Raw genomic sequence first — 57671 nt, 5'->3', positions numbered from 1 at the left:
ATCAGCGCGGATTCCAAGCCAATTCCCGCGTGATCTCCATTACCGACGAGATCCTCCAGGAGCTGGTGAATTTGACGCGATAAGTCCCGGGCGCCGGGGCGGTTATCCCGCCCCGGCGCCTCCGTCAAAGCAATGACGCTCCTCCCCCCTTGTTTGACACCTCTTTTGATTTTCATCGCATCTTCTCTTCGCTAAACCAATTTTAATCATCAAAAGGTGGCGATTCCGGCCTCCGGGTCGCGCTTCCAGGCATTTTATCGCTGGCATGGACATTGCTATGCATACCGAATGAACTTAATCCCATGAGGGAGTGGATCCGTGGCGGAGGAAGAAAAAAAAGGGGAGGCCGACAAAGCCGATAAAAAGGATGCGAAACCTCCAGCAAAATCGAAGAAAATGTTGTTCATCATCGTCGGCGCGGTGATTCTCCTCGCGGCGGGAGGAGGCGTTTTTTTCATGATGAAGAAACCCTCCGAGGAGACGGTTGCGGCTGTCGCCGCCGAAGAAGCGACCCCTCCTAAAACGGAGAGTAGCGGCGGGAAGGAGGCGGCCGGCGGCAAGAAGACGGAGGAGAAGGGGGGGGTCATTTTCGATTTGGATCCCTTCGTCGTCAATCTGGCCGATACCCCGGAGATCCGGTACCTTAAGCTGACGATCAAGTTGGAGCTGGCGAAGGAGGAATATACCGAGGAGGTGACAAATCGGATGCCTCAAATCCGCGATTCGCTGCTGATTCTTTTCAGCAGCAAAGAGTATGCGAGTATCCGAACCGTTGAGGGAAAAATGGAGCTCCGCGATGAGATTCTCCAAAGGTTAAATACGATCTTAAAAAAGGGAGCGGTGAAGGCGGCGTATTTTACCGATTTTGTGGCGCAATAGGAGTTGCGATGAACCGGTCGATTGCAGGGCCGACATCGTGAATCGATGATGGCGGAGAAAATATTATCTCAAGAAGAGGTGGATGCCCTTCTCAAAGGCGTTTCCGACGGAAAGGTCAGCACGCAACCTGCGCCGGCGCCGTCTCAAGGGGTCCGGCCGTATGATTTCACCAGCCGCGATCCCATTCCTCACGGAGGAATTTCGGGTTTCGAGTTTGCTCATGAGCGGTTCGCGCGATTTTTCAAGGCCACCCTCTCCTCGGTCGTGCGTAAAGAGATCAAGATTCAGCCGATGCCGATCCAGGTCCTTCCTTTTAAGGAGCTCATGAAAGACGCTCCCGCGCCGATCAGCCTGAACCTGATTAAAATGGATCCGCTCAAAGGACAGGCCTTGATCGTGGTGAAGCCGGAGCTTCTCTATACGCTTCTTGAGCTCCTCTTCGGCGGAAACGGCCAAGGTCCGGGCAAAATCGCCGTCACGGAGTTTACGCCGATCGAGCAACGGGTGATCCGCCGGTTCGTTGTGATGGTTCTTGAAGAATTTCAGAAAGCATGGACGCCGCTTTATCCTTTCAAACCTTCTTTGGTCCGGTCCGAGACCAATCCGCAGTTTGCCAACGTCATGAGCCCCGGCGAGCAGGTCGTCAAGATTTCGTTCAAGCTTGAGATTGAGGATCAGAAACGGGAGATTATCCTTGCGATTCCATTTACCTCTCTTGAACCGGTCTTTGAAAAATTGGTCGGCGGTTTCACCGGAACCGCCCGAGAGGTTGATCCCGAATGGGCCGCGCGTTTAAGGGCGGAGATGGCCGACTGCCGGGTTTCGGTCACAGCCGAGTTGGGGGGGGCGGTTCTGACGGTAGAGGAGATCACCCAGCTGGCGGTGGGGGATATCATTATTCTCGAAAAGGGGGTGGATGAAGATCTGGAGATGAAGGTGGAGGGAAGACCGAAATTTCGAGGCCATCCCGGTCTCCACCGGGGGAAGCCCGCGTTTCAGATCACCTCGCTGATTTACGATCGGAGGGAAGCGCAACATGGCAGATGAGGATCCCAAGGCCGGACCGGGGGGCGGGGCGCAGAAGCCGGCCGCCGCACCGGCGGCGGGGGCGGCCAAGAAGCCTGCGGGCGCGGAAGCGAAACCCCCTTCGTTTGCGCCGCTGGAGCAGAAAAAAACCGGCGCGCCGGTGGGCAATCTCGATTTTATCCTCGATATTCCCCTGGAAATTCGCGTCGAGCTGGGGAACGCAAAAATTCTCATCCGGGATCTCCTCCAACTCGGCCAAGGATCGGTGGTCGAACTGGAAAAGCTGTCGGGCGAGCCGCTGGAGGTATTTATCGGCGATAAGTTGGTGGCCCGAGGCGAGGTCGTCGTCGTGAACGAAAAATTCGGGATTCGCCTCACCGATATCGTCAGCGCGGCGGAACGGATCAAACAACTCAGCAAAGGATGACCCCGTGGACCCCTTTTGGAACCTCATCAAAGTCGGCGCATCGCTTCTTTTTGTTCTCGGAATCATGGCCCTGACGGCCTATGCCGCCAAACGGTTCCTCGGCTCCAAATTGGGACGCTGGCGTTCGCAGCCCCTCATCCAGGTCTTGGCGACGACCTATCTCGGCCCGAAGAAAGAGATTGCGGTGATCGAGGTCGGAAAAGAATATCTGGTCGTCGGCATCACGCCGACACAGATCTCCCTTCTCACCCGGCTGGAGGAGCCGCCCCTTCCGTCGGCGCCGATCGAAACAAGCGCGGGGCCGCGAACATGACGCATCGGCTTCTCCTCCGCGCCGGGATTGTATGCGCCCTCTTTTTGATCTGTGTTATGGCGCCGGTTTCAGCGGCGGAGACCCCCAACGGAGCTCCCTCCTTGACGATCAACCTGGGAGACGGCACACCCCAGCAGATGTCGGTGGTCGTTCAGATTCTCCTCCTCCTGACGGTCCTCTCTCTGGCCCCGGCCCTGATCATGATGGTCACCTCGTTTACGCGGATCGTGGTCGTCCTCTCCTTTTTGCGGCATGCATTGGGAACGCAACAAAGCCCTCCCAACCAGGTCCTCATCAGCTTGGCCCTTTTTTTAACGCTCTTTGTGATGTCGCCGGTCTGGCAAAAAGTCAATGCGGAGGCGCTTCAACCCTACCTGGAGCAAAAGGCGTCGCAATCGGAGGCGCTCGAGCGGGCGGCCGACTCGGCGCGGGGTTTTATGCTCAAGCAGGTTCGTGAGAAAGACCTCGCCCTTTTCGTCGAGATGGCGAAGTTGCCGGCGCCGAATACCCCCTCCGAGCTCCCGATTCATGTGGTGATTCCGGCCTTCATGATCAGCGAGCTCCGGACCGCTTTTCAGATCGGTTTCCTGATCTTCTTGCCCTTTCTCATCATCGATATCGTCGTGGCGAGCATTTTGATGTCGATGGGGATGATGATGCTTCCCCCCGTTATGGTCTCCCTTCCGTTCAAGCTGATTCTTTTTGTTTTGGCCGACGGGTGGTTTCTCGTCGTGGGGTCTCTGGTCAAGAGCTTTGCGTGAGGTGGATGTAGGGGCGCAATTCATTGCGCCCTTGTATGCTGCGGCAAATCAGGGGTGGTAAATCAGGGCGTGATGAATCACGCCCCTACAAAAGGATTTTCCAATGACGATGGAGTTTGTGGTTGAGATGGGTCAGCGGACCATCGAAACGGCGCTGCTATTGTCGGCCCCGGCGCTTCTTTTCAGCTTGGCGGCGGGATTGCTCGTGAGCCTCTTTCAGGCGGTCACCCAAATCAACGAAGCGACCTTGACGTTTCTGCCGAAGATCCTGGCGGTGGCGCTCGCTCTGTTGATCTTCTTTCCCTGGATGCTCTCGCTGCTCATCGAGTTTACGAGCCGTCTGCTGATCAATCTTCCGAATTACGTCCATTAGGAGAGCGTGATGGAGTGGGTGCAGCCTCTTTTCCGGTACGAGACCGCTTTTGTGCTGATTCTCTTTCGGGTGGCGAGCTTTCTCGCCGTGCTCCCGATCATGAGCGGGCGCAGTATCCCCGGATTGATCAAGGTGTCGTTGGCGCTGGCGGTCTCGCTCATCCTCGTGCCGATCATCCCGATTCAGCCGGCCCCGCCGACGGTCTCCGCCTGGGTCGTCGGTCTGGCGGGAGAGATGATGATCGGGTGGGTCATCGGGCTCGGGTCCCGTCTCATTTTTGCCGCGGTGGAACTCGGCGGAGAGCTCGCGGGCCTTCAGATGGGGTTCGGCATCGCCAATGTCATTGATCCGAGCTCCAGCCAACCGGTTCCATTGATCGAACAGTTTTATACCCTTTTGGCGGTCCTCGTTTTCTTCGGGATCCATGCGGACCATCTGGTCCTTCGGGCGCTGGTTCAAAGCTTCACCATTCTTCCTCCGATGACCTTCAATCCCGGGGGAGCGCCGATCGGGCAACTCGTTCAAGCGGCCGGCCAGCTTTTTGTCATGGGAATGCGGATTGCGATTCCGGTCACCATCGCCCTTTTGCTGGCGAACGTCGCGCTGGGAATCATCTCGCGCGTCGTTCCACAGATGAATGTGTGGCTGATGAGTTACCCGATCACGATCAGCCTCGGTCTTCTGATCATGGGAGCGACCCTCTCTCTCTACGTCGCGCTGCTGCAGAACCAGATGGCCGGCCTGGAAGGAACGATCGGGGGGCTTTTGTTGGAAATGAAAAATCCGTAAGGAGTGAAGACGTCTACTCCTCACTTCTCACGCATTTGAGTTGATAAATGGCATCGGACGATCAGGAAAAAAGCGAAAAAGCGAGTCCAAAACGGCGGGAGGAGGCCCGGAAGAAAGGGCAGGTCCCCAAAAGCCGGGAGATCCATTCCGCCGCGTTGATCCTCGGCGGCGTCCTCGGTTTTTCCATCACCGCTCCGATGGTGATGTCGCAGATGCGGAATATGATGATTCAAACCTGGAGCGCCCTCTCCGCCACGCCGATGACGGAGAGCTCTTTTTATCATTTGGCGATGACCCATCTTTCAGGAACGTTGTGGGTTCTCATCCCGGTGATGGGAATGCTCGGCGCAATCGTGGTCGCCGCCTCCTTCGGGCAGCATGGGTGGGTTTGGTCGACGGAAGCGTTGGCCCCCGACTGGTCTCGGCTCAATCCCTTGAAAGGGGCGACAAAGTTCTTTTCCCTCCAGGCGGCCGCGGAGTTGATCAAAACGCTGATCAAGTTTATTGCCGTCGGCGCGCTTTCGTATGTCGTCATTCGCCAGGCGCTTCCGGCGATCTCCACCGCGATGCAGGCGGAGATCTCTCAAATGCCGGCGATTGCCGGCCGAATGGTTTTTAAATTGGCGATGACGACCGGTCTTCTGATCGCTTTCCTTGGGGCGGGCGATTATCTCTTTCAGTGGTGGAACCTGGAGCGGAGCCTCCGGATGACGCGACAGGAGATGAAGGAGGAGATGCGGCAGAGCGAAGGGGATCCGATGATCCGGGCGCGTGTGCGGAGCGCTCAGAAAGAGATGGCCCGCAAACGGATGATGGCCGACGTGCCGAAGGCCGACGTGATCCTGACCAACCCGACGACCCTGGCGGTGGCCCTCGTGTATCAACACGGAAAAATGAAGGCACCGAAGGTGGTGGCGAAAGGGGCCGGCTTTATCGCGGAGCGGATACGGGAGATCGCCCGTCAACACGGGGTTCCGGTGATCGAGAACAAACCGCTCGCCCGCGCCCTCTTCAAGGCGGTCAAAATCGGCGATTCGATCCCGTCGAAGCTCTACCGCGCCGTCGCGGAAATTTTGGCGTATGTCTATCGCATGAAGCAAAAAAACTGGAGGGTGTAGGGTGTAGGGGGGATAGGCTGTAGGGGAAGGCCAAAAAGATTTTTGTTTCCATCTTTTCCCCCTACCCTCTGCCCTCTACTTTCTTCCGTTACTTAGGATTTTCACATGGCAGAAACCGTCACACAAGAAGCGCCGGCCGGATCGTGGCTGAAGAACGGGGACATCGTTCTGAGCCTCGGGGTGGTGGGGATTTTAATGCTGATGATCCTCCCCCTGCCGAGGGTGCTCGTCGATCTTCTTCTCGCCTTCAATCTGAGTGTGGCGCTGATCGTTCTCTTCGTTTCGATGTATACCCTCCGGCCGATGGAGTTTTCCGCTTTCCCCTCGGTCCTCCTTCTTGTGACCCTCTTCCGTCTCGCGCTCAACATCGCGACGACGCGGCTGATCCTCCTCCACGGAAGCGAAGGGATCGACGCGGCGGGGCAGGTGATCAAGACCTTCGGAAACTTCGTCGTCGGCGGCAACTATACCGTCGGGCTCGTCGTCTTCGCCATCCTCGTCGTCATCAACTTTGTCGTCATCACGAAGGGCGCCGGCCGGATCGCCGAGGTCGCCGCGCGCTTCATGTTGGATGCGATGCCGGGGAAGCAGATGAGCATCGACGCCGATCTGAACGCCGGATTGATCGATGAAAAAGAGGCGCGCCGGCGGCGGAAAGCGGTCTCACAGGAGGCCGACTTTTACGGCGCCATGGACGGGGCGAGCAAATTCGTCCGCGGCGACGCGATCGCCGCCATCTTGATCATCTTCGTCAACATCATCGGCGGATTGATCATCGGGGTTCTGCAACAAGGGATGAGCTTCATGGCGGCGGCGCAAAATTACACCTTGCTGACGATCGGCGAGGGATTGATCACGCAGATTCCGGCGCTGATCATCTCGACCTCGGCCGGTATCGTGGTCAGCCGCGCCGCGGCGGAATCGAATCTGGGAGCGGAGGTGACGCGACAGATCCTGGTCCATCCCCGTGCGATCATGGGGGCGGCGTCGATCATCTTCCTCTTCGGTTTGATGCCGGGGCTGCCGCACCTCGCTTTTCTGACCCTCGCGGCGGGGATCGGTTATTTGGGCTATACCGCGCAAAAAGTGAAGGATGAAGCGGCCGCGGCCGAGGCCAAACCGGCGGCGAAGGAGACCGCCGCCCCGATGATCCCCGAAAAACAGGAGTGGATCGTTCCGCTCGACTTGATGGAGTTGAACGTCGGCTACGGGCTGATCTCGTTTGTCGACGAGGCGCAGGGGGGGGAACTGCTGAAGCGGATCACGGCGATTCGAAAACAGCTTGCCTTGGAGCTCGGCTTTGTCGTTCCGCCGATTCATATTCGGGATAATCTTCAGATCAAACCGAATGAATATCTGATTCTGATCAAAGGGGTGGAGGTCGCCCGCGGCGATCTGCTGCCGGGCCATTATCTGGCGATGAACCCGAGCGGGGTCGACCGCGGAATCGGAGGGATCGAAACCAAAGAGCCTTGCTTCGGCCTGCCGGCGCTCTGGATCACGGAAAAGGAGAAGGAGCGCGCACAGACGGCCGGTTATACGGTGGTCGATGCGCCGTCGATCGTCGCGACCCATCTGACCGAGATCCTCCGAGGCCATGCGCATGAACTCCTCGGACGCCAAGAGGTCCAGCAGCTGATCGAGCGCTTCGGGAGAGAAGCGCCGAAGGTGGTCGAGGAGTTGATCCCGACCCTCCTTCCCCTCGGCGGGGTCGTCAAAGTTCTCAGCAATCTCCTCCGGGAGCGGGTGCCGATCCGGGATCTGCGGACCATCTTGGAGACGCTGGCCGATACGGCCCCCACGACCAAAGACCCAGACCTGTTGACCGAATCGGTCCGTCAGGCGCTGGGCCGGACGATCACCCGGCAGCACCAGACCTCCGATCGAACGCTGCCGGTCATCGGGATCGATCCGCTGCTCGACCAACGGATTGCGTCGAGTATCCAGCAAACCGCTCAGGGATCGGTCCTGACGCTCGATCCTCTCTTGGCGCAGAAGGTCCTCCTCCGGATCCGGCAGGCGGTCGAGCAGGTCTCGATGAAGGGAACGCCCCCCGTTGTCCTCTGCTCCCCGATGATCCGGCCGCACCTGCGCAAGCTGGTCGAGCGGTTTATTCCGAATTTGGTGATCCTTTCCTCCAGTGAAGTGGTCTCTCCGATCCGAATTCAATCGATCGAAACCGTGAAGGTGACCGATGCAGATTAAAAAGTATGAGGTGTTCGAAATTGCGGAGGCGCTCCAAGCGATCAAGAAGGAGATGGGACCGGACGCCGTTATTTTGTCGACGCGCGAAATTCGGAAGGGGGACTTCGGGCTCCTCGGCCGTCCGATGATCGAGGTGACCGCCGCCGTCGATCCGCCGAGCCCGATGCAGCAACAGCGGGAGCGGAGGGAGACGGAAGAGCGGTCCGATCCGGTCAGGGGAGAGAGGTCCCGCAGGGACGTTTCCACGGGCGAATCGAAGGGATTCGGTGATCTCTTGGAAGAAGCCGGCCGGACAGGGGGGGCCGATCCGGCCATCGGATCGGTCTTGGAAGAGCTTCGCGCGGTCAAAGAGTCGATTGAGGCCCTTCGGAAATCGAACCTAGGGATGAGAGAAGAACTATCGGCGATGAAAAGCCGATCCCATTTTCCCATTCCGCACACCGCACTCGGCCATCCGCAATCGAACGATCTTCATCCGACCCTGACGGCCATTTACCGGCGGTTGGTCTTAAACGGGGTCGATCAAACAATCGCGTCCGACCTGCTCCAAGTCATGAAGCGGAAACTCGGGCCGGAGGATCTTTGGAAAGAAGATTTTGTCGAGAACTATCTCAAGGAGATGATCAAGGGGATGGCTCAGGCGGCGGTGGCGATGGAGCGGCCGAAGCAAGGAGGGAAGGTGGTCGCATTGATCGGGCCGACCGGCGTCGGAAAGACCACCACCGTCGCAAAGTTGGCGGCCCATCATTTTCGAAAGAAAGGGAAGGTGACCTTAGCGACACTCGATACGTATCGCATCGGCGCGGTGGAGCAGCTGAAGATCTATGCAAAAATCATCGGGGCGCCGGTCGTGGTTTCGGAAGACCGGCTCAAAGAGGCGGTGGCCCGCCGTCAGGAGGGAGAACTGATCCTCATCGACACCGCCGGGCGAAGCCATCTGAACGCTTCGCAGCTGGAATCGCTGGCGGTCCTCTCCCGGATCGAGGCGCCGGTCGAGACCCATCTAGTCCTCTCCTCCAACACCCGGGAGCGCGATCTGGAAGAGATCATCGATCGTTTCTCCGCCGTTCCGATCAGCTATTTTCTCTTTACCAAAACGGATGAAACCCGAAACTACGGATCCCTTTTAACCGCGATGAGAAGAAAAGGAAAGCCGCTTTCGTATTTAACCATGGGACAACGGGTTCCGGAGGATATCGAGGTTGCAACCCCCAAACGGATCGCCGATCTGGTATTGAATTGATTGTAGGGGGAGACCTGCGTGGCCGCCCCAGGGCGGTCACATCGGAGCGCCCCCTACGGAAAAGGACAACAAAATGGATCAAGCAAGGACGTTAAGGAAATGGGCGGAGGGTTCTTCCGGGGCGCCCCGGCAGCCGAGGGTCATCGCCGTCACGAGCGGGAAGGGGGGGGTCGGAAAGACGAACGTCGTCGCGAACCTCGCCGTGGCTTTCTCCCAACTGGGGCAACGGGTTCTGATCTTGGATGCCGATCTGGCCTTGGGAAATGTCGATGTCCTGTTCGGCATTGTCCCGCCCTACACGTTGGAGCATGTTCTTCTGGGAGAGAAGTCGATCTCGGAGATCATGGTTCAGGGTCCGGCGGGGATCCGGATCCTTCCGACCAGCTCGGGAACGGAGGAAATGACCCAATTGACCGCGGAGCAGAAGCTGATCCTCCTCTCCGAGCTCGACCGGCTCGAAGAAGAAGTCGACATCTTTCTGATTGATACCGCGGCGGGCATTTCATCCAACGTGATTTACTTCAACACCGTCGCGCAGGAGATTGTGGTGGTGGCGACCCCAGAGCCGACGTCGATCACCGACGCCTACGCGGTGATGAAGGTGTTGTCCCGGCAGCATCATGAAAAACGATTCAATCTCCTGGTGAACATGGTTCGGGGAGCGCAAGAGGGAAAAGAGATCTTCAAAAAACTCAGCAGAGTCGCCGATCAGTTTCTGGGGGTTGCCGTCGACTATGTCGGCGCCATTCCTTACGATGATTATCTGCGGATGGCGGTCTGCGAGCAGAAGACGGTCGTGGAACGTTATCCGAGCGCCCGGTCAAGTCTTCGATTCGCCGAACTGGCCCGGGAGATCCTTCAGCGTCCGGTCAGCCCGATTCCGAAGGGGAACGTTCAATTTCTCTGGAAGTCGTTTTTGTTCCAGAACACGGAGCGCCCGCGGGCCCCATCCGGCGGGGGGATGAAGGACTAGGACAGAGGGATGCCAAATGGCCCCGGATAAAGAGTCGGCCACCCGACGCAAGCCCGTCCCCCCCATCGACGCGGCGTCCGCCGAAAAGCTGATTTCGGAATTTGCGCCGATCATTCGATACCTGGCGCAACGGCTGGCGTTTCGCCTCCCTCCTTCGTTGGATGTGGAGGATTTAATTCACGCGGGGGTGATCGGGCTGATGGACGCTATCGGCAAGTATGATCCGTCGCGGGAGGCCCGGTTTCGAACCTATGCGGAATTTCGAATCCGCGGCGCCATGTTGGACGAAATTCGATCGCTCGATTGGATGCCGCGGTCGGTCCGGGAAAAGGTCACGCTGTTTCAGCGGACCCTCGAGAAGCTGTCGAAGGACCTGGGACGCGTCCCCTCCGAAGAAGAGATTGCGGCGGCTCTCGAGATGGACGCCGCTCAGTTCGACGCCTTTCTTTTTCAGGCGAAGGGGATCAGCCTGCTCCATCTGGAAAATGTCGGGTTGGAAGAGGGAGATGAGCGCCGGTTTATCGAGTCGCTGGCAGACCTCAACGCGGAAAATCCGCTTCTCTCCTTGCTTGCGCAAGGGCTTCGAGATCGGCTGGTCCAGGCGATCGATCACCTTCCACAGAAAGAGCGGCAGGTGATTTCGCTTTACTACTTCGACGAGTTGACGATGAAAGAGATCGGACAGGTTTTAAAGGTGACCGAATCGAGGGTCTGTCAGCTCCACGCACAGGCGATCGGCCGGTTGAAAGGGGCGTTGGCTGAAAGAAAGGAATAAGGGTGAAACAGGCGTTTTTGGCATTTGGAAGGTAAAACGTGGGAACGGATGTGACGAAGCCGCTGCAAGTATTGGTGATTGAAGATTCGGCGGAAGACGCCGAGTTGTTGATCGACGCGTTGCGCCGGGGCAACTATGATCCGACCTATGAACGTGTAGAGACACCGGAGGCGATGACGGCGGCGTTGGATCGGCAGAGCTGGGACATTGCCTTCAGCGATTACTCCATGCCTCACTTCAACGGGGTGGCCGCCTTGAATTTGCTGAGGAAGAGGGGGCTGGATATCCCGTTCATTTTCGTCTCCGGAACGATCGGCGAGGACACCGCGGTGGAGTCGATGCGGAACGGGGCGAACGACTATGTCATGAAAGGGAATCTCAAGCGGTTGATTCCCGCCGTCGATCGGGAACTGCGTGAAGCGGCCGAACGGCGGGAACGGAGGTGGGCCGAGGCGGCGCTGCGGCAAAATGAGGACTACTTCCAGTCGCTGATCGAGCATTCGTCGGACATTATCACGGTGATCGATGTGATGGGGGGGATTCTTTACGACAGCCCCTCCGTGGAGCGGGTGCTGGGGTATCGGCAGGGAGCGTTGGTCGGACAGAACATTTTTCAGTGCGTTCATCCGGACGACATCCCCCCTCTGATGGAGGCCGTCAGAAAGGGTTCCCAGGAGCTTGAGAAGGCTTTTTTGGTTGAGTTCCGGTTTCGGCACCGGGACGGGTCGTGGCGCTTGCTCGAATCGATGGGAAGGGGCCACCGAGACCATTCCGGTGCCGTGATCGGCATTATCAATTCCCGTGATATTACCAGGCGCAAACGGGCGGAAGAAGAGTTACATGCCGCCCAAGCCCATCTGCTTCAGTCCGAGAAGATGGCGTCGCTCGGTCAACTGGCGGCGGGGGTGGCGCACGAGATCAACAATCCGGTCGGATTCGTCAGCAGCAATCTGAGGACGCTCGAGGAGTATATGGCCGAATTGATCCAATTGATTTCAGGTTATGGGTCGCTCCTCGCCGTGGTGGAACTGGGAGAGGGTGACGCTGTTGAAGTCGAGCGGAAGCGGGTTCGATCACTCGAGAAAGAGGTGAATGTCGGATTTCTCCTCGAAGACCTCTGCCGGCTGGTGGCGCAGTCCCTCGACGGGATGGAACGGATTCGTCAAATCGTCAAGGATCTGAAAGAGTTCTCGCACGTCGACCAGGGAGAGCGGATGCGGATGAACCTCAACCAGGGGATCGAGAGCACCCTGAACATCGTCTGGAACGAGCTGAAGTACAAAGCCGAGGTGATCAAAGAGCTGGGGGAGATTCCGGAGATTCTCTGCTATCCGCAGCAGATCAATCAGGTTTTCATGAACCTGTTGGTGAACGCTACGCATGCGATCAGCGAGCGGGGAAAGATCTGGATCCGCAGCCGTGTCGAAGGGGATTGGATCGTCGTAGAGATCGAGGATACCGGCTGCGGGATTTCGGAAGAACATGTCAAGAAGATCTTCGATCCTTTCTTCACCACCAAGCCGGTGGGAAAGGGGACCGGGCTGGGTCTGTCGGTGTCCTATCGGATCGTTCAGAAGCACAACGGAAAGATCGAGGTCGAGAGCACCGTCGGCAAGGGAACCAAATTCCGTCTTCTCCTGCCGATGACAGCGGCTTGAGACGGAAGAGGAAATAAAGAGAATCCTCGGAGCGGAACGGAATGGATCAACGGCGTATCGAAAAAGCGATTGCGGCGATCGTAAGAGAAATCGGAGTCGATGGCGCGGAAGCGGATCGACGAAGGGATTACTTAAAGCTGGGAGATCGCGATTTGGCGTTGCTGAAGGAGTTTCACGAACAGCAAGGGGGAAAGCAGGTCCTGGCGGATGCCTTCTACGACCACCTCCTCTCTTTCGATGAGACACGCGCGCTCCTTCCTGATGCCGATACATTTATGCGCCTCAAGCAGGCATTGGCCTCGTACTTCGACCGACTCACCGCAGGCGATTACGGCGACGCTTACGTTCAAGATCGTCTTCGAATCGGGCTGACCCACCAACGCATCGGCTTGGCCCCGAAGTGGTACTTCGGCACCTACGCGCAGTATCTTTCGGAGCTTCTGCCGAAGGCCTGGCAAGCTTCCGGAGAAAATGCCCCGAAATTCATCGAGATGTATCGCGCCCTGTTGAAGGTCGTTTTCTTCGATATGGGATTGGCGATCGACGCCTACCGGCACGCCGACCAGCAAGCGATCCGCGCCGCCAAGGATCACCTCCAAAACGTCATCTCCAGTGTGCCGCTCGGAATGCTCCTGCTTTCCGGGGACCTACAAATCATTTCAGCGAACCTGGCGTTCCGAGAGATGATGGGAGATCCCGAGAAAGAGTTTCGTGGAAGGTCTCTTTTCGAGGTGTTGCCGACTTCCGATCTGGCGGAATGGGCGACGCAGGTGTTGGGAGGGGGTGTTCATCAATGCCAGACGATCGTCGATATTAATGATCTCAAGGGCGACCGGCGGCTTCAGATGATCACGATGCGGGGTGTCCGATACACCGAGGGAGACAGGGCGAGACTTCTTCTTGTCGTTGAAGACATTACCGAGCGGCAAAAGGCGGAACAGGCCGTTCATGAGAGCAGAGATCTGATGCTCGATTTCCTGGAAAACGCGAATGACCTGATTCAGAGCGTGACCCCGGACGGCCGTTTTCAATTTGTAAACCGGACTTGGCTTGAAGCGCTCGGCTATGAACAGGAAGATCTCCCCCATCTCACCTTATCGGATCTCTTTCATCCCGACAACCAGACCCATTGCGAAGCGCTTTTCGAGCGGATCAAGAAAGGGGAATCGCTCCGAAGTGCGCAGATGGTTTTCGTGACGAAAAGCGGCCGGCCGATTGCCGTGGAGGGAAACATCAACCCTCGGATTGAAAATGGAAAGACGGTCATCACCCGGGCGATCTTCCGAGACGTGACGGAGCGGAAACAAGCGGAAGAAGAGTTGCGAAACGCGGAGGCGTTCCTCAACTCGATCATCGAGAACATTCCGAACATGCTTTTCGTCAAGGAGGTCCGGGAGCTTCGGTTCGTGCGGTTCAACAAGGCGGGGGAAGCGCTGCTCGGCTATCCCCGAGAAGAACTGATCGGAAAAAACGATTATGACCTCTTCCCGGAAGCGCAGGCCGATTTCTTCACTTCCAAAGACCGGCAGGTGTTCGGCGAGGGGAAACTCCTGGATATTCCGGAGGAGCCGATCCAGACCCGGCACCGGGGGACGCGGATTCTGCATACCCGGAAGATACCGCTCTACGACAAGGAGGGGAGACCGCTTTATCTGCTCGGCATCTCGGAGGACATCACCGAGCGAAAACGGGCGGAGGATGCGCTTCGAGAAAGCAAAGAGCGGTTCCAGCTTGCCACCCGCGCCACCAACGACGTCATCTGGGATTGGGATCTGACCACGAATGCCCTTTGGTGGAGCGAGAATTTCGGCCCCCTCCTCGGTTTGCGCCTCGAAGAGATTCAGCCGGGGGCCGAATCTTGGACGGACCGAATTCATCCCGACGACAAGCGGCGAATCCTCTCGGACGTTCATGAAGCGATCGACCGCGGCGGCCAGTTCTGGTCGGGCGAGTACCGCTTCCGGCGCGGCGACGGAACCTATGCAACGGTCCTCGACCGGGGTTATATCGTTCGCGATGAAGCCGGCGCGCCGGTCCGAATGATCGGGGCGATGATGGACATTACCGAGCGGCGGCGCGCCGAAGAGAAGCTGCGGCAGAGCGAGGAGCGTTTCCGGCAGGTGGCCGAGAGCATCCGCGAGGTTTTCTGGATGACCTCGACCGACAAGAACGAAATGATCTACGTCAGTCCCGCCTATCAGGAGATCTGGGGAATTTCTCCCAAGAAACTTTATGAAGAGCCGCGCGCGTGGCTCGACACGATTCATCCCGAAGACCGGGCGCGAGTGATCGCGGCGTTTCCGAAACAGACGACCGGCGAATACGATTTGCAATATCGGATCATCCGTCCCGACGGATCGATCCGGTGGATACGGGACCGCGCCTTCCCGATTCGCAACGCGGCGGGAGCGGTGTATCGCGTCGCCGGAATTGCGGAAGACATCACCGAGCGCAAACAGGCCGAAGAGGCCCTCCAGCGGGCCTATGAAGATCTGAAAGAAACCCAAGCCTACCTCCTCCAGTCGGAGAAGATGGCTTCGCTCGGCCAGATGGCGGCGGGGGTGGCGCACGAGATCAACAATCCGATCGGCTTCGTCAGCAGCAATCTGAGGACGCTGGAGGAGTACATGACCGACCTTCTGCAGTTGGTCGGCGGCTACGAGTCGCTCCTCACCGCGGTGGAGGGGGGAGAATCCGATGCGATTGAAGGGGAAAAGCGCCGGGTTCGGTCCCTTTCGAAGCAGGTGAATGTCGGCTTTCTCCTCGAAGACCTCTCCCAGCTGGTGGCGCAGTCCCTCGACGGGATGGAGCGGGTCCGGCGGATCGTACAGGATCTGAAGGAGTTCTCGCATGTCGACCGGGCGGAGCGGATGAGGATGAACCTCAACCAGGGGATCGAGAGCACCCTGAACATCGTCTGGAACGAGCTGAAGTACAAAGCCGAGGTGATCAAAGAGCTGGGGGAGATTCCGGAGATTCTCTGCTATCCGCAGCAGATCAATCAGGTTTTCATGAACCTGTTGGTGAACGCTACGCATGCGATCAGCGAGCGGGGAAAGATCTGGATCCGCAGCCGTGTCGAAGGGGATTGGATCGTCGTAGAGATCGAGGATACCGGCTGCGGGATTTCGGAAGAACATGTCAAGAAGATCTTCGATCCTTTCTTCACCACCAAGCCGGTGGGAAAGGGGACCGGGCTGGGTCTGTCGGTGTCCTATCGGATCGTTCAGAAGCACAACGGAAAGATCGAGGTCGAGAGCACCGTCGGCAAGGGAACCAAATTCCGTCTTCTCCTGCCGATCGATGAATCGGCCGGAGCATCGGGATGAATCTGATGAACCAGCGGGAAAGGTCGGTATGAACCAGCCAAGCGAAGAGGGGTCTGGAGGGGGGGCAAAGCACCTTCTTCTATTTGTCGATGACGAGGAGAATATTCTCCATGCGCTTCGTCGGATCTTTCGAAAAGAGCCGTACGAAATTCTCACCGCCGTCAGCGCAAAAGAGGGATTGAGCCTCATCGCGTCCAAACCGGTATCGTTGATCGTCTCCGACCATCGAATGCCGGAGATGGAAGGAACGGAGTTTCTCGCAAAGGTCCGTGAGAGAAACCCGGATATCATGCGAATCATGCTGACTGGGTATACCGATATGAAGGCGGCGGTCGAAGCGATCAACCAGAGTCAGATCTACCGGTATATCTCTAAGCCGTGGAACGACGATGACTTGCGCCTGACGGTCCGAGAGGCGCTCCGTCACTATGATCTGGTCCAATCCAACCGGAATCTGAACGAATTGGTCAAGGAGCAGAACAAAGAGCTCTACGACATCAACCGGAGCCTTGAATCGAAGGTCCGGGAGCGGACCAAAGCGTTAGAGATGAAGAATCTGGAATTGGAAGCCGGCTTTCAGGACATGCTCGAGCTGTTTATGGGGTTGATGGAGATGAAAAACCCGGCGCTGGTCGGACATGCGCGACGGGCGGCCATTTTGTCCAAGGAAATTGCCGCGCATCTTGCCCTTCCGGAAGAGGAGCAACGGACCTGCGAGGCGGCGGCGCTGCTGATGGACAGCGGAATCCTCGGTTATCCCGATTCGCTCGCGAAAAAGAAAATAGAAGAAATGGATGCCGTCGAGCAAGCGCTCTGGCAAAAGCATCCCCTTCTGGGACAGGCGACGCTCAAGCGGATTAAGCGTTTGGAGCCGGTCGGACAGATCATCCGGTCTCATCATGAACATTACGACGGCAGTGGATTCCCGGACCGCTTGAAAGGGGAGATGATTCCCCTGCCGTCGCAAATTGTGGCGGTGTCCGACACTTTCGATCTCCTATTGAATCCTCCGGTGGCGATCGGACGCGCCTCCGTTTCGGAAGCGCTGAAAGCCTTGGAGAAAGAGCGGGGGAAACGTTTTGATCCGGTCGTGGTTCATGCTGTTGGCGAAATTATCGAAAAGGTCCAGGAGACGATTTCGTCGGATGAAGTTAAAGTATCGCTTGAAGAGTTAAAAGAGGGGATGACCCTGGCGCGGGATCTGAAAACGGTAGGTGGGATTCTATTGCTCCCCGCGCAGAGCCGGCTCCAGGCGGCGCACTTAGAGAAAATACAGAACTTTCATCGGATCGATCCGATCATCGGCCAAATCACTATTTACAGGAATGTTAAAGATTTTAACTCTTCCGGCCGATGAGAAGAGGGGGAGAGAAATGAGCCACTGTTTTGGGGGTTCCTCATGGATGAGCAGGAGAGCATCTTAAGAGAGTTTTTAGTGGAGTGCGCGGAAGGGATCGAGCGGCTCGATCAGGAGTTCGTCGCCTTGGAAAAGGAGCCGACGAACGGGGCCCTCCTCGCGAGCATCTTCCGGACGATTCATACCATCAAGGGAACCTGCGGTTTTCTGGGACTGCCCAAGCTTGAGAATGTGGCGCACGGCGCCGAGAACATCCTGGTACGGATGCGGGATAAGAAAATGATCGTTACCCCGGATGGGATCGACCTCCTGCTGGAGGCGGTTGATGCGATCAAAGAGATACTGGCCCACATCGGTTCGACCTTACAGGAGCCGGATCGGAGTTATGAGGCGATACGGCAGAAGCTGGATGCCTTCCTGGTCGGAAATCCGGGCGTCGCCGCGCCGCCCGCGGAGCTCACTCCGCCCCACGAGGGGGGAAAAGAAGCCCCTTCCTCTTCCAAGTCTCTTTCCGCGGCCGACTCGACGATCCGGGTGGACGTCGGGCTCCTCGATAAATTGATGAACCTCGTGAGTGAATTGGTCTTGGTTCGAAATCAACTTCTTCAGCGGGTGCGTGAGCGGGACAATGCGGTCGACGCCGGGATCGCTCAGCGGATGAATCTGATCACGACCCAGCTTCAGGAAAGCGTGACCCGCACCCGGATGCAGCCGATTCGAAATGTCTGGAACCAGTTTCCCCGCGTCGTTCGTGATTTGGCGCACGCCAACGGGAAAGAGGTGGAACTGGTGATGGAGGGGGCCGAGACGGAGCTCGATAAAACCCTTCTGGAGGCGATTAAGGACCCCCTGACCCATATCGTCCGAAATGCAATCGATCACGGCATCGAGACCGGGGAGATCCGGAGATCGCGCGGGAAAAATCCGAAGGGAACCCTTTTCTTAAATGCGTATCACGAGGGGGGGCAGATCAACATCGAGATACGCGACGACGGCGGCGGGATCGACGGAGAGAAGGTCAGACGGAAGGCGATCGAGAAGGGGCTGATCACGGCCGAGGCGGCGGCCGGCCTCACCGAATCCGAAACCCTGAACCTGATCTTTCTTCCGGGGCTCTCCACGGCCGACAAGGTGACGAATGTTTCCGGGCGCGGGGTCGGGATGGACGTGGTGCGCAACAACATCGAAAAGATCAGCGGCGCCATCGAGATCGAGAGCCGGCTTGAGCAGGGAACGCTGCTGAAGCTGAGAATTCCCCTCACCCTCGCGATCATCCCCGCCCTGATGGTCCGCTGCGGTCGGGAACTGTTCGCCATCCCCCAGGCGAATCTGATCGAGCTGGTCCGTATCGATGTCGAGGCCGGCGAGCGGATCGAGACGATCCACGGCGCCGAGTTCTACCGGCTTCGCGGCGAACTTCTTCCGCTCATCCGTCTCGGTCGCGTTCTTCGGTTACAAAAGAGGCCGTCTGCGGAGAATGCCGGAGAGGGCGCCGGGGCCGAGGAGACGAACGTGATCGTCTTGGGGGCGGGGGGCCAATCGTTTGGGTTGGTGGTCGATGAAGTGAGCGATCGGGAAGAAATTGTCGTCAAGCCGCTCAGCCGCCACCTGAAAGGGCTGAACGTCTTTGCAGGCGCCACGATCCTCGGCGACGGAACCGTGGCGCTGATCCTCGATGCGTCGGGAATCGCCGAAGCGGGAGGGCTCCACCAAATGTCGGCCGGCTCCGAACTCAAAGCCGAAGAAAAGGTTGAGACGGTCGAGCAGGCGACGCAAGAGACCCTTTTGCTCTTTTCTCTTTCCGGCCAAGATCGGTATGCCATTCCGTTGAAGCTCGTGACACGATTGGAAGAGTTTAAAACGTCGGCGGTCGAACATGCCGCCGGACGGGAGGTGGTTCAATATCGAGGCGATCTGTTGCCGTTGATCCGCCTCGATCGGGTGATCGGGAACGGCTCGACCGGAGCGGGGGAGACCCTTCCCGCAATTCTCTTTTCGAGAAACAAAAAGAGCGTCGGCCTGGTGGTCGGCCAGATTTTGGATACGGTTCAGGAAGAGGTCATTCTTCATCCGGCGCCGGCCGGAAAGATCGGCGTTCGCGGATCGCTGGTCATTCAAGGCCTCACCACCGATCTTCTCGACATGGAACAGATCATCGAGAGTGTGGCGCCGGGATGGTTGGAGAAGGAAGCGCATGTCTGATGGGGATCGGCCGGCGCCGGCATAGAGAAGGGAGAGCGCAATGTCCGAAGAACAATTTGATACCGGTTCGGAAGCATTCCGCCGCATCGGGCCGCGGCGAACGGTAAAAGCGGGATCGCCGGAGGGCGTCGAGCGCCGGGCCGCCAAGGCCGACCGGCGCCATGACCAAAACCGGATGTATGCCACCTTTTTTATCGAAGACCATTTCTTTGGGGTCGAAGTGGAGCGGGTCCAAGAAATTTTTGCGACCCAGGAGATCACCCCGGTCCCCCTGGCGCCGCCGGTCATTGCCGGATTGATCAACCTTCGCGGTGAGATTGTGACGGCGCTGGAATTGAGAAACCGCCTCGGTTTTCCTCCGCGTCCAGCCGGGATGGAAGCGATGAGTGTCGTCATTCGGACGGCGGAGGGGGCGGTCAATCTCCTGGTCGATCAGATCGGCGACGTGATCGAGGTAACGCCGGCCCTCTTCGAGCGTCCTCCGGAGACGGTCGACCCCCAGCTCGCTTTGGTGCTCGACGGCGTCTATAAGCTGGACGACCGGATTTTTCTAGCCTTAAATACCGAGGAGGTCATCAAAGGGGCGGGCGCATCAGCCAAGGAAATTCTGTCTAAGCAATCAACAGGAGCATAAACCGCAGCATCATGAACCGACTAGGAGGAAACATCATGGAGTGGATTCAGCCTTTAACAAAGAAAGCATCGGAACGGAAACGGCAAGGGGCGAAAGTGACTTGGGGGCTGTTCCTTTTCATCTCATTATCGATTGCAGGGATGTTTTTTGTGAAAACCGCCTCGGCGGCCCAGATCGGAGAGTCCAACCTTTCGATCTATGGGTATCTGACGCAGGCCTATGCCAACTCCAGCGGCGGTCAGATTTTAGGAATTCCTCAGGACGGGACGACCGATTATCGGACGGCGGCACTGATGTTCCGTTACAAGATGACCGCGAAGGATACGTTTGTCCTCCAACTGAATCATGAGCGGTTGGGAGAGAGTCCGCTCGCAGACGATCACACAGTGGAAATGGATTGGCTGTACTATCAACACCAGCTGAGTGACTCGGTGATCATCAAAATCGGTAAGATTCCCATCCCGAACGGAATCTACAATGAAGTGATGGATGCCGGAACCGTTCTTCCCTTCTATCGCCCTGCCTCTCAGTTCTATGGAGAGGTGGCTTTTTCCAGCGAGACCGTCGACGGCGGTGTGATTGCTCACTCGCTTCCCCTCGGTGCGTGGGAACTCCAGACCGAAATCTATGCCGGGGAGTGGGACTTTGTTTACGTGATCGATGGGGTGGTCACGCCGGTTCGTTCCAAGTCGGCGCTCGGCGCGCAACTCTGGCTGCAGACCCCGATCGAAGGCCTCCGACTCGGCCTGGGCGGCAATCACACGGTCGACCATGATGTCCCGACCGTCCCTCCCGGTCACAAGCAGAGCCAAAAAGACCTGCATGCTTCGCTGGATGCCGATTTTGAGCATTTTCTCTTCCAGGTGGAATATCGCAAAAGCGATTCAAAATATCACGACTTCCAGGACTATTATGCCCTGGCCGGGGCAAGGCTCGGGAAATTCCAGTTCAATGTGATGGCTGAGATTGCGACACTGGATCTTCCCACTGTCGTGGTGCCTGGTTTGAACTTCATGGATCTTAAACTGCACAGAGATTATGCGGTCGGCGTGAATTATAAATTCCGACCCGATCTGGTTCTGAAAGTGGAAGGGCATCAAGTGAAGACCCTCAATACGGAGGAACCGATTGTGCCTCTTTTCATGGATCCGATTAAGGTGAAGTATTACATCGTCAGCCTTTCAACCAGCTTCTAGGCTGAGATGGATGGAGAGAACCTCATCGTAATCGGCGCCCGCTTCCGTTGTTGAAAACCGAAACGGGCCGTGAGTTGAACTTTTGAAAAAGAGGCAGAAAAATGAAGAAACTGTTTTTTTTGGTCTTGCTTTTTGGATTTCCATTGATGGCGACGCTCATTGAGGCGGGGGACATATCCATCAAAATCATTGTCCACCCGTCGAATCCCGTGGCGACGCTGAAGAAGACTCAGATTTCAAATTATTTCTTGAAGAAGACCTCCTCTTGGGAAACCGGCCGTAAAGTCCTGCCGGTCGATCAGAGCGAATCGTCCCCGGCAAGAATCAGGTTTACGGAAGAGATTCACGGCAAGGAGGTCCATTCCGTGATCAGCTACTGGCAAAAGCAGATCTTTTCCGGCCGCGATGTGCCGCCTGTAGAGAAAAACTCCGACCGGGAGGTCATTACCTTTGTTCGGGAGAATCCCGATGCCATCGGATATGTTTCCGAAGGGACTGCCCTCGACGGCGTAAAAGTCGTGAGGGTGCTCGAGTAAGCGTCGAGAAAGGAGGTATTGTGTTTCGTCACCTGAAATTCACACATAAGATTGTCCTCATGCCGTCATTGGCGACGGCGGCGTTTCTCCTCATTTTGTTCTTTACCCAGCTTGGCCGCAACGCCGATGAGGATCTGATGACGCAGATTGAGAACGAATACTTCCCCGCATTGGAGTTGAGCCGCGACCTTGAGACGGTCCTTGCGAACATTCAGCGGAGTTTGCAAGACGCGGTCGCCGCCGATGATATGGAGACGGTAGAAAAAGTCGACGCCCTTCGCGATACTTTTTTGAACCGACTCCGGGGTGGAAAAGAGGGTATTCGCTCCGCCGCGGAAGCGTTTGCGGGGCTGGAGCAGGGATTCACCGGATATTACATTCTCGCCCGGGACGCGTCGATTAAGATGCTTCGTAAGGAGAAAGGAGAGAATCTCGTCGAAATACTGGAGCGGATGCAGGGATCGTATAAGGAGGTGAACGGGCAATTGGAGGCATTAACGGCGAAGTGGAAAAAGGAGATGAGGGAAGCGTTTGAGAAGGCGCGGGCAAATCAGAAACAGGCGGCCCGTTCCTTCGCCTTCATCTTTTTGGTCGTTTTCGTATGTATTTTTCTGCTCGGCGTGTTGTCGTTTGTCGTCATCCGGTCCGTGAAAAATCAGGTCTCGCAGGCGCTGAAGGTAACCGATCGAATCGCCCAGGGGGATCTGACCGGGCGGGTCAAGGTGGAGGTTCGCGACGAGATCGGCCAGATCGGAGAGGCCCTCAACCGGGCGATCGACCGGATGGGGGAGACGGTGAAAGCGATTTCGGTCAGCTCGGATGTTCTCTCGCAATCCTCCGACAATATCGTTTCGGTCAGCCAGCAGATGAGCGGGAACGCCGAGGAGACGGCGACCCAAGCCAATATGGTTTCGGCCACGGCGGAAGAGGTCAGCCGCAGCCTGCAGTCGATTTCCTCCTCCGTCGAGGAGATGAACAGCAGCATCAAAGAGATCTCTCAAAATACGCGGGAGGCGGCCGAGGTCGGAACCCGGGCGGTCAATCTTGCCGAGGAGACCTACGCCACGATTGGAAAGTTGGGGGAGAGCAGCACCCAGATCGGGGATGTGATCAAAGTGATCACCGCCATCGCCCAGCAGACGAACCTCCTCTCCCTCAACGCGGCGATCGAGGCGGCCCGCGCCGGAGAGGCGGGGAAAGGTTTCGTCGTGGTCGCGAACGAGGTCAAGGACCTTGCCAGGAAAACCGGCAAGGCGACCGAGGAGATCGGCCAGAAGATCGAATCGATTCAGACCGATACCAAAGAGGCCGTGGCGGCCATCAATCAGATCAGAGCCATCATCAGTCAAATGAACGGCATTCAAACTTCCATCGCCGGTTCGGTGGAGCAGCAGACCGTCACCACCACCGGGATCAGCCAGAGTGTGTCGGAAGCCGCGAAAGGAAGTGCCGAGATCGCGCAGAACACGGTCGGTATGGCGAACACGGCCAAAGGGACGTCGGCGGGAGCCGGCGGCACCCGAAAAGCGGCCGAAGATCTGGCGCGAATGGCGACCCAGCTCAAACAGATCATCGGACGGTTTCAATATGAGTAGGCACCGAGAGAGTAGATCCTTCTCGGGAAGAATGGAACGGCTCGGCAAGAAGGTCGATCGATGAAAGCATGGACGAGGCAAATTCCAGGCGGATCCAACAGGGGAGAGAGGGCGAGGCGATCGGTCTCATTTTGGATCCATCCTGGGGAAGGACCCGAAACTGGTCGAGAACCATTGATAAAGGCAAGAGAGCACCTATAGCCGGCAGACGAACAATGAAGATCCTGTTTACGAAGACGACAAGGACATCGGTTGTGTTGTCATTTGGAGGGTGAGGGGCGAAGGGGATGACACCAGAAGAGAAAGTTTCGGTTCAGGTCGAAAAAATTCAGCAAAGGGCCTTGCCCCATTTTTGTGAGCAATTGAATAAAAATTATCGAGAGATCGATCGCCTTTTCGGGATGCTGATGATCTTTCAGTGGTTTGTGGGGCTTGTGTTTGCCGTTTTTGTTTTTCCCAATCAGTGGCCGAAAGAAACCCTTCAGGGGCAGCATCCGTTGCTGCTGGCTCTCTTTTTAGGGGGCATTCTTACCGGGTTTCCAGTCTTTTTGGCTTTTACCAAGCCGGGCGCTCTGTTGACCCGCCATGTCATCGCGGTATCGCAGATGCTCATGGGGGCGTTGCTGATCCATCTCTCCGGGGGGAGAATCGAGACGCATTTTCATGTCTTCGGCTCTCTTGCTTTTATTGCTTTTTATCGGGACTGGTCGCTCCTTCTCTCCGGAACGGCGATCGTTGCGGCCGATCACCTGATCCGGGGGATTTTTTTTCCTCAGTCTGTTTTCGGGATGCACGATGCAAGTCAATGGCGTTGGCTGGAACACGCGGCCTGGGTGGTTTTTGAAGATGTGATCCTCGTGATGTCCTGTTTTCGCGGTCAACAGGAGATGCGGCTGGTCGCGGAAAGGCAGGCCGAGTTGGAGGAGATCATGGAGAATGTTCGGGGAGAGGTGTTGGGCCGCATGGTGGACCTGAACAAACAGTCGGAGGAGTTGGCGGCTTCGAGCCAGCAGATGGGCTCGAACTCCGAGCAGACGGAGCGGCTGGCGAGCACGGTCTCCTCGGCGAGCGAGCAGACCAGCCGCAACGTGCAGGCGGTTGCCACCGCGGCGGAAGAAATGACGGCGACGTTGAAAGAGATCTCCCAAAACGTGGTGAAAGCGACCCGGATCACCTCAGAAGCGGTGCAGGTGGCGCGGGAGACCAACCAGACGATCAGCAAGCTCGGGGAGAGCAGCGCGGAGATCGGCAAAGTCATCAAAGTGATCACATCGATTGCCGAGCAGACGAACTTATTGGCATTGAACGCGGCGATCGAAGCGGCGCGGGCGGGAGAAGCAGGGAGAGGTTTTGCGGTGGTGGCTAATGAGGTCAAAGATCTGGCGAAGAAGACGGCGAGAGCGACCGAGGAGATCGGGCAGAAGATCGGCGTGATCCAGACCGACACCAAAGAGGCGGTCTCCGCGATCGGAGAGATCACCGGGATCATCACCCAGATCAACGAGATCGCCACCACGATCGCGGGAGCGATCGAAGAGCAGACGGCGACGACCAACGAGATCAGCCGCTCGGTGATGGAGGCGGCCCGGGGGACCGGGGAGGTCACCGAGAGCATCGATGGGGTGGTGATCGCGGCCAAAGGGACCGCTGAGGGGGCAACCACCATTTTAGATGCCTCTCAAAGGCTTGCCAAAATGAGCAGCGACCTCATGTCGCTGGTCGGCAAATTCCAAATGAAGCGAGAAGAGGCTCATCCGGAAATGGATCGGATGGGGAATCGCCCTCGCTCGTCGGTGATACGCCGGGTGGAAGCAGTTTCATCATGATCAGAAAGGAAGGATGCATCCTTTCAAGTTAAAGAGTGACAAATAAAACATTGAAAAAGGTTTTGTAATGAAGTTCAAAATGACAATCCAAGAACAAATGTTGGGGCTTGGCTTTCTCGGATTGTTTCTGGCGCTTGTCATCGGAGGATTCGGTTTTTGGGGAATCACGCGGGTGACCGGGGCGATGAACCGAATGGGAGTCAGCGTGACGGCGTTACGCTACCATTTGACCGCCGACATGATGCACGATGCTTTAAAGGGAGATGTCCAAGCGGCCATGATTGCCGCAGGGGGCGCAAACGCCGTGAAGAAGCAGGAGATCTTGAAAGAACTCTCCGGTCATGCCTCCCTCTTCCGAGAACAGTTGACGAAAATCGAGGCGCTTCCGCTCCAAGGAAAGGTAAAGGAGGAACTTCAGGAGATTTATCCGGCCCTGAACGCCTACATCAATAGTGGGGAGGAAGTGGCCGGAATGGTTCTCGACGGCGAGCTCGAAGCGGTCGCCCGGTTCGAGGGATTTATCGATGCCTTCAAGAAATTGGAGGTGGAGATGGCGCATTTAAGTGGTCTGATCGAGGAAGATATGAAGGTGTCCCAAGGGGAAGCCGATCGGGCGAACCGCGTCTCCAGGGCGACGATCATCGCCATCTCCCTCGTCGGGTTTTTGGTTTTGTCGGTCATTTCTCTTACGAACGCCGCAGCCATCGCCCGGGCGCTCAAACAGGTCTCGGAAGTGGCGGCGGAGGTGGCGGCGGGGAACCTCACGGTACGAAATGAGGTGGCCCGCGGGGATGAGATCGGCCATTTGGCAGGAACATTCAACCGTATGGCCGAACATCTTCGAGAGTTGGTCTTTAAGATCCAAAGCGGCGCTCGACAGATCGCCTCGACATCGGAAGATCTCTTTTCTTCAAGCCAGCGGTTGAGTTCCAACTCCGAAGAGACCAAGCGGCTGGCGAGCACCGTCTCTTCGGCGAGCGAGCAGACCAACCGCAACGTGCAGTCGGTCGCCACCGCCGCCGAGGAGATGACCGCCACCCTCAAAGAGATTTCCGGGAATGTCACCATGGCCACCCGGATCACCTCAGAAGCGGTGCAGGTGGCGCGGGAGACCAACCAGACGATCAGCAAGCTCGGGGAGAGCAGCGCGGAGATCGGCAAAGTCATCAAAGTGATCACATCGATTGCCGAGCAGACGAACTTATTGGCATTGAACGCGGCGATCGAAGCGGCGCGGGCGGGAGAAGCAGGGAGAGGTTTTGCGGTGGTGGCTAATGAGGTCAAAGATCTGGCGAAGAAGACGGCGAGAGCGACCGAGGAGATCGGGCAGAAGATCGGCGTGATCCAGACCGACACCAAAGAGGCGGTCTCCGCGATCGGAGAGATCACCGGGATCATCACCCAGATCAACGAGATCGCCACCACGATCGCGGGAGCGATCGAAGAGCAGACGGCGACGACCAACGAGATCAGCCGCTCGGTGATGGAGGCGGCCCGGGGGACCGGGGAGGTCACCGAGAGCATCGATGGGGTGGTTTCCGCGTCCAAGGGAACAACGGAAGGAGCGGAGAATGTCTTAGTCGCCTCTCAAAAGTTGTCGGAGATGGGGGCCGATTTGATGGTCCTCGTCAGCAAGTTTCAAATCAACGATGCGCAAAGGCGAAAGAAAGAGACAAAACCGGTATCCGGATCTCAGGTGAAGGCGGGCGCGCGGCTGACTGAAACAGGTTAGGCCAAGAACAGGGTCCTAGAACGAAATGCAAAAGAGCAACATAGGAGAGAAAGAGATGCTCGATTTCTTCCGAACATGGGATCTTCGGAAAAAACTCCTCGCGTGGTTTTTGATCGTCTCGATGGCGCCGATGATCCTCATGACAGCGGCCAACCTTTTTTTCTCCACAAGGAACCTCCGCCAGGAGATGGGAGAGCGGCTGGCGGCAAACCGCAAAGGGGTCGAGATCGAACTTCGGAGAGAGGAGAAACGACTCGTAAATCAAGCCGAACGGCATGCCGCGCAGTCGTTGCTGCTCCAGGCGCTCGCCTCCGGCAGCCGGGAGGTGATCAGACCACAGATGGCGCAGCTTCTCGGATTTTCCGAATCGGACCTGCTGGGAATTTATAATGAACAAGGGATTCCATTCTGGATCGTTCAAAAAACGAAGGCCGTGCAGGCCGGTTCGATTGAGTCGGGTTCCTCTTCCGCTTCGCTCGTCGGGAAGATGGAGGAGCGAACGGGGGACTCGCTTCTGGGCGAAGTCATGGAGCAGCTTCATGCGGAGGGTCATGCGGTCGAATGGAATGTGATGGAACACGGGATCGAAGTCTCGGTTTATAAAGCGCTTCAGTTTCTAGAACGCCCGATCGGGTTCTTGAGGGAAGGGGTATTTCTGGATCAGGGCTTCGTAGAGGGGATCAAACATCGGGTCGGGTTGGAGGCCGCCCTCGTGGATGGTGAGGGGAGGAAAATCGCTTCGACGTTATCTCATTTCGACCGCGTCGCCATGAAGGAGGCCGTCGCGGCGCCGATCGAAGGGAAAGTGGGTGAAGAGGAATACCTCTATATGGTCGTTTCATTAAAGGGGAAAAAGGGGAAGACGGAAGGGGGAGTCGTTCTTCTCCAACCGCTCAATTTGTTGCTCTCCAGCCGACGAGAAATGACCTTTTTCGCCTTGCTCCTCTTCGGCGGGGTCAGTGTCATTGTCGTCCTGGTGAGCCTTCGGACGGCCCGATCGATCAGCCGGCCGCTTTATCAAATTATGGAGGTGTTAAAGCGGGCGGAACAACAAGGGGACCTGACAGAGCGGATCGAGATTAAAAGCCGCGATGAGATCGGCGAGCTTGGACGTTGGTTTAACACCTTTTCGGAAAAATTCTCGGGGATCATCTTCCGGGTCAAAGAATCGACCCGTTCCCTGGCGCTCTCTTCGGAGGAGTTGGCGGCTTCGAGCCAGCAGATGGGCTCGAACTCCGAGCAGACGGAGCGGCTGGCGAGCACGGTCTCCTCGGCGAGCGAGCAGACCAGCCGCAACGTGCAGGCGGTTGCCACCGCGGCGGAAGAAATGACGGCGACGTTGAAAGAGATCTCCCAAAACGTGGTGAAAGCGACCCGGATCACCTCAGAAGCGGTGCAGGTGGCGCGGGAGACCAACCAGACGATCAGCAAGCTCGGGGAGAGCAGCGCGGAGATCGGCAAAGTCATCAAAGTGATCACATCGATTGCCGAGCAGACGAACTTATTGGCATTGAACGCGGCGATCGAAGCGGCGCGGGCGGGAGAAGCAGGGAGAGGTTTTGCGGTGGTGGCTAATGAGGTCAAAGATCTGGCGAAGAAGACGGCGAGAGCGACCGAGGAGATCGGGCAGAAGATCGGCGTGATCCAGACCGACACCAAAGAGGCGGTCTCCGCGATCGGAGAGATCACCGGGATCATCACCCAGATCAACGAGATCGCCACCACGATCGCGGGAGCGATCGAAGAGCAGACGGCGACGACCAACGAGATCAGCCGCTCGGTGATGGAGGCGGCCCGGGGGACCGGGGAGGTCACCGAGAGCATCGATGGGGTCGTTTCCGCGGCCAAAGGGACCGCTGAGGGGGCGGCCGCCATCCTCGCCGCCTCGAAGCGGCTGGCCCAGATGGGCGCCGAATTAATGGCAATGGTCAGTCAATTCCACGTTGAGGCCGACAGAATCGGCCCAGGCGATCCGAAAGGGGCATTCCGCATTCAAGAAGAGAGGAAATCGCTATTGATGACTCAAAACGTCGAGCCGGTCTAGTCCGGAAAGGGGTGAGGTTGTTTAAGGAGGTGAATCTTGGGGTTGACGGGCGTTCGTTGTTTGCTACACTTCAGGGATGGCCTAAAGGTTTTATCCCGATCTAAAAAGATGAGACGCAACCGAATAAGGCGAGTTACTCGCTGTTCTCTCAATATGAAGGGGGCGCACCGGGTGTCGCCCTAGGAGGATTCATGAAGATGCTCGTTGTTGATGATTCCGCTGCAATGCGAAGTCTCTTACGGCAGATGATTAAAAAAATGGGGCATTCCGTGACCGAGGCGGTCAACGGCAAGGAGGCGCTGGAGCAGCTGAACGTCCATCCGGATATCGGGCTGATTCTGCTCGATTGGAATATGCCGGAGATGGATGGAATGCAGTTGCTCGACGCGCTCGGAGTGAAAAGGCTGAACAAACGTCCCCGCATTATTATCGTTTCCACGGAATGCGAAATGGGGAAAATCGTCCAGGCGATGGAGCGGGGCGCGGACGAATATATCATGAAGCCGTTTACACAAGAGATTCTCGAAGAGAAATTGTCTATTTTAGGAATTGCGCGTGATTGAGATGTTTGAGCCGATCCGGGTCATGATCATCGACGATTCCTCCGTGGTTCGGCGCGCCGTGACGGAGGCCCTGTCTCATGATCCGGATATTTCGATCGTTGGGACCGCCTCCAATGGGAAAATCGCCCTGCAGCGGATCGCTCAATGGAGTCCGGAGGTGTTGATTCTCGATCTGGAGATGCCCGAGGCGGATGGATTTGAACTCTTACGGGCGCTGCGGGTCGATTTCCCGAAGATCAGAACGATCATGTTCAGCAGCGCGACGCAACGCGGGGCGGTCCAGACGATTGAAGCCCTCTCGCTGGGAGCGAGCGACTATGTCGCAAAACCGACCACGACCCATCCGGGCGGGTATAGCGAGGCGGTCAGACAAGTCGCGGCGGAGCTGATCCCCAAGATCAAGCAGTTCCGGCCGCATCCCGCCTGGACGAAGCCGCTCCAAAAAGGGGCGAAGCAGGTCGAGGAGCTTACTGTCGAACGGGTCTTGAGGTCGACGCCTCAAACCGTCGGGATCGTCGCCATCGGCGTTTCCACGGGAGGGCCTGCGGCGCTCTCTAAATTGATCCCCGAATTGTCGAAAGACTTTCCGGTTCCGATCGTCATCGTCCAGCATATGCCGCCGGTTTTTACCCGCATGCTGGCGGAGCGGCTCCAGCAGGGGAATGGAGTGAAGGTCGTGGAGGGGGTAGATGGTATGATCCTGGAGCCGGGAACGGCCTATATCGCCCCGGGCAACTATCACATGGCGGTTCGTCAGAAAGAGGGAAGGGTTTTCCTGGCAATGAACCAGGAGCCGCCTGTCAATTATTGTCGCCCTTCGGTCGATGTCCTCTTCCGGTCGGTGGCCGAAGTCTACCGGGAGGAGACGCTCGGGATTATCATGACCGGGATGGGGCAGGACGGTTTAAACGGCATCCGGGCGATGAAGAGCAAGGGAGCGATCATTTTTGCGCAGGACCAGGCGAGCAGCGTGGTTTGGGGAATGCCGTCGTTTGTGGTGCGGGAGGGATTGGCGGATTGTGTTCTTCCCCTTGATGAGATGAGGGGAGCAATCGAGGATTGCGTGATGAAAAGGATGCGGGCCTGATGGTCTCAAAAGAGTCGGTCGATTTCATGATTGCCCTCTTGCACAAGGAGAGCGGTTTGGTCTTGGACAGCTCGAAGACCTATCTTATTGAAGCCCGGCTGGAGCCGATCGTTTGCGAAGCAGGGCTGACTTCGATCGATGCGCTTTGTCTTTACCTGAAACAGCAGCCGAAGAGCCCCCTCCTCCAGAAGGTCGTCGACGCGATGGCGACCAACGAGACCTCTTTTTTTAGGGATCGGGTCCCATTCGATATTGTCGGGAATGTGCTCCTGCCGGACCTGCTCAAAGCGAACCAAAAGCGGCGGCGGATCCGGATCTGGAGCGCGGCGTGCGCGACCGGCCAAGAGCCCTATTCCCTGGCGATGCTCCTCTGCAACATCGAGCCGATGCTGGCCGGCTGGGATGCCGGGATTTTGGCCACCGATCTTGTCGAGCGGGTGCTGGAGCGGGCGCGGAACGGCGTCTACTCCCAGTATGAAATTCAACGGGGACTCCCGGCCCAATACATGACCCGTTTTTTCGATCAAATCGAGTCGGAGTGGAAGGTCCGGCCGGAGCTGAAGCGCTGGATCCAATTCAAACGGCTTAATCTGTTGACCGATTTTTCTTCGTTCGGGCCGTTCGATATTATTTTCTGTCGGAATCTTCTCATTTATTTCGACAGCGCCTTGAAAAAGAAGGTCCTGGAGGGGATGGCCGCGTCTTTGACCCCGAACGGCGCCCTCTTTCTGGGGGGAGGAGAAACACCCCTTGGCATCACCGATCGACTGATTCGGATGGAAGTTGATCGCGGAGTCTATTATAGAAGAAACGACGTAATCCCCTCTCCCCCGCCTCCCGTACGACGCCAAGGGATAGAGAGGGGAGAGAATCTTCGGAAAGACAAATCGGGAGGGGAACGAATATCAAGCGGAGGAGCGAGAGATGCCTGATCCAAATATGAAGATCTTGGTCGTGGACGACATGTCGTCCATGAGAAGAATTATCAAAAATACCCTCAAGCAGTTGGGGTATCCGAACACCGATGAGGCGGAAGACGGCGACAAGGCTTTGGAGATGGTCCGCAATACGCCGTTTGATCTGGTGGTCAGCGATTGGAACATGCCGAACATGAGCGGCCTCGATCTTCTCAAGGCCATTCGGCAGGATCCAAAATTATCGGCGCTGCCGGTCTTGATGGTGACGACCGAAGCCGAAATGGATCATATCCTGGAGGCGATCCGATCGGGGGTGAACAGCTATATCCTCAAGCCGTTCACTCCCGAGACGATGAAAGAAAAAATCGACAAGGTCTTTAAGCACGCGTGAAAACGGAATCCATCGTTGACATGGCGGGCGGCGGCTTCGCTCGCTCAACGGATACGTAATGATCATGAAAGGAATGACCGGGATGGATTTCCATGAATCTTCGTTAGAAGACAATAATATCCGGGGCCTGATCCGGGCCGCGCGCGGGATCATCGAGGGGGACCTCAAAAAGGAGGCCGATCAAAAGCTCTCCGATGAACTCGGCAAGCTTGCGAAATACCTCCAGGCGATTTCAAGGAAATTGCAGGCGGCTGAATCGGATATCGAGACGGCCTCCAGCCAAATCCCCTACGGAACCGATCAGATCCACGGCGTGACGCGGTTTACCGAAGAAGAGGTTCATCGGGTTTTGGGAATTGTGGAAAAGGTGATCGAGAGTCATGACGCGCTCGCGAACAAGTGGGAGTCGCTTAAGACCCAGTCACAGGCGGAGATGCTGCAACGCCCCACGCTGAAGCGCCAGGCCGACGAGATCGGTTCGACCCTTCGGGACGAAAAGAAAATGCTGATGGATTTGATGACGGCGCTCTCCTTTCAGGATGTCGCCGCCCAGTGGCTGAAGAAGATCTCCTCCGATATGACGAATGTGCAGTCGCGGATTAGACGGCTGAACAGCTCGCTCAACGTGAAGGGGAAGGAGAGCGGTCCGCCGACGTCGTCGAAAGAGACCGACCGGGATGCGAATTTGATGAAAACGGGGAATCGGTTCGCGGGCGCCGATAAAATGGGCCAAACCGACGTCGATCACCTTTTGAAGGAATACGGGCTGTAAGCCCTTAACGGATCGCGATGGATATTTTGACCATAATGGGGGTGGTTGTCGGGCTGGCCGCGCTGATCGGCGGACAACACCTCGAAGGAGGACACCTCTCGTCGGTCATGCAGTTTACGGCCGCGATCATCGTGTTGGGGGGAACCCTCGGGGCGGTGATGGTCCAATATTCCCTCCCCAAATTCTTGGAAGGGATCAAGCTGGGAATCAGCACGATCAAATCGCAGCCGGACCATTCCGCGGGCTATATCAAGCAACTGGTCGATTACGCGAACATCGTGCGAAAACAGGGGATTCTTGCGCTGGAGCCGAAGGTGAAAGAGGTGAAAGATCCCTTCTTTAAAAAGGGACTTCAGCTTTTAATGGACGGGACGGAGCCGAGGCTGCTCCGCGAGATCCTGGAAGTCGACCTATCGTTCAGCGAAGAACATCATGTTATGGCGGCCAAGGTCTTTGACGCCGCCGGCGGATACTGTCCCACCTTCGGGATCATCGGAGCGGTTCTGGGGCTGATCCACGTTATGGAGAATCTGGCCGATCCGAGCAAGCTGGGGAGCGGGATCGCCACCGCCTTCGTCGCCACGGTGTACGGCGTCCTTGCCGCCAACCTGATCTTCCTGCCCCTTGCCTCGAAGTTGAAGATGCGGGGACAGATGGAAGGGATCACGCGTCAGCTGATTATCGAGGGGTTGATGTCGATCGCGGCCGGAGAGAACCCCCGGCTGATCCAGGAGAAGCTGGAAGGATTTCTGACCGAAGGGGAAAAGAAAAAAATAAAGAAGGGATAGCCGAAATGAAAAAGAAAAAACATGAAGAGCATGAAAACATGGAACGATGGTTGGTCTCCTATGCCGATTTCATCACATTGCTCTTCGCTTTTTTCGTGGTGATGTATTCGACCTCTTCCGTGCGGGAAGGAAAATTCCGGGCGGTCGCCGACTCGCTCAATTCGGCCTTTCACCCGATCATCGCGCACTCCGCCTCGAATATTCGACTCAGCTCGAAGGCCTCCGGCTCCGAAATGTTCGACATCGGCTTGCAGCTTTACAAGAAGCTGACGGCCAATATCAATACGGAGGAGAATCCGGGGGGGATGAAAGTGATTCGGGACAGCCGGGGCGTGGTCATCCGAATCAGTGAGAGTCTCGCGTTTGAAACCGGTCAATCGGAGCTTCTGCCCGAATTCAGGGAAACGCTCGATCATATCGCCGGATTGATTATCGACGCTCCGAACGCGATCCTGGTGGAAGGACACACCGACAATATTCCGATCAAAACGCCGTTTTATCCCTCGAATTGGGAGCTCTCCGCGACCCGGGCGACACAGATTGTCCGCTACTTTACAACAGAACACGGGATGACTCCCGATCGATTTTCGATCGCCGGGTATGCCGAGTTCCGGCCGATCGCCGTCAACGATACGTTAGAAGGACGCGCAAAGAATCGCCGCGTCGAGATCGTTCTTTTAAATCCGCCGGAGGAAAAAGCCGATCCGGAATTTAACCCTTTTCCCCCGCCCAGAGGTCCGGATGGATCGGGCGCCGACATGAAGAATCCGTAATCAGATTAAACCGATAACCCACACCGGTATTCGCTTTCCGTGATTTCAACGATCGAAGTGTTTTATGCGTGAAGAAGCGATTTTCTTGGGACGGAATCCAATTCTGAATAAAGATGAGGAGATCGTCGCTTACGAACTCCTTTTTCACTCGGAGAGTCACCTGTCTCAGGCAGACAACGTCTTGCAGACATCGGCGAGTGTGATCGCCGGTGCGCTGACCCAATTCGGGATTGAGACGCTCTTGGGTGGAGGAAAGGGGTTTGTCGGCGTCAATGAAGAGATCCTCCTCAGCGATGCAATTGAGCTTCTTCCGAAAGAAAAAATGGTTCTTGAGGTTTTTGGGACGCCAAAGATCGAACCGCGGGTGGTCCAGAGGATGCAGGCGCTTAAAAAGAAAGGATTCAGTTTTGCCCTTCAACATTTCCGCGACGATGGGTCGCATCTCCCGCTGCTTGAGGTCATCGACGTGGTCAAAATCAATATCGCCGAGATGACGGGAGAAAAATTATGGGCGGGGATTCAACCGTTCAAAAAGCGATCGATCCGGCTGTTGGCTGAAAAAGTCGAACGGCAAGAGGATTTTCAACGGTGCCGTCCGATGGGATTTGAACTTTTCCAGGGATATTATTTCGCCCGCCCTTCCATTTTATCTCAGAAGCGGGCCGACCCCGCCATGGTGTCGCTGATGAAGCTGAATGAAAAGGTGATGAAGGACGCGGATACAAACGAGATCGAACAGATTTTCAAGGGAAACCCCGCCCTCAGCTACAATCTGCTCCGTCTGGTCAATTCGGTGGCGATCGGAACGCGGCAAAAAATCACCGCCATCTCCCACGCCATTACCATGCTGGGGAGGCAACAGCTCAAACGTTGGGTCCAGCTCCTTCTCTTTACGCAAGGAGGCAAAGGGGGGATCCATAATCCGCTTATGCAAACGGCAACGCTGCGCGGCCGGATCATGGAGCTTCTCGTCCAATCGCGGCCCGATCTTTACCGGGGGATGGGGTATTCCGATCTGGCCTTTATGACGGGACTCCTCTCGTTGATCGACGTATTGCTTGGAACGCCGATGAAGGAAGTGGTCGAGCAACTCAATCTGTCGGACGATGTGCGGCAGGCGCTGCTGGCGCATGAAGGATCCCTCGGCCTCCTTCTTTCCCTGAGTGAGCGCCAGGAAGCGGCCGATTTCAAAGGGGTGGATCGCTTGCTCAAACAGTCCGGGCTGAGACTCAGCGACTTGATGAGCGCTCAACGGGGAGCGATCTCCTGGATGAATCAGCTCAGCGCCGGTTTTTAAAACGCCGCTTGTTTCGGCGATGTCATCTTTTTGACACAGACCTGTCAAGCTCCTTGCAAACCCATCTGCACAATTCTGAATTTCAATTCCGTCATCCCTCCAGAAAGGAAACTTCTGCCTACCCCGATCGGCAAAAAGCGCCGATTCGACTTTTTCCCGGCAAATGAATCCCTCTCAGCGCGATTTCTCGTCCTGGCACATCCCTTGCTTATGATTCCACTCAGGAATAGCGGAGCGGTCTTCTTTTTCATTCGGAGTCGAAAAACAATGGATGCAATCTATCCGGTCCTCTCGGGAGCCTTGGCTCAAGAAAAGCGTCTGGAGGTTATCACGAATAATCTGGCGAACGTCAACACCGCGGGATTCAAGAAAGATCATCCTCTCTTCGAGGGAATCGGGCTGCCGCCCGGACCGAATGCAGGGCCGAGCGGATCGATCACCCCCAGCCCGACTTTCGAGATCCTTCACCACGTTTTCACCGATTTCTCCTCCGGTCCGATCCGAATGACGGGAGAGCCGCTCGATATTGCGATTGAAGGAGAAGGTTTCTTTTCGGTGCAGACCCCGGGGGGGGTTCGTTATACCCGCGGGGGGAGCTTCACCCTTGATGCACAGGGACAGATCACCACGCACGACGGATTCCCGCTTTTGGGAACCGGCGGGCCGATCACCCTCCCACCGGGGTCGATCCAGATCGACGCCGAGGGACGCCTCTCGGTGAAGGGGACCGAAGTCGGCGCGCAGCCGACCGAGGTCGATGCCTTGGCGCTCTACCGGTTTTCCGATCCGTCTCGATTGAAGAAGGTCGGCAATACCCTTTTTGAATCGGTCGGCGGAGGGGCGGTTCCTTTTCCGGAAGGAAGGGTGAGCCAGGGGGCCCTGGAAGGAGCGAATGTCAATCCGGTGGAAGAGATGGTCGCGATGATTACGGTCATGCGCCTGTATGAGTCGGCCCAAAAAGCGATTCAAACCGCCGATGAGGTCGCCTCCAAGGCGGCCAATGAAGTCGGGCGTCTATAAGATGAGTAAATCGGGAGGAGAGTGAGCTATGATGCGTGCGTTATCCATCGCCAGTACCGGCTTGGGATCCCAGCAGCTTTCGGTCGAGGTCATTGCCAATAACTTGGCCAATGTTTCGACCGTCGGCTTCAAGAAGAGCCGGGGAGAATTCCAAGACCTGATGTATCAGACCCTGAAATCGGCAGGCACCACCACCGCAACGGGAACGCTGCCGGTCGGGATTCAACTCGGATCGGGGGTGATTCCGGTCTCGGTCCACCGGACGTTTGCACAGGGCGACTTTCAGCTGACGCAGAATCCGTTCGATCTCGCCATCGAGGGGGACGGCTTTTTCCAGGTGACCCTTCCGGACGGCTCCACCGGCTACTCGCGCGCCGGATCGTTGAGCCTCGACAGCGAAGGGAGCATCGTGACCGCCGAAGGTTATCCGCTTCTTCCGAATGTCACGATCCCGTCCGGCGCGCAAACGGTGACCATCCTTCCCACCGGGGTGATTTCCGCCGTTGTGGCGAACGGGGCGGCGCCGCAGCTGGTCGGAACGCTTGAACTGGCGCGGTTCACCAATCCGGCCGGTCTTCACAGCATGGGAAAAAACCTCTATCAGGCGACAGACGCCTCCGGAGAAGCGGTGACCGGCGCGCCGGGACAGGAAGGATTCGGAACCGTCCAACAAGGCTCCCTTGAAGGTTCGAACGTCAACATCGCCGAGGAAATGGTGAACATGATCGTCGCGCAGCGCGCCTATGAATTGAACTCCAAAGCGATCCAGACGACCGATGAAATGTTGTCGATGGTCAATAACCTCAAACGGTAAGCAAAGGGTAAGCAAAAGGTAAAGGAAGATGAGCGGTTTTTTTAGAATCCTGTTTTTGATCATGGTGATCTTCACGGGTGTCGGCGCGGTTGAGGCGGCGGATGGTTTGGAAAATGGAGCAGCCGTTCAACAGGAAACCGTTCCCGGCCCGGCAGAGAAGATCAGCACCGCCATACGCGCCTATGTGGCGGAACGTCTTACCTCAAATGAAAGCGATATACGGGTTCGCCTTCTCCGTCCACCGGACGGTTCATTTGTCATGGAGGACGGATTGGAGGTCAAGGAAGGGTCGCGCGGCGGATTGCTTGGCCGGGTGGTCTTCCTCATTTCTTCGAGACCGAACGGGAAACCGGCCGCACATCAGTGGGTCACCGCGAATGTCGAAATGATCCGATCGATCGTCGTTTCCATTCGGCCCCTCCGCCGCGCTCAAGTGATCGGACCGGACGATGTCGAGATCCGGTCGGTCGCAGTGACCCGCGCGGGGGAATCTTATCTCTTCGATCCCGACGCGCTGATCGGAAAGAGGGTGATCCGCTCCGTCGGCGCTGGCCTGCCGATCTCCGTCGAGATGGTCGAGACGGCGCCGGTGATTCGTTCGGGAGATCGGGTGACGATGATCGTTGAATCGGGCGGATTGCGGATCGCTACGATGGGCCGGGCCAAGGAAGAGGGTTTTCTCGGAAGACAGATGGCGGTGGTCAACCTCGATTCCCAGAAGACGGTCTACGGAGAGGTGATCGACGCCGCGACGGTGAAAATCACCCTTCCGAGATAAAGGGGAAATGGGAAATGACAGATAGAGAAATTTTAAGTCGGAAAATGGCCGTCCGGTTGCTTCTCGTGGTTTTCGCTTTTTTTGCCGGCTGTGCGGCGGTTCCGAGGGAAATGAAGCCGGAAGAAAGCCTTCCCCCCGCCTACCTTCAACCCACGGAACTCCATCAGCCGGAGGGCTCTCTCTGGACCGCCGATCAATCGCGGACCTTTTTCTTCCAAGATACAAAGGCAAGCCATGTCGGCGATATCGTCACGGTGCGGATTGTCGAGAATGCCAGAGGATCGAAGGATGCCCAGACCACGTCGGGCCGCTCTTCAACGATCGGCGCCAGCACGAGCGCTTTTTTGGGGATTCCGACGAATACCACTCAAAAACTCCAGGCGGATGCCACCTTTTCGGATGATTTTGACGGTTCGGGATCAACCAGCCGCAGCGGAGCCTTAACCGCCGATATCACCGCCGTGGTGACAGCCGTTTTCCCGAACGGGAATATGGTGATCGAAGGGAAGCGGGAGGTCCTCATCAACAGCGAAAAAGAATTGATCTCTCTCGCCGGGGTGATCCGTCCCGAGGATATCGGTCCGAGGAACACGATTCTGTCGACCTTTATCGCCGACGCAAAAATCGAATACACCGGCCGTGGCGTCATCAACGATAAACAACGGCCGGGGTGGCTGATCCGGATTCTCGATTGGATATGGCCCTTCTAAATGCGAAATGCGGGGTGCGGAATGCGGAGTGAAGATCGCAAGCGAATCCAAAAGGGATTGGTTCTCCTCGTCGGGATCTTTTTTTCCGTCCTCCCGATCGACGCGGAGGCGGTTCGGATCAAGGATATCGCCGCGGTGGAAGGGGTGCGGGAGAATTCGCTCATCGGGTATGGGCTGGTGATCGGATTGAACGGAACCGGCGATAAGACCGGGACGACCTTTACGGTTCAAACCCTCTCCAGTATGTTGAAGAAGATGGGGATCGCGGTCGAGCCGAGCGCGGTGAAGGTGAAGAATGTGGCGGCGGTGATGGTGACCGCCAAGCTCCCTCCGTTCGTTAAGACGGGGAGCCGGATCGATGTTGTCGTCTCCTCTTTGGGCGACGCCACGAGCTTGCAGGGGGGCACCCTTTTGTTAACTCCTTTGAAGGGGGCCGATCAACAGGTTTATGCCGTGGCCCAGGGACCGATTTCGATCGGCGGGTTCATCGGCGGGAAAGAGGGCGATTCAGTCCAAAAGAATCACCCGACCGCCGGGAGGGTGGCCGAAGGGGCCCAGGTGGAAAAGGAGGTCGGATTCCCTTTCTTGCATAAAGAGCGATTCAATCTTCTCCTGCGCCAGCAAGATTTCACCACGGCCCTCCGGATTTCCCAGGCGATTAATGCACAGTTGGGAGGAGAATCGGTTGCGAGTGCGGTTGATTCAGGAACGATCACCCTTCAGGTTCCCGACTTCTACAAAGGACGGCTGGTCGAGTTGTTGGCTGCGATCGAAAGTCTGGAAGTGACGGTCGACCTGCCGGCGCGGGTCGTCGTCAACGAGCGGACCGGGACCATTGTCATGGGGGATCAGGTGCGGATTTCCGAGGTCGCCGTTTCCCACGGCAATCTGACGATCCGGGTGAAGACCGACTTTCAGGTCTCTCAGCCCCCTCCCTTCGCTCCGGAAGGATCGGAAACAGTCGTTGTCCCGCAACGGCAAACCGAGGTTCGGGAAGAAGATGCGCAGATCCTGATGCTGAGGGGGGCGACGATCGGCGAGGTGGTTCGCGGTTTAAACGCGATCGGCGTGACGCCGCGCGACTTGATCGCCATTCTCCAGGCGATCAAGGCGGCCGGGGCCCTTCAAGCCGAATTGGAGATTCTCTAATGGAAGGGGGCGGGCTTTCGGGAATCGGCGGGACGGGAGCCAATCCGTTGAAGGCGCTGGAGCAGGCCACAAGCAACCCGGAAGAGATCAAGAAGGCGGCCGAGGCGTTTGAGGCCTATTTCATCTTCTCTCTGCTCAAAGAGATGCGAAAGACCGTGCCGGCGGGAGGGTTCCTCGGGTCGGGACCGGGGAAAGAGATCTACGAATCGTTGCTCGACGAAACCATGGCAACGAAAATGGCGCAGAGTGAGGGTATTGGGCTGGCGAAGCTCCTCGTCAAAAAATTGGCGGATCAATCCTCAAGTTTTAAGGGATTAGACCGATAAGTGAGGTAATAAGCACCCTTACGACGGCTTAAGAGGAGAAAAAAATGCAGATACCTGGAGATGACCGAACCCGCCTTCTGGAAACCGTTCTTTTCGGCGTCAAGAAGACCGATCAGAAAGGCCCTGTCCGTTCCTCCGATCAGAAGGGGGAGGCCGCTCCGACAGACCGCGTCGAGATCTCCGGCGAGGCCAAAGAGTACCAGCAGCTCAATCAGGTGATTGCATCCCTCCCGGAAGTCCGATCCGAGCGGGTGGCGGCCCTTCAGCAGGAAATTGAGGCGGGGACCTACCATCCACAAAGCGAAGAGATCGCGGAAAAGCTGGTTCGATCGACACTGCTGGATGCGGTTCTATAAGTTCGAAGGGGGTTCATCAATGCGGGACGTTGAATTCGGAATGAAGCGTGAAGAGCAACACATCGATTATTCCGCGTCCCGTCCCCTGCCATCGGCGCTTCCCCCCCCCGAAACCCTGACCGTCCCGGATGCACTATTGATATCGCTCGTTTCGACCCTGGAGGAGATGATCCTCGTTCAACAGGAAATGCTCTCTCTCCTTCAGCGCGAGAAGAAGCTGATGATCGGTGGAGAGCTCGACGATCTTCTCCACTGTCTTCAGGAAAAAGAAAACCTTCTGAGCCGTCTCCGCGGATTGGAGCAACGGCGCCAAGCGGAGATCGCCCCGATGGCCCGACAATGGGGGGGAGAAGATAGGCCATTCACGCTCAAACAGCTGGCTCAGCGGGTCCCCGAGCCTTTCCGGGGACGACTGACTGATTGCCATACCCGGCTCGAGGCGTTGACCGCCAGCATTCAGGAACTCAATCAGATCAACGGACTTTTAATTGACCGAATCCAGGAACGGATCACGGCGCTGGTCGGCCTTTTGCGGCACCTTTCGTCCACCGATCCGATCTACCAACCGAATGGAGCGCTTCAGCATTTTCCATCGGGGGGAAGGGCGATCAGCCAAGGATAGGACATGTCGAGTATCTTCGGGATTTTCAACATCGGAAGGCTGGCCCTCTTCGCCAATCAGCGGGCCCTCTCCGTCACGTCCCAGAATATCGCCAACGTGAACACCCCCGGGTATACTAGACAGCAAGCGATTTTTTCGTCAACGACGCCGATGGACAGCGCTCCCGGACAGTTGGGAACCGGTGTCCAGATTAGCGAGGTTCGACGCGTTTTTGATAAATTCATTCAGGATCAATTGACGGCGCAGAAATCGAATCTGGGTCGTTTTGGAGTCGAGCGGGGAGCGCTCGGGCGGGTGGAGGCGGTGTTTAATGATTCTGACGGTGTCGGCCTCCATCAGTCCTTGTCGGAGTTTTTTGCGGCGTTTCATGATCTTGCCAACAATCCGCAGGGACTTCCTGAACGGGTCTCCCTGATGGAGCAAGCGAGGACCCTCTCAGCGAACTTTACGCAGATGAACGATCAGCTACAGCAGATACGAAAGGATCTCAACACCGAGGTCGAGGGGGTGCTTGGAGAGGTCAATACGCTCGCGGAGCAAGTTGCCGATTTAAACGGCCAGATTGCTCAAGTGACGATTTCAGGACAAAATGCGAATGATCTGCGCGATCAGCGGGAGCGTCTTTTACAGGATCTTGCCGAAAAGATCAATTTCTCCTCGTTTGAAAACGACCTCGGAGAGGTCTCGATTCTCATCGGAGGAAAGCTCTTGGTCGAATCGACGGCGTCGTTTACGCTTCGGGGGGTGGTGAACCAAGACAACGCCGGGTTCGCCGACGTGGGGTATGACCCGGGAACCGGCACGATCACCGACATCACCTCCTTTATCGAAAACGGCCGCCTCAAAGGATTGGTTGATCTCCGGGATACGCTTCTTCCCGGATATATCAATCAGCTTGACCAAATGGCGGCCGCGATCGTCAATGAGGTGAACCAGCAGCACCGGGCCGGCTACGGTCTCGACGGTTCCACCGGAAATGATTTCTTCTCTCCTCTGGCGCCGACCGTGACGGGATTGAGCGGCAATACCGGATCGGGGACAATTGCCGCGACGGTGAATGATCCTTCCCTTCTGACATTGGACGCCTATCAGCTGACCTTCGCCGGGGCGAATTATACGATTCAGAACCTCAGGACAGGGAGCTCCGCCACCGCCGCTTATGTCGACCCGACGACGGTCGCGTTCGAGGGGATTCAAATTGCCATGAGCGGGGCGCCGGCGAATGGAGATACCTTTGAGATCAGCGTCCATCGGGGGATGTCGGGTTCCATCGCTCTTTCCGCGATCGATCCGAATGAAATTGCCGCATCCTCTACGGCAGCCGGCGTGCCGGGAGACAACAGCAATGCCCTTCTCCTCGCGCAACTACAGGAGAAAGAGGTGACGGGGCTTGGAGACGCGACGTTTCAGAGTTTCTATAGCCAATATGTCGGGGAAGTCGGATCGAGGTCGCGGTTGGCCCAGCGGTCTCTTCTTGCCGAACAAGTGATCGATCAGAACCTCATCCATCAACGGGAAGAGATTTCCGGCGTTTCTCTTGATGAAGAGACGGCCAATTTAATCAAGTTCCAGCGGGCCTTTGAAGCATCGGCGCGGTTGATCTCCGTCGCGGACGAACTGTTACAAACGATTTTGGCCATAAAGCGATAAAAAAAGAGAGAAAGTAGATGCGTGTATCGGATCAAATGCTCTTTCAATCGATGATGGTGCACTTGCAGCGGCAGACCGGATCGCTTCTTCACATTCAGGAGCAGGTTGCTTCCGGGAAGAAGATCAATCGACCTTCGGATGATCCGATCGGTCAACCGTTGGTTCTGAACTATGGGAAAACGCTTGCGACGACCGAACAGTATTTGCAGAACATCGATCGCGGCGAGACGTATCTGACCAGCACCGAATCGACGTTACAGGATGTGGGGGATCAACTGCAGCGGGCCCACGAACTGGCGCTGCAGTTGGCGAACGATTCCTATTCTTCGACCGACCGGACCAACGCGGCGAATGAGGTGCGGGAGATTTTCAATCAACTGATTGCGATGGGAAACCGTTCCGTCGAGGGCCGATACATTTTTGCGGGAAATCAGACCAGGACCCTCCCGTTCCTCGAGCAGGGGCGCTATCTTGGAACGGCGGTGACCTTGCCGGTGACCGTCACGGCGGCGGTGAATGATCAGTTGACCCTTTCATTGGACGGGATCTCCTCCACCCTCACCCTGCCGGCCGGAAGTTATGCGACAGGGACGGCGTTGGCCGGGATGGTCCAAACCGCAATCAACGCGGATCCGACCTTTCAGGCAGCCGGGGCTTCGGCCACCGTCACCTTCGATACCGACCATTTGGTGATCACCTCGAATTCGGAAGGAGGCACTTCCGCCGCCGTCCCCACGGCAGGGACCGTGCTGGCCGATTTGGGATTGGCCGCGGGAACGAACCAGCCGTCGGGAACCTATATGGGCGACTCGGGAGAAATCTCTTTTCTGATCGGCCCCAATACACCGGTGATCATGAACCTCCCCGGAGACCGGCTCTTTAAAGGGGTTGGCGTGACGGGAGGGGTCGATCTCTTTTCGGCGGTGGGGGGGCTACAGGCGGCTTTGGAGACGAATGACACCGCCGGAATCCAAGCGGCACTCACCAATATCAGCGCGGCGCAGGAGCAGGTGATCGGTGAACGCGCTTTGTTGGGCGCTCGACTCAATCGGATGGATGCGACCAAAACGGTGCTCGAGGATTTCAAGCTCTCGATCACCCGGTTCAAGTCCGATCTTGAAAATATCGATCTTACGCAGGCGATTTCGGATTTTTCGCTTCAGCAGGTCGCCTTGGAAGCCACCCGGGCCACGGCGGCCCGGTTGATTCAAAACTCGCTCCTTGATTTCCTTCGATAACGAAGAGGGTCGGGGCGTCGGAATGAACACGCATCGCGCGTCGCATTTCCGCTGGTAGGGGTATTGCAATACGCCCCTACACCATTTAAAGAAAGGCAGGTCGGATGCTGGTCCTGACACGGAAGTCGGGAGAGGGAATCATCATCGGGGATCAGATCCGGGTGGTGGTGATCGAAGTCCATGGAAATCAGGTCCGGCTCGGCATTGAAGCGCCGGCCGGCATCAAGATCTACCGGGAAGAGGTCTTGGCCAAAATCATGCTTGAGAACAAAAAAGCGGCCGGCGTCGATCCGAAGCAGCTGAAAGATATTTTGAGCAAGGGGGTTCCTCCGCCGGGGAAAGGGAAAGGATCCAAACCGTGAACACCGTGATTCAGAGCGCAAAATTGGGACCGGTGTCGATCGATCCCGAGCGGCTGCTCACTTTCCCGGAAGGGATCCCCGGTTTCCGAACGGTCAAGCAGTATACGTTGGTCAATAATGACAAGGGCCACCCTTTTTTTTGGCTCCAGGCGGTGGAAGATTCTGAGTTGGCCTTTGTGGTGATCGATCCGCTGGTCTTCCGGCCGGACTATCGACCGGCCCTCCCTCCGGAGGAGATGAAAGAGCTTGAAATCGAAAGCTCGGACTCCCTGGTGGTATTGACGATTTTAACCATTCCGCAGGAAGACCCGCTCAAACTGACCGCAAACCTGATGGCGCCGTTGGTCATCAATTCCAAAACCCGGAAGGGCAAACAGATCGTCCTTTCCGACCTGAACTACAGCCATCGGGAACCTCTTTTCCCCGCGCATGTCTTGAGCGCTTCGGAGCAGGGTGTCGCCGGCGCAAAATAACGTGAACACGCACGCGCGTCGCATGGTTCGCTTTCACTCACGATGTGAGCAGAGGCGCTTCGCGCTTCATTCCTGTGGGCACATTCCTCGCAGCTTGCTGTGGGGAGCTTCAATCAAAGGGAAGAACGATTTGTTCTCTCGATTCCGCGTCTTCCTTCCTCTGAGGAACTCGTTTTTCCCGTCATTGAAAATGCCCCCCCCTGTCAAATGATTGACACCTCCCTTTTTTAAGGTCGGGAAGCGATCCGCTTTTTGAACTATTCCCGGAAAGAGATAGCGGCAAGATTATTGCACATACCTTGAAAGGGTATTTCAGGCGAGGCGCAAACGATGATCGATCTCAACGGGAAAACAATTTTGGTCACCGGGGGAACCGGTTCTTTTGGAAAGCGTTTCGTGCGGCGGGTCCTTTCAAAGTTCCGGCCTGAAAAGCTGATCGTCTTCAGCAGAGATGAATTCAAGCAATACGAAATGCAGCGGATGATGGACGATCCCTGCCTCCGTTTCTTTATTGGAGACGTCCGGGATAAGGACCGTCTCTACCGCGCTTTCGAGGGGGTCGAATACCTGATCCACGCCGCCGCGTTAAAACAGGTTCCCTCCGCGGAATACAATCCTTTTGAAGCGATCAAAACCAATATCATCGGCGCGCAAAACATCATCGACGTCGCGATCGACATCGGGATCAAGCGGATCGTCGCTTTGAGCACGGACAAAGCTTGCAACCCGGTCAATCTCTACGGGGCGACCAAGCTCTGCTCGGACAAGCTCTTCATCGCCGGGAATTCCTATGCCGGTCGAAAGATCACCCGTTTCGGCGTGGTCCGCTACGGTAACGTCGTCGGAAGCCGGGGGAGCGTTGTTCCCCATTTCCTGCAACTAAAGAAAGGGGATTCCGTCCCGGTGACCGATGAGAGGATGACCCGCTTCTGGATTACCCTCGATCAGGGGGTCGACTTCGTCTTAAAGGCGCTCGATCAAATGAAGGGAGGGGAGATTTTTGTCCCGAAGATTCCCACGGCGACGATCGTCGATATCGCCAAAGCGATCGTTCCCAAATGCAAGATTAAAATCATCGGCGTCCGTCCGGGCGAGAAACTCCATGAACTTCTGATCTCGATCGAAGATGGAAGGCGGACCCTGGAGTATCCGGAGCATTTTGTGATCCAGCCCGACTTTCCCTGGTGGTCGGACGAAAAACGAAAGAACGGCGGGGAACCTGTGAGGGATGGATTCGTCTACTCCAGCGATCAGAATCCCTGGCGGCTGACGACGGGAGAGATCGAAAAGATGGTGAGGGAACTTCAGAACGGATGAAGACGATCCCCTATGGGAGACAGACCATAGACGAGGAAGACATCCAGGCGGTGGTCGATGTCCTTCGTTCCGACCGGCTGACCCAGGGGCCGGCCGTCGACGCCTTTGAAGAGGCGCTCGCCGCCTATTGCGGCGCCCGGTATGCCGTCGCTTGTGCTTCGGGAACGGCCGCGCTTCATCTCGCTTATCAGGCCGCCGGCCTCGGACCGGGTGATCTCGTCATGACCTCTCCGAATACGTTTGCAGCCACCGGCAATGCGGCCCTCTTCCTGGGAGCAAAGCCGGTCTTCGCCGATATCGATCCGGCGACCTTCAACCTGAGTCCCTCTGAAATTGAGAAAACGCTATCGGCCCTTCAGGCAGAACGGGGTCATCTGAAGGCGATCGTTCCGGTTCACTATGCGGGAACCCCCTGTGACATGGAGTCGATCGCCAAGATCGCGGAGCGACACCGGCTTCTCGTGATCGAAGACGCCTGCCACGCGCTGGGCGCCTCCTATGCCAATAAGAAGATCGGCGGTTTGTCGGATATGACCGTTTTCAGTTTTCATCCGGTGAAGACGATTACCACCGGAGAGGGGGGGGCCATTGTCACCAACCGTGAGGATTATTATCAACGGCTGAACCGGCTCCGGTCGCATGGAATTGAGCGAACCGATTTTTTGGAGCCCTCCCACGGCGACTGGTACCACGAAATACAAGAGCTCGGATACAACTACCGCATGACCGATCTTCAAGCGGCGTTAGGACGTTCTCAACTAAAAAAAGTCGACCGGTTCGTTGCAAGGCGAAGAGAGATCGCGGCCCTTTACCACACGGCGTTCAACGGGAATCCCTATTTCGATCTCCCCGTGGAAGCCGCAGGCTCGGTGTCCTCTTACCATCTTTATCCGATCCGATTGAAAGATTCTCTTAAAGCAGATAAAAAAGAAGTTTTCCATCTACTCCGGGAGAAGGGCCTGGGAGTCCAGGTTCACTATCTTCCTGTTTACCGGCATCCGGTTTATCGGAAGATGGGCTACCGAAAGGGCCTCTGTCCGGCGGCGGAAAACTTTTATCAAAGAGAGATCAGCCTTCCGATCTTTCCGGCGATGACTCAACAAGAGGTGACCTATGTCATCGAAACAGTCGATCGGGTCTTCCGTGACCGCGCATAACATTCTTTCCTCTCCTTCCTTCGTCGGGGAGGAGATTCATGTGAAGTGGATCCTCGGATCTGCGAACTTCGGCTTGTCCTATGGAATCGCGAATGAAAGAAAGTTGAGCCGGGAGGAGGTCTTCGGCATCCTCGCGTCGGCGCAGTCCCAAGGGGTCTGGGGGATCGACACCGCCAAAGCATACGGCGACGCGGAAAAAATCATCGGGGAATATTTTAAAGCGCGGGGGAAGACTCTCCGGGTCATTACCAAACTCCCTTCGAAGGAGTATGCCGATTCGATGGAGGTGGAGAGAGAAATCACCGATTCTCTTCGCGCGATGAACGTTCCTTCGATCGATGTTCTCCTTCTCCACTCGTATGAAACGGTTCGGCGGTTCGGGAAGGTGATCCTGCCTGTTCTTCAAAAACTTTCCAAGGAAAAGGTCATCGGACGCTACGGTCTCTCCGTTTATCACCCGGAGGAAGCATTGGAAGCGGCCCGCGATTTAACGGGAGCGCTTGCGATCGAGTTCCCGATCAATCTCTTTGACCGGCGTTTTCAGAAGGGAAATCTCCTCGAACGGCTGAAGTCGCAGGGGGTGTTTTTGCTGGCGCGGTCTGTTTTTCTACAGGGGCTCTTTTTCATGCAAGAGGAGGCGCTGGGGGTCGACTTGAGCAAGGTGAAGAAGAAGGTGAGGAAGATTCGGGAACTCTCTGAAAATGCTCAATTACGGCCGGAATGGCTCCCGCTGGCATTTGTCGCGACCGACCCTTGGATCGATGGGGTGGTGATGGGGGTTGATTCCGCGGATCATCTGAAAACAAATCTCCAGGCCCTCACCCATGAGAACCTCCTCCGATATCGCCAGATCGCCGGTCAACTGGCCGACCTGGAGGTCGACGACGAGGATATCCTTCTTCCTTACCGGTGGAAAAGATGAAAATCCAATTTCCCGATACGACGTCTCTCGCCTCTGTGGAAGGGATTGAACTAAAGCAGGGGTTGGTCACGAAAGAGGGGCCGGTCCTCTTTCCACAATATCCTTGGGAGGGTATTCACGCCTATCTCTACGGTTCGGTTTTGGAGAAAAACGGACAGCTTCATATGTGGTATCAATCCTATCTCGACGGAGATGATTTCTTCGTGAACTATGCGCGATCCCGCGACGGGAAAAAATGGGAGAAGCCCCTCATCAACAAGTGGCGGGTCGATGAGAGGCGGTTTTATCCCACCATCGAATCGGAGAAAGAAAGAGAAACAAAGGCGATTGCGTTCAGAAATGGAAGCCCGGGTTACTGGAAGACGAACATCGTTTCGACTTACCACATCCCGAGCGTGATCTACGATCCGGAGGATTCGAAGCGCCCCTATAAATTATTCGGCTTTACCAATGAAGGCTACCGCGTCGCATTTTCAGAGGACGGGATTCACTTCAAGGAGTATGAGGGAAATCCCGTCCTCCCGCTGATGCGATTTCCGAATCCGAAAACAAAGAAAAATTGGGTCAGCGATGTCTCCCCCGTTTTTAAGGACGATCTAAAAAAGAAGTTTATCGCCTTTGCCAAAACCTACGTCATCGATGAAGAGGGAAGGACGCGGCGATCGGTCGGTTATTCCGAAAGCGACGACTTTATCCGGTGGTCGCCGCCCGAAACGATCTGGACCCCCTCCGCGGCGGACGATCGGCTGGCCGTCGCGCGTGGATTCAAGTGGGCCGACTTCTACGGGCTTTGCGGTTTCAATTACGGCGCCGGTTACCTTGGACTTCTCTGGCTCTTTTACATGGATTATGAGTTTGCAAAAGGAACCCACGAGGGAAAGATGGAAGTTTTCCTCGCGACCAGTCCCGACGGGAAACAGTGGACCCGTTTCTCGGATGAGCCGTTGATTCCGCTGAGCGAATCGGGATGGGACTCGGGGATGATCACCACAGCGAATCTCCCCCTCTTCAGGAAAGAGGGAATCGATCTCTACTACGGCGGGTCGAATTTCAGCCACGGCGTCGGCAACGCCCAACTTCTGTTCGACGAACAGAGCCATCGGTTCAGCGTCGGCCTGGCCACGTTGAGGAAAGATGGGTTTGTGTATGCCGCCGGCGCGAAGGGGACAATGACGACAAAACCGTTGACCTGTCGAAAAGGAACCCTCCGGATCAATGCAGACGCCACCGGGGGAAGGGTGAGGATCGATCTGTTCAAAGGGGGACAACCGGTGGAATCTTGCCGGATGGAGGGGATCGATTCTTCGGATCACCTTCTCCGGACCGGCGTAAGGGGAGAGGTGACGTTGAAGATTTTCGTCGAAGGGGCGAAGCTTTATTCTCTGGAGGTGTGTTGACATGCCGCGTGCGGTGGTGGTTCAGGCCAGAAACGGTTCCAGTCGTTATCCGCGGAAGATGCTCCATCCTTTACTCGGACGTCCGGCGATCGAATGGGTCCTGGAGCGATGCGAGAAGATCGCGATCGATCAACGGATCTTGGCCACCTCCGAGGCAAAGGAGGACGATCCTTTGGCGGAGATTGCCCAGAGGCGCGGTTGGCAGGTGGTCCGGGGGAGCGTGGAGGATGTCCTCAGCCGGTTTGCCAAGGCGGTTCGGGCCTATCGGCTTGACGCGGTGGTCCGGATCACCGGCGATTGTCTTCTCACCGACCCTCGGCTTGTCCAGCATGCGCTGACCCAATTCGATGCGCTCAAACCCGACTACCTGATCCTGACGAGGATCATCGACGGCTTCGACGTGGAGGTGATGTCGGGGAAGGCGATCCTGAAGGCCGACTCGGAGGCGAAGCTGCCGTCCGAGCGGGAACATGTAGGGCCGTATCTTCGACGATCAAAGCGGTTCAACACCGCCTTTCTTCCTTATGAGGAGGAGGACCTCTCCCATATTCATCTCAGTCTCGATTACAAGGAAGATGCCGACGTTCTCGAATCGATCCTCAAACAATTGGAAGGACGCGACTTCACCTACGCCGACGTGGCGGGTCTCGTCAAAGCGAATCCCACATTGGTCGAAAAGACAAAACACATCGTGCCGAACGAGGGATATCGGCGTTCTTTGGAAGGGGACAAGACCGGCATTCAAGCGATGAAAGGGAAGCCGCTCCGATTCGAGAAGAGTCTCTCCCAATTCGACAAGGTCATGCGGATCATCCCGGGGGGATCGCAGACCTTCAGCAAGTCGTCCCTCCAGTTCAGCGTCGGCGCCGCGCCGCTTTTCGTGCGGGAGGGAAAGGGGGCGCTTCTGACCGATCTTGATGGAAACCGATTCATCGACTTCACGATGGGGCTGGGGGCCTGTCTTCTCGGGTATGCGTTTGAGCCGGTCAACCGAGAGATCGAGGCGACGCTGAAAAAAGGAACGGCCTATACCCTTCCTCATCATCTCGAATACGACCTGGCCGAGCTGCTCACCCGGATCATCCCCTCCGCCGAGATGGTCCGGTTCGGGAAGAACGGCTCCGATGTCACCTCCGCCGCCGTCCGTCTGGCGCGGGCCGCCACCGGGAGGGAAATCGTCGCCTGCTGCGGTTATCACGGCTGGCAAGATTGGTATATCGCCACCACGACGCGAAGCCTCGGCATTCCGGAGGAGGTGAAGAAAAAAACGGTCACGTTCCAGTACAACCGGATCGAGAGTCTTCAGGCCGTTTTCGACCGCCATCCGAATCAGATCGCCTGTGTGATCCTGGAGCCGGTCAGCCTCGAACCGCCTCAAAAGAATTTTCTCGCCAAAGTGAAGAAGATGGCGCACGAACAGGGGGCGATTCTGGTTTTCGACGAGGTGGTCACCGGCTTTCGGTTTGATATCGGCGGCGCGCAGGCCTATTTCGATGTGACCCCCGACCTCGCCTGTTTCGGCAAAGCGATGGCCAACGGAATGCCGGTCTCCGCCATTGTCGGAAAACGGGACATCATGAAGTTCTTCGATGAGATCTTCTTCTCGTTTACCTTCGGGGGTGAGACCCTTTCGATTGCGGCGGCGATCGCGACGATCCAATACATCCTTGAAAATAAGGTGACCCCTTTCCTTTGGAAGCAAGGGGAGCGGTTGAAGAACGGAATCGAGCAGCAGATTCGTGAGAAGGGGCTGGAAGCGACCCTTTCGATCGACGGCTATCCGATTCGGACGGTCCTCAATTTCAAAGGGGAGGAGAAGGCGGTCCTGAAGATGAAAACGCTCTTCCAGCAAGAGTGCGTCAAGCGGGGGGTCCTCTTTACCGGAGGGCATAATGTTTCTCTCCCTCACGATCATGAAAAAATCGACCGGGTCTTGTCGGTCTACGACGAAGTGATGGAGATCCTGAAATACACCCTGGAATACAACATACTCGATGAAATGATCGAAGGACGGTTTCTGGAGCCGGTCTTTCGGAAGGTTTAGGGAGACGAAGATGGCGGAATTGAGGCGCTGCACCCGGTGTGTTCTTCCGGAGACCCACGAAACGATCACCTTCGACGCGGAAGGGGTCTGCAACATCTGCCGTCAGCAGGAGTACAAGCAGACTCAGATCGATTGGGCGGCGAAGAAAAAGGAACTCGATGTTTTGATCGCGGCGCATCGGGACAAATCCGATTACGATTGCATCATCCCTTTTAGCGGCGGAAAAGACAGCACCTGGACCCTTTACTATCTCGTCAAGGAATACGGTCTCCGGCCGTTGGTGGTCCGTTTCGATCACGGATTTCTCCGTCCGAACGTCATCGAAAACACCCGTCGGACCCTCCGGAAACTGGGGGTCGATTTCCATCACTTTACCCCGAACTGGAAAGTAGTGCAGAAGTTGATGCTTCAGACGTTTCTGGAGAAGGGGGACTTTTGCTGGCATTGCCACACCGGGATCTTCGCCTACCCGATGCGGGTCGCTCTGCGTTACAATGTTCCGCTGGTGATATGGGGAGAGCCTTCCTCGGAATATACGGCTTACTATAGTTACGACCAGCCGGAGGAGGTCGATGAGAAGCGGTTTAACCGCTTTGTGAATTTGGGAATCACCGCCCAAGATATGCTCGTTCGGCTGGAGGGGGCGGTGGATGAGCGGGATCTGAAACCGTTTACCTATCCCCCGCTCAAAGAGTTGCGGAAGATCCATTATCGATCGGTCTGCCTCGGCTCTTACATTCCTTGGGACGTCAAGCGGCAGGTCAGGATCATTCAGGAAGAATTGGGATGGAGAGAAGATCAGGTGGAGAATGTTCCCCCGGGTTATGGATACGAAAAGATCGAATGTTACATGCAGGGGGTCCGGGATTACATCAAATTCATCAAACGAGGATACACCCGTCCCTCCCATCTCGCCTCTCTCGATATTCGAAACCACCGGATGACCCGTGAAGAGGCGGTCGCATTGATCCAAAAATATGAAGGGAAGCGCCCACCTAGTCTCGATCTGTTTCTGGAGTATGTCGGCTTGAGTGAAGAAGAATTTGTTCAGATCGCCCTGAGCCACGTCGTTTCACCTTACGAGCATGATCCGTTGAAGGTTCTTCCGGGAGAGAAGCTCCATGATTATGATCTCTGGTCGAGACAAGGTGCCATGCCTCGGAAAGAGGCGGAGGTTCAGCTCAATCGGTGGCGGCAGAGAAATGCACAAGCGGGTGTGACGAACGGCAAAGGGGCTCCATGATCGGCATCGTCGATTACGGAATGGGAAATCTCCTCTCGGTCCGTCATGCATTGGAGATGGTCGGGGCCGAAGTGACCCTTTGCCGGGAGGGGGATGATCTGAGACAGGTTGAACGGATTGTCCTGCCCGGCGTCGGCGCGTTCCGGGATTGCATGATGAATCTCAAAAATAATGGCCTGATCGAAGCTTTGGAAGAAGCGGTGCTTCGTTTGGGCAAGCCGATCCTGGGGATCTGTCTCGGAATGCAGGCGATGGCCCGGCGAAGCTTTGAGGGAGGGGAGCATTCCGGGCTCGGTTGGCTGGAGGCCGATGTGGTTCGTCTCCAACCGGGGGAGCCTTCTCTCCGCGTGCCTCAGATCGGTTGGAATGAGATCCGTTACCGGACCGGGAGTCCGTTTTTCGAAACGCTTCCTCCGTCGCCCGATTTCTACTTCGTCCACTCTTATTTCGTAAAATGCGACGATCAGGCGATCATCGAGGCCACTTGCGATTATGGCGGGCCGGTGACCGCCGCGGTCCGGAAGGGCAATATTTTTGCGACCCAGTTTCATCCGGAGAAGAGCCAGGATTACGGCCTGAAGGTCCTGGAGCATTTTCTCAGTTGGAAGCCGTGAGGGGACGATGCTGAAGCGCCGATTGATCCCGAAGCTTCAGATGAAGACGAGCGCTCATGGCGGATCGGATCGAAAAGTCCTGGTCACCACGATTCAATTTAAGGAAGTCCTGGAGATCGGCGATCCGGTCTCTCAGGCGAAGATCTACGAAGCGCAGGCGGCGGATGAGCTGATTTTTCTCGATCTGGATGCCTCGTCGGATCATCGTAAGCCGATCTTGGAGGTGATCCGCAGAGCGGCGGAGGAGATCTTCATGCCGTTTACAGTCGGGGGTGGGGTGAGGTCGATTGACGATTTTCGAGATCTCCTCTCGAGCGGGGCCGATAAGGTCAGCATCAACACCGCGGCTGTTGAAACCCCGGACCTTATCAACGATGCGGCGGAGGTCTTCGGCGCGCAGTGTGTGGTGTTGAGCATCGATTGTCGAAGCGAAAAAGAAGGGGACTTCCGGGTGTGGATCAACGGAGGAAGAATCAAAACAGAGCTCGATCCGGTCGCGTGGGCGATCGAGGGGGAAAGGCGCGGCGCGGGCGAGATTCTGCTGACGTCGATCGACCGCGACGGGATGCGCTGCGGACTCGATCTGGAACTGACCCGGCGGGTGGCGGAAACGGTCTCGATTCCGGTCATTGCGTCGGGCGGGTGCGGCGCGGCCGCTCATTTCGTGGAGGGGCTCCAAACCGGACGGGCCGATGCCGTCGCCGCCGGCACCTACTTTTGTTTTAAAGATGAAAACCCGATGCAGACCCGGTCTCAAATCCGAAATGCCGGAATTCCGATTCGAATGCATCGATAGAAGGGAGGGGGCGGGTGCCAGAGGCCGGGGGCCGGAAAAAAGGTGAAGCATTGACCTACTTTTTGGAAGGAAAACGGATCTATCTCCGCGAGGTGAGGCCTTCGGACGTCAACGAGCGCTACTATCATTGGATGAACGATCCGGAGACAACCCGGTTCCTGGAGAGCCGGTTTGCTCCGAACGCGATCGAGAATCTCCGTGACTATGTCGCCGGCAAACTGGGGGATCGCGACAATACCTTTCTTGCGATTGTCTTAAAAAAGAAGGATCGCCACATCGGAAATATCAAGTTGGGGCCGATCCAATGGATTCATCGTATTGCCGACATCGGCCTTCTAATCGGCGAGAAAGAGTGTTGGGGAAAAGGGTATGCGACCGAGGCGATTCAACTGGTTTCCGATTATGCCTTCAACGTTTTAAATCTCCATAAGGTGACCGCCGGGTGTTACGGTTCCAATGGAGGCTCCGCCCAGGCGTTTCTGAAGGCCGGTTTTGTGGTGGAAGGGGTTCGAAAGGACCAGTTTTATTCGAATGGATCCTACGTCGAAGATATACTCTTGGGCCTCATTCGGCCGGACTGGAACAGGAAAAGACGAAATGATTAAGGTTTTGATTCTAACGGAAGGGCGTCGCGAAATCGGTTTTGGACATGTCACCCGATGCACCGCGTTGTATCAGGCGTTCGAGGAGAGGGGGATTCCGGCCGAACTGATCGTGGAAGGGGATGAAAGTGTCGTGGGGCTGCTTCACGGGAAACAATACCGAATCCTTTCTTGGCGGAGCGATCGGTCGAAGCTCTCTTCGTTGATGACGGGCGCCGAAATTATGGTGGTCGATTCTTATCTCGCCGAGAAGGGGGTCTACGAGGCAGTCTCGAAGCAGGCGAAATGCCCCGTTTTCATCGACGATACTCAGCGGCTCGACTATCCTGAAGGGGTGGTGGTGAACGGAACCCTTTACGCGGAGGAGATGGATTATCCGCAAGGGGGCGGAAGGAGCTATCTGTTGGGGAGCAAATATATTCTCCTTCGCAGGGAATTCTGGGAGGCGCCCCAGAGAGAAACCCCAGAGACGATCGGTCGTATTCTGATCACGTTCGGCGGAGATGATGCGCGCGGGATGACGCCAAAGGTATTGGGTTTGCTCGTCGACGCTTTCCCGGAGTGCAGCAAGAGGGTCATTATCGGAAAAGGTTTCCGGGACGTTGAAAAAATTGAACGGTTGAAGGACAGCCGTACCGAGCTGATTTATTTTCCGGGCGCCGATGGGATGAAGAGAGCCATGCTCGATTCCGACGTGGCCGTCTCCGCCGGCGGGCAAACACTCTATGAGTTGGCGAGGATCGGCTTGCCGGCGGTCGCGATGGCCGTCGCGGAGAATCAGGTGAACAACGTGATGGGATGGGAGCGCGCCGGCTTTATCGATTACGCCGGCTGGTGGGAAAATCACACCGCCCTTGAAAGGGTCCTCACCTCCCTCATTCGGTTGAGAGATCAAGGGGAAAGAGCGCGAAGAAGTCATCTTGGGAAAAGACTCGTCGATGGCGGAGGAAGCGGGCGCGTCCGAGATTTCGTATTGGGGCTTTAGATCCGCCGGCGAGAAAGGGACGACTTTCATGATGAAATCGACAATTAAAATCGGCCCGATTGACCATCTGGTCCTCTTCGGAGGGGGGCCGTTGATGGTCGCGTTCGCAAAAGAGGCGATCAAGCGAAAAATCAAAACGACCCTCTTCGCCGTGAAACGCCACCTTGAAGAGGCGCTGGAAGGAGGGGGCGGTCCCACGTTGCGCGAGGTGTTGGAGAAAGAAAAGATCCCTTTCTTCCATGCCGACGATATCAACCGCGCTCCGGAGCTTCCCTCCGTGGTTTCGAGCGCGGCGATCGGAATCGGGCTCGGCGAGGCATACACTTTTTCGAAGGAGACGATCGCCCTCTTTCAAGGGAAGCTCTTCGATTTCATGACGATCCGGCTTCCGCAATATCGGGGGGGGGCGCATTTTACTTGGCAAATCCTTCGAAAGAACCGGATCGGCTGTTGGAATATTCAGGTGATCAATGAAGAGATGATCCCCGGTGTCTTTGACTCCGGCGAGATTTTAAAAACGAGGGAGTATTTTCTCCCGCCGTCGGCCAAGATCCCGAACGATTATTACGACGCCGCGCACGAGGAAGGGTTCAAGCTCTTCTGCGAGTTTCTCGATGAAGTCCAGTCCGGGAAAGAATTCGGGCTGGCAAAACTCCAGGAAAACTTCAGCTCCTATTTCCCGAGGCTTCATACCCTGCGGCATGGATGGATCAACTGGTCGTGGAATTGCGACGAGATCGAGACGATGATTTCCGCCTTTGACGATCCTTACCCTGGGGCGTCGACTTTTTTAAACGGCCGTCGGGTTTTTCTGAAACAATGCCAAGCCGATGCTGGTGAGGGGCCGTTCCATCCTTTTATGTCGGGGCTGATCTACCGGATGGTCGATCGCTCCGTTTTCATCGCGACCCGCGAGGGGGCGTTGGTGGTCCGCGAGGTGTCGGATGAGAAGGGGCGCGATTTGATTCCTACTCTCAAAGTGGGACAGCGTTTCTTTACGCCGATGAAGGTCCTGGAGGAGGCGATGCTCTACAGCGCCGAGTACAATGCGGCCGGCCTGGTAGAAGAACAGGGTGGGACACTGCATGCAACGGAGGAAGAAAAATGAGCGCGATGTTTGATCTTCTGAAAAAAATCTACCCTCTTCGGTTGGCCCCGGTGTCGGAAGACACCGACAAGGCGGCGGAAATCCTCCGCGGCGTCCTGCCGTTTCAAATCCACGAATACGCGTCGAGCCTGGAGCACAACGGCTGGACCGTTCCGCAAAAATGGAAAGCGGTCCGGGCGGAGATCAAGAAAAACGGAAAGACGATCTACGACGGAATGAAGCATCCATTGGGGGTGATCGGCTACTCCACCTCTTTCACCGGGAAAGTCTCTCTGGAAGAGCTGAAAAAGCATCTCTTCTATCACCCGGTCTTTCCGGAGGCGCTGGTTTATCACTGCGATTACTACTACAAGCCGTGGCGGCGGGACTGGGGGATGTCGATTCCGCATCAGCTTTACAAAGAGCTCGA

General features: G+C 56.6%; 56 protein-coding genes and 1 pseudogene (2 of these 57 only partly in view). All 57 read left to right on the top strand.

All coding sequences use genetic code 11. The features are described from left to right. On the top strand, positions 1-83 hold the final stretch of the coding sequence (locus tag MCM46_01560; protein MCG3110484.1) for a flagellar hook protein FlgE. The gene continues 1207 nt to the left of window position 1, outside the view; the window shows 83 of its 1290 coding nt (coding positions 1208-1290); its start codon lies beyond the left edge, outside the window; its stop codon occupies positions 81-83. Positions 84-318: 235 nt separating this feature from the next. Next, positions 319-879: a flagellar basal body-associated FliL family protein gene (locus MCM46_01555; protein ID MCG3110483.1), complete on the top strand. Its 561-nt coding sequence runs from the start codon at positions 319-321 to the stop codon at positions 877-879. Between the two features lie 21 nt (positions 880-900). Continuing rightward, a complete protein-coding gene (gene fliM, locus MCM46_01550) occupies positions 901-1926 on the top strand; it encodes a flagellar motor switch protein FliM (protein ID MCG3110482.1) in 1026 nt (341 codons plus the stop codon). Next, the gene (gene fliN / locus MCM46_01545) at positions 1916-2332 is read left to right on the top strand and encodes a flagellar motor switch protein FliN (GenBank protein ID MCG3110481.1); all 417 of its coding nucleotides are present in this window, start codon (positions 1916-1918) and stop codon (positions 2330-2332) included. Before fliM ends, fliN begins: the two co-directional genes overlap by 11 nt. A gap of 4 nt (positions 2333-2336) precedes the next feature. Further along, a complete protein-coding gene (fliO, locus tag MCM46_01540) occupies positions 2337-2645 on the top strand; it encodes a flagellar biosynthetic protein FliO (protein MCG3110480.1) in 309 nt (102 codons plus the stop codon). After that, entirely contained in the window at positions 2642-3406 is a 765-nt protein-coding gene (gene fliP, locus MCM46_01535) for a flagellar type III secretion system pore protein FliP (GenBank protein ID MCG3110479.1), read from the top strand. Before fliO ends, fliP begins: the two co-directional genes overlap by 4 nt. Before the next feature lie 103 nt (positions 3407-3509). Further along, a complete protein-coding gene (gene fliQ, locus MCM46_01530) occupies positions 3510-3779 on the top strand; it encodes a flagellar biosynthesis protein FliQ (GenBank protein MCG3110478.1) in 270 nt (89 codons plus the stop codon). Positions 3780-3788: 9 nt separating this feature from the next. After that, entirely contained in the window at positions 3789-4568 is a 780-nt protein-coding gene (gene fliR, locus MCM46_01525; GenBank protein ID MCG3110477.1) for a flagellar biosynthetic protein FliR, read from the top strand. Between the two features lie 47 nt (positions 4569-4615). After that, on the top strand, positions 4616-5686 hold the full coding sequence (gene flhB, locus MCM46_01520) for a flagellar biosynthesis protein FlhB (protein MCG3110476.1): 1071 nt from the start codon (positions 4616-4618) through the stop codon (positions 5684-5686). A gap of 105 nt (positions 5687-5791) precedes the next feature. Beyond that, the gene (gene flhA / locus MCM46_01515) at positions 5792-7891 is read left to right on the top strand and encodes a flagellar biosynthesis protein FlhA (protein MCG3110475.1); all 2100 of its coding nucleotides are present in this window, start codon (positions 5792-5794) and stop codon (positions 7889-7891) included. After that, complete coding sequence (gene flhF, locus MCM46_01510; protein MCG3110474.1) at positions 7881-9134, top strand: flagellar biosynthesis protein FlhF; 1254 nt, start codon at positions 7881-7883, stop codon at positions 9132-9134. Before flhA ends, flhF begins: the two co-directional genes overlap by 11 nt. A gap of 73 nt (positions 9135-9207) precedes the next feature. Next, on the top strand, positions 9208-10107 hold the full coding sequence (locus MCM46_01505) for a MinD/ParA family protein (protein ID MCG3110473.1): 900 nt from the start codon (positions 9208-9210) through the stop codon (positions 10105-10107). Between the two features lie 16 nt (positions 10108-10123). Further along, a complete protein-coding gene (locus tag MCM46_01500) occupies positions 10124-10882 on the top strand; it encodes a FliA/WhiG family RNA polymerase sigma factor (GenBank protein ID MCG3110472.1) in 759 nt (252 codons plus the stop codon). A 38-nt stretch (positions 10883-10920) separates the two neighbouring features. Further along, positions 10921-12540 (top strand): ATP-binding protein, encoded by a 1620-nt coding sequence (locus MCM46_01495; protein ID MCG3110471.1) that lies wholly within the window; start codon positions 10921-10923, stop codon positions 12538-12540. 41 nt (positions 12541-12581) lie between these two features. Continuing rightward, the gene (locus tag MCM46_01490) at positions 12582-15869 is read left to right on the top strand and encodes a PAS domain S-box protein (GenBank protein ID MCG3110470.1); all 3288 of its coding nucleotides are present in this window, start codon (positions 12582-12584) and stop codon (positions 15867-15869) included. 28 nt (positions 15870-15897) lie between these two features. Beyond that, positions 15898-17226: a response regulator gene (locus tag MCM46_01485; protein MCG3110469.1), complete on the top strand. Its 1329-nt coding sequence runs from the start codon at positions 15898-15900 to the stop codon at positions 17224-17226. Between the two features lie 42 nt (positions 17227-17268). Beyond that, on the top strand, positions 17269-19428 hold the full coding sequence (locus MCM46_01480) for a chemotaxis protein CheW (protein ID MCG3110468.1): 2160 nt from the start codon (positions 17269-17271) through the stop codon (positions 19426-19428). A 40-nt stretch (positions 19429-19468) separates the two neighbouring features. Continuing rightward, positions 19469-20062 (top strand): chemotaxis protein CheW, encoded by a 594-nt coding sequence (locus tag MCM46_01475; protein ID MCG3110467.1) that lies wholly within the window; start codon positions 19469-19471, stop codon positions 20060-20062. Between the two features lie 35 nt (positions 20063-20097). Beyond that, on the top strand, positions 20098-21258 hold the full coding sequence (locus MCM46_01470) for a hypothetical protein (GenBank protein ID MCG3110466.1): 1161 nt from the start codon (positions 20098-20100) through the stop codon (positions 21256-21258). 101 nt (positions 21259-21359) lie between these two features. After that, the gene (locus tag MCM46_01465; GenBank protein MCG3110465.1) at positions 21360-21794 is read left to right on the top strand and encodes a hypothetical protein; all 435 of its coding nucleotides are present in this window, start codon (positions 21360-21362) and stop codon (positions 21792-21794) included. Positions 21795-22312: 518 nt separating this feature from the next. Then, a pseudogene (locus MCM46_01460) lies at positions 22313-22519 on the top strand (hypothetical protein). 246 nt (positions 22520-22765) lie between these two features. Then, positions 22766-23389: a methyl-accepting chemotaxis protein gene (locus tag MCM46_01455; protein MCG3110464.1), complete on the top strand. Its 624-nt coding sequence runs from the start codon at positions 22766-22768 to the stop codon at positions 23387-23389. A gap of 287 nt (positions 23390-23676) precedes the next feature. Beyond that, on the top strand, positions 23677-25215 hold the full coding sequence (locus MCM46_01450; protein ID MCG3110463.1) for a methyl-accepting chemotaxis protein: 1539 nt from the start codon (positions 23677-23679) through the stop codon (positions 25213-25215). 79 nt (positions 25216-25294) lie between these two features. After that, complete coding sequence (locus MCM46_01445) at positions 25295-26947, top strand: methyl-accepting chemotaxis protein (GenBank protein MCG3110462.1); 1653 nt, start codon at positions 25295-25297, stop codon at positions 26945-26947. Between the two features lie 55 nt (positions 26948-27002). Next, on the top strand, positions 27003-28991 hold the full coding sequence (locus tag MCM46_01440; GenBank protein ID MCG3110461.1) for a methyl-accepting chemotaxis protein: 1989 nt from the start codon (positions 27003-27005) through the stop codon (positions 28989-28991). Between the two features lie 191 nt (positions 28992-29182). Then, positions 29183-29554 (top strand): response regulator, encoded by a 372-nt coding sequence (locus MCM46_01435; GenBank protein MCG3110460.1) that lies wholly within the window; start codon positions 29183-29185, stop codon positions 29552-29554. 1 nt (position 29555) lies between these two features. Then, entirely contained in the window at positions 29556-30641 is a 1086-nt protein-coding gene (locus MCM46_01430; protein ID MCG3110459.1) for a chemotaxis response regulator protein-glutamate methylesterase, read from the top strand. Next, entirely contained in the window at positions 30641-31573 is a 933-nt protein-coding gene (locus tag MCM46_01425) for a protein-glutamate O-methyltransferase CheR (protein ID MCG3110458.1), read from the top strand. Before MCM46_01430 ends, MCM46_01425 begins: the two co-directional genes overlap by 1 nt. Continuing rightward, the gene (locus MCM46_01420) at positions 31566-31949 is read left to right on the top strand and encodes a chemotaxis response regulator CheY (GenBank protein MCG3110457.1); all 384 of its coding nucleotides are present in this window, start codon (positions 31566-31568) and stop codon (positions 31947-31949) included. The genes MCM46_01425 and MCM46_01420 overlap by 8 nt, the downstream gene beginning before the upstream one ends. A gap of 58 nt (positions 31950-32007) precedes the next feature. After that, positions 32008-32721, top strand: a complete 714-nt coding sequence (locus MCM46_01415) for a protein phosphatase CheZ (protein MCG3110456.1) — start codon at positions 32008-32010, stop codon at positions 32719-32721. A 17-nt stretch (positions 32722-32738) separates the two neighbouring features. Next, positions 32739-33509, top strand: coding sequence for a flagellar motor protein (locus MCM46_01410; GenBank protein MCG3110455.1), 771 nt, complete (start codon positions 32739-32741; stop codon positions 33507-33509). A gap of 5 nt (positions 33510-33514) precedes the next feature. Beyond that, entirely contained in the window at positions 33515-34282 is a 768-nt protein-coding gene (locus MCM46_01405; GenBank protein ID MCG3110454.1) for an OmpA family protein, read from the top strand. A 64-nt stretch (positions 34283-34346) separates the two neighbouring features. Then, the gene (locus MCM46_01400) at positions 34347-35579 is read left to right on the top strand and encodes an HDOD domain-containing protein (protein MCG3110453.1); all 1233 of its coding nucleotides are present in this window, start codon (positions 34347-34349) and stop codon (positions 35577-35579) included. Between the two features lie 267 nt (positions 35580-35846). Beyond that, positions 35847-36599, top strand: coding sequence for a flagellar basal-body rod protein FlgF (gene flgF / locus MCM46_01395; protein MCG3110452.1), 753 nt, complete (start codon positions 35847-35849; stop codon positions 36597-36599). A gap of 28 nt (positions 36600-36627) precedes the next feature. Beyond that, positions 36628-37413 carry a flagellar basal-body rod protein FlgG gene (gene flgG, locus MCM46_01390; protein MCG3110451.1) on the top strand — a complete coding sequence of 262 codons (786 nt, stop codon included), beginning with the start codon at positions 36628-36630 and terminating at the stop codon, positions 37411-37413. 28 nt (positions 37414-37441) lie between these two features. Continuing rightward, on the top strand, positions 37442-38191 hold the full coding sequence (gene flgA, locus MCM46_01385; GenBank protein ID MCG3110450.1) for a flagellar basal body P-ring formation chaperone FlgA: 750 nt from the start codon (positions 37442-37444) through the stop codon (positions 38189-38191). 14 nt (positions 38192-38205) lie between these two features. Beyond that, positions 38206-38901, top strand: coding sequence for a flagellar basal body L-ring protein FlgH (locus tag MCM46_01380; protein ID MCG3110449.1), 696 nt, complete (start codon positions 38206-38208; stop codon positions 38899-38901). 21 nt (positions 38902-38922) lie between these two features. Next, positions 38923-40050, top strand: a complete 1128-nt coding sequence (locus tag MCM46_01375) for a flagellar basal body P-ring protein FlgI (GenBank protein MCG3110448.1) — start codon at positions 38923-38925, stop codon at positions 40048-40050. Next, positions 40050-40376 carry a rod-binding protein gene (locus MCM46_01370; protein ID MCG3110447.1) on the top strand — a complete coding sequence of 109 codons (327 nt, stop codon included), beginning with the start codon at positions 40050-40052 and terminating at the stop codon, positions 40374-40376. Before MCM46_01375 ends, MCM46_01370 begins: the two co-directional genes overlap by 1 nt. 44 nt (positions 40377-40420) lie before the next feature. After that, a complete protein-coding gene (gene flgM / locus MCM46_01365; protein MCG3110446.1) occupies positions 40421-40732 on the top strand; it encodes a flagellar biosynthesis anti-sigma factor FlgM in 312 nt (103 codons plus the stop codon). A gap of 19 nt (positions 40733-40751) precedes the next feature. Continuing rightward, positions 40752-41354 (top strand): flagellar protein FlgN, encoded by a 603-nt coding sequence (locus tag MCM46_01360; GenBank protein ID MCG3110445.1) that lies wholly within the window; start codon positions 40752-40754, stop codon positions 41352-41354. Between the two features lie 3 nt (positions 41355-41357). Further along, the gene (gene flgK, locus MCM46_01355; GenBank protein ID MCG3110444.1) at positions 41358-43004 is read left to right on the top strand and encodes a flagellar hook-associated protein FlgK; all 1647 of its coding nucleotides are present in this window, start codon (positions 41358-41360) and stop codon (positions 43002-43004) included. A 17-nt stretch (positions 43005-43021) separates the two neighbouring features. Then, the gene (flgL, locus tag MCM46_01350; GenBank protein ID MCG3110443.1) at positions 43022-44242 is read left to right on the top strand and encodes a flagellar hook-associated protein FlgL; all 1221 of its coding nucleotides are present in this window, start codon (positions 43022-43024) and stop codon (positions 44240-44242) included. 104 nt (positions 44243-44346) lie between these two features. Next, positions 44347-44604: a carbon storage regulator CsrA gene (gene csrA, locus MCM46_01345; protein MCG3110442.1), complete on the top strand. Its 258-nt coding sequence runs from the start codon at positions 44347-44349 to the stop codon at positions 44602-44604. Continuing rightward, a complete protein-coding gene (locus tag MCM46_01340; protein MCG3110441.1) occupies positions 44601-45077 on the top strand; it encodes a flagellar assembly protein FliW in 477 nt (158 codons plus the stop codon). Before csrA ends, MCM46_01340 begins: the two co-directional genes overlap by 4 nt. 330 nt (positions 45078-45407) lie before the next feature. Continuing rightward, positions 45408-46394 (top strand): UDP-N-acetylglucosamine 4,6-dehydratase (inverting), encoded by a 987-nt coding sequence (gene pseB, locus MCM46_01335; GenBank protein ID MCG3110440.1) that lies wholly within the window; start codon positions 45408-45410, stop codon positions 46392-46394. Then, entirely contained in the window at positions 46391-47551 is a 1161-nt protein-coding gene (gene pseC / locus MCM46_01330; protein ID MCG3110439.1) for a UDP-4-amino-4,6-dideoxy-N-acetyl-beta-L-altrosamine transaminase, read from the top strand. Before pseB ends, pseC begins: the two co-directional genes overlap by 4 nt. Next, the gene (locus MCM46_01325; protein ID MCG3110438.1) at positions 47508-48473 is read left to right on the top strand and encodes an aldo/keto reductase; all 966 of its coding nucleotides are present in this window, start codon (positions 47508-47510) and stop codon (positions 48471-48473) included. The genes pseC and MCM46_01325 overlap by 44 nt, the downstream gene beginning before the upstream one ends. Next, positions 48470-49870: a hypothetical protein gene (locus MCM46_01320; protein ID MCG3110437.1), complete on the top strand. Its 1401-nt coding sequence runs from the start codon at positions 48470-48472 to the stop codon at positions 49868-49870. Before MCM46_01325 ends, MCM46_01320 begins: the two co-directional genes overlap by 4 nt. Position 49871: 1 nt before the next feature. Continuing rightward, positions 49872-51914: an aminotransferase class III-fold pyridoxal phosphate-dependent enzyme gene (locus MCM46_01315; protein ID MCG3110436.1), complete on the top strand. Its 2043-nt coding sequence runs from the start codon at positions 49872-49874 to the stop codon at positions 51912-51914. A 10-nt stretch (positions 51915-51924) separates the two neighbouring features. Next, a complete protein-coding gene (locus MCM46_01310; GenBank protein ID MCG3110435.1) occupies positions 51925-53157 on the top strand; it encodes an N-acetyl sugar amidotransferase in 1233 nt (410 codons plus the stop codon). Then, on the top strand, positions 53154-53771 hold the full coding sequence (gene hisH / locus MCM46_01305; protein MCG3110434.1) for an imidazole glycerol phosphate synthase subunit HisH: 618 nt from the start codon (positions 53154-53156) through the stop codon (positions 53769-53771). The genes MCM46_01310 and hisH overlap by 4 nt, the downstream gene beginning before the upstream one ends. Positions 53772-53778: 7 nt before the next feature. Next, entirely contained in the window at positions 53779-54567 is a 789-nt protein-coding gene (locus MCM46_01300; protein ID MCG3110433.1) for an imidazole glycerol phosphate synthase cyclase subunit, read from the top strand. Positions 54568-54581: 14 nt separating this feature from the next. Then, entirely contained in the window at positions 54582-55172 is a 591-nt protein-coding gene (locus tag MCM46_01295; protein ID MCG3110432.1) for a GNAT family N-acetyltransferase, read from the top strand. Further along, positions 55165-56154 (top strand): hypothetical protein, encoded by a 990-nt coding sequence (locus MCM46_01290; protein ID MCG3110431.1) that lies wholly within the window; start codon positions 55165-55167, stop codon positions 56152-56154. Before MCM46_01295 ends, MCM46_01290 begins: the two co-directional genes overlap by 8 nt. A 28-nt stretch (positions 56155-56182) precedes the next feature. Next, positions 56183-57262: a hypothetical protein gene (locus MCM46_01285; GenBank protein ID MCG3110430.1), complete on the top strand. Its 1080-nt coding sequence runs from the start codon at positions 56183-56185 to the stop codon at positions 57260-57262. Beyond that, positions 57259-57671, top strand: the beginning of a protein-coding gene (locus MCM46_01280; GenBank protein MCG3110429.1) for a DUF4910 domain-containing protein. The gene runs 901 nt beyond the window's last position; only the first 413 of its 1314 coding nucleotides appear in the window; its start codon is at positions 57259-57261; its stop codon lies off the right edge, out of view. Before MCM46_01285 ends, MCM46_01280 begins: the two co-directional genes overlap by 4 nt.

It is taken from the genome of Candidatus Manganitrophus morganii, assembly GCA_021651055.1.
Classification (GTDB): Bacteria; Nitrospirota; Nitrospiria; order SBBL01; family Manganitrophaceae; genus Manganitrophus; species Manganitrophus morganii.
Note: the sequence above shows the minus strand (reverse complement) of the source record. Positions and strands in the feature narration are given on the sequence as shown.

Coding starts and splice junctions, on each gene's coding strand:
- hisH (MCG3110434.1), top strand. CDS start 53,154: ATGATCGGCATCGTCGATTACGGAATGGGAAATCTCCTCTCGGTCCGT.
- MCM46_01370 (MCG3110447.1), top strand. CDS start 40,050: ATGGAAGGGGGCGGGCTTTCGGGAATCGGCGGGACGGGAGCCAATCCG.
- MCM46_01435 (MCG3110460.1), top strand. CDS start 29,183: ATGAAGATGCTCGTTGTTGATGATTCCGCTGCAATGCGAAGTCTCTTA.
- fliQ (MCG3110478.1), top strand. CDS start 3,510: ATGACGATGGAGTTTGTGGTTGAGATGGGTCAGCGGACCATCGAAACG.
- MCM46_01300 (MCG3110433.1), top strand. CDS start 53,779: ATGCTGAAGCGCCGATTGATCCCGAAGCTTCAGATGAAGACGAGCGCT.
- flhF (MCG3110474.1), top strand. CDS start 7,881: ATGCAGATTAAAAAGTATGAGGTGTTCGAAATTGCGGAGGCGCTCCAA.
- flgK (MCG3110444.1), top strand. CDS start 41,358: ATGTCGAGTATCTTCGGGATTTTCAACATCGGAAGGCTGGCCCTCTTC.
- fliR (MCG3110477.1), top strand. CDS start 3,789: ATGGAGTGGGTGCAGCCTCTTTTCCGGTACGAGACCGCTTTTGTGCTG.
- flgM (MCG3110446.1), top strand. CDS start 40,421: ATGCAGATACCTGGAGATGACCGAACCCGCCTTCTGGAAACCGTTCTT.
- MCM46_01360 (MCG3110445.1), top strand. CDS start 40,752: ATGCGGGACGTTGAATTCGGAATGAAGCGTGAAGAGCAACACATCGAT.
- MCM46_01490 (MCG3110470.1), top strand. CDS start 12,582: ATGGATCAACGGCGTATCGAAAAAGCGATTGCGGCGATCGTAAGAGAA.
- MCM46_01310 (MCG3110435.1), top strand. CDS start 51,925: ATGGCGGAATTGAGGCGCTGCACCCGGTGTGTTCTTCCGGAGACCCAC.
- MCM46_01285 (MCG3110430.1), top strand. CDS start 56,183: ATGATGAAATCGACAATTAAAATCGGCCCGATTGACCATCTGGTCCTC.
- MCM46_01425 (MCG3110458.1), top strand. CDS start 30,641: ATGGTCTCAAAAGAGTCGGTCGATTTCATGATTGCCCTCTTGCACAAG.
- MCM46_01500 (MCG3110472.1), top strand. CDS start 10,124: ATGGCCCCGGATAAAGAGTCGGCCACCCGACGCAAGCCCGTCCCCCCC.
- fliP (MCG3110479.1), top strand. CDS start 2,642: ATGACGCATCGGCTTCTCCTCCGCGCCGGGATTGTATGCGCCCTCTTT.
- MCM46_01410 (MCG3110455.1), top strand. CDS start 32,739: ATGGATATTTTGACCATAATGGGGGTGGTTGTCGGGCTGGCCGCGCTG.
- MCM46_01415 (MCG3110456.1), top strand. CDS start 32,008: ATGATCATGAAAGGAATGACCGGGATGGATTTCCATGAATCTTCGTTA.
- MCM46_01455 (MCG3110464.1), top strand. CDS start 22,766: ATGAACAGCAGCATCAAAGAGATCTCTCAAAATACGCGGGAGGCGGCC.
- MCM46_01475 (MCG3110467.1), top strand. CDS start 19,469: ATGTCCGAAGAACAATTTGATACCGGTTCGGAAGCATTCCGCCGCATC.
- MCM46_01315 (MCG3110436.1), top strand. CDS start 49,872: ATGCCGCGTGCGGTGGTGGTTCAGGCCAGAAACGGTTCCAGTCGTTAT.
- MCM46_01465 (MCG3110465.1), top strand. CDS start 21,360: ATGAAGAAACTGTTTTTTTTGGTCTTGCTTTTTGGATTTCCATTGATG.
- MCM46_01505 (MCG3110473.1), top strand. CDS start 9,208: ATGGATCAAGCAAGGACGTTAAGGAAATGGGCGGAGGGTTCTTCCGGG.
- csrA (MCG3110442.1), top strand. CDS start 44,347: ATGCTGGTCCTGACACGGAAGTCGGGAGAGGGAATCATCATCGGGGAT.
- MCM46_01400 (MCG3110453.1), top strand. CDS start 34,347: ATGCGTGAAGAAGCGATTTTCTTGGGACGGAATCCAATTCTGAATAAA.
- MCM46_01480 (MCG3110468.1), top strand. CDS start 17,269: ATGGATGAGCAGGAGAGCATCTTAAGAGAGTTTTTAGTGGAGTGCGCG.
- MCM46_01320 (MCG3110437.1), top strand. CDS start 48,470: ATGAAAATCCAATTTCCCGATACGACGTCTCTCGCCTCTGTGGAAGGG.
- flhA (MCG3110475.1), top strand. CDS start 5,792: ATGGCAGAAACCGTCACACAAGAAGCGCCGGCCGGATCGTGGCTGAAG.
- MCM46_01450 (MCG3110463.1), top strand. CDS start 23,677: ATGACACCAGAAGAGAAAGTTTCGGTTCAGGTCGAAAAAATTCAGCAA.
- MCM46_01470 (MCG3110466.1), top strand. CDS start 20,098: ATGGAGTGGATTCAGCCTTTAACAAAGAAAGCATCGGAACGGAAACGG.
- MCM46_01290 (MCG3110431.1), top strand. CDS start 55,165: ATGATTAAGGTTTTGATTCTAACGGAAGGGCGTCGCGAAATCGGTTTT.
- flgL (MCG3110443.1), top strand. CDS start 43,022: ATGCGTGTATCGGATCAAATGCTCTTTCAATCGATGATGGTGCACTTG.
- MCM46_01420 (MCG3110457.1), top strand. CDS start 31,566: ATGCCTGATCCAAATATGAAGATCTTGGTCGTGGACGACATGTCGTCC.
- flhB (MCG3110476.1), top strand. CDS start 4,616: ATGGCATCGGACGATCAGGAAAAAAGCGAAAAAGCGAGTCCAAAACGG.
- flgG (MCG3110451.1), top strand. CDS start 36,628: ATGATGCGTGCGTTATCCATCGCCAGTACCGGCTTGGGATCCCAGCAG.
- flgA (MCG3110450.1), top strand. CDS start 37,442: ATGAGCGGTTTTTTTAGAATCCTGTTTTTGATCATGGTGATCTTCACG.
- pseC (MCG3110439.1), top strand. CDS start 46,391: ATGAAGACGATCCCCTATGGGAGACAGACCATAGACGAGGAAGACATC.
- flgF (MCG3110452.1), top strand. CDS start 35,847: ATGGATGCAATCTATCCGGTCCTCTCGGGAGCCTTGGCTCAAGAAAAG.
- MCM46_01375 (MCG3110448.1), top strand. CDS start 38,923: ATGCGGAGTGAAGATCGCAAGCGAATCCAAAAGGGATTGGTTCTCCTC.
- MCM46_01430 (MCG3110459.1), top strand. CDS start 29,556: ATGTTTGAGCCGATCCGGGTCATGATCATCGACGATTCCTCCGTGGTT.
- MCM46_01485 (MCG3110469.1), top strand. CDS start 15,898: ATGAACCAGCCAAGCGAAGAGGGGTCTGGAGGGGGGGCAAAGCACCTT.
- MCM46_01440 (MCG3110461.1), top strand. CDS start 27,003: ATGCTCGATTTCTTCCGAACATGGGATCTTCGGAAAAAACTCCTCGCG.
- pseB (MCG3110440.1), top strand. CDS start 45,408: ATGATCGATCTCAACGGGAAAACAATTTTGGTCACCGGGGGAACCGGT.
- MCM46_01445 (MCG3110462.1), top strand. CDS start 25,295: ATGACAATCCAAGAACAAATGTTGGGGCTTGGCTTTCTCGGATTGTTT.
- MCM46_01380 (MCG3110449.1), top strand. CDS start 38,206: ATGACAGATAGAGAAATTTTAAGTCGGAAAATGGCCGTCCGGTTGCTT.
- fliN (MCG3110481.1), top strand. CDS start 1,916: ATGGCAGATGAGGATCCCAAGGCCGGACCGGGGGGCGGGGCGCAGAAG.
- MCM46_01405 (MCG3110454.1), top strand. CDS start 33,515: ATGAAAAAGAAAAAACATGAAGAGCATGAAAACATGGAACGATGGTTG.
- MCM46_01325 (MCG3110438.1), top strand. CDS start 47,508: ATGTCATCGAAACAGTCGATCGGGTCTTCCGTGACCGCGCATAACATT.